General features: G+C 59.2%; 34 protein-coding genes (1 of these 34 only partly in view). 25 read left to right on the forward strand and 9 right to left on the reverse strand.

Going from position 1 to position 44,288, the window contains the following annotated elements; translation table 11 throughout:
- From PG5_RS25580 to PG5_RS25630, 11 genes are all read left to right on the forward strand, one after another.
- A protein-coding gene (locus tag PG5_RS25580) for an electron transfer flavoprotein subunit alpha/FixB family protein (protein WP_020799967.1) crosses the window boundary here: on the forward strand, positions 1-514 show its 3' portion. It extends 416 nt beyond the left edge of the window; only the last 514 of its 930 coding nucleotides appear in the window; the start codon falls outside the window, past its left edge; the stop codon is at positions 512-514.
- A gap of 120 nt (positions 515-634) precedes the next feature.
- Positions 635-1,450: an ABC transporter substrate-binding protein gene (locus PG5_RS25585; protein ID WP_020799968.1), complete on the forward strand. Its 816-nt coding sequence runs from the start codon at positions 635-637 to the stop codon at positions 1,448-1,450.
- A 9-nt stretch (positions 1,451-1,459) separates the two neighbouring features.
- The gene (locus PG5_RS25590; RefSeq protein ID WP_020799969.1) at positions 1,460-1,816 is read left to right on the forward strand and encodes a DUF4398 domain-containing protein; all 357 of its coding nucleotides are present in this window, start codon (positions 1,460-1,462) and stop codon (positions 1,814-1,816) included.
- The gene (locus PG5_RS25595) at positions 1,813-2,625 is read left to right on the forward strand and encodes an OmpA family protein (RefSeq protein WP_020799970.1); all 813 of its coding nucleotides are present in this window, start codon (positions 1,813-1,815) and stop codon (positions 2,623-2,625) included. Before PG5_RS25590 ends, PG5_RS25595 begins: the two co-directional genes overlap by 4 nt.
- A gap of 287 nt (positions 2,626-2,912) precedes the next feature.
- Positions 2,913-4,352, forward strand: coding sequence for a PLP-dependent aminotransferase family protein (locus PG5_RS25600; protein ID WP_020799971.1), 1,440 nt, complete (start codon positions 2,913-2,915; stop codon positions 4,350-4,352).
- A 90-nt stretch (positions 4,353-4,442) separates the two neighbouring features.
- Positions 4,443-4,898, forward strand: a complete 456-nt coding sequence (locus tag PG5_RS25605; protein ID WP_020799972.1) for a hypothetical protein — start codon at positions 4,443-4,445, stop codon at positions 4,896-4,898.
- 163 nt (positions 4,899-5,061) lie between these two features.
- Positions 5,062-5,316 (forward strand): YkgJ family cysteine cluster protein, encoded by a 255-nt coding sequence (locus PG5_RS25610; protein WP_020799973.1) that lies wholly within the window; start codon positions 5,062-5,064, stop codon positions 5,314-5,316.
- A 41-nt stretch (positions 5,317-5,357) separates the two neighbouring features.
- Positions 5,358-5,963 (forward strand): START domain-containing protein, encoded by a 606-nt coding sequence (locus tag PG5_RS25615; RefSeq protein WP_020799974.1) that lies wholly within the window; start codon positions 5,358-5,360, stop codon positions 5,961-5,963.
- A gap of 348 nt (positions 5,964-6,311) precedes the next feature.
- Positions 6,312-8,411 (forward strand): LTA synthase family protein, encoded by a 2,100-nt coding sequence (locus PG5_RS25620; protein WP_020799975.1) that lies wholly within the window; start codon positions 6,312-6,314, stop codon positions 8,409-8,411.
- Between the two features lie 439 nt (positions 8,412-8,850).
- Positions 8,851-12,972 carry a DUF1592 domain-containing protein gene (locus tag PG5_RS25625; RefSeq protein ID WP_042955736.1) on the forward strand — a complete coding sequence of 1,374 codons (4,122 nt, stop codon included), beginning with the start codon at positions 8,851-8,853 and terminating at the stop codon, positions 12,970-12,972.
- A gap of 2 nt (positions 12,973-12,974) precedes the next feature.
- Positions 12,975-14,339 (forward strand): DUF1552 domain-containing protein, encoded by a 1,365-nt coding sequence (locus PG5_RS25630; protein ID WP_020799977.1) that lies wholly within the window; start codon positions 12,975-12,977, stop codon positions 14,337-14,339.
- Between the two features lie 84 nt (positions 14,340-14,423).
- On the opposite strand, the gene PG5_RS33870 is transcribed toward PG5_RS25630, so the two are convergent.
- Positions 14,424-14,576 (reverse strand): DUF3309 family protein, encoded by a 153-nt coding sequence (locus PG5_RS33870; RefSeq protein WP_008060837.1) that lies wholly within the window; start codon positions 14,574-14,576, stop codon positions 14,424-14,426.
- Positions 14,577-14,861: 285 nt separating this feature from the next.
- Here PG5_RS33870 and PG5_RS25640 point away from each other — a divergent pair, with 285 nt between their 5' ends.
- The 3 genes from PG5_RS25640 to csrA all read left to right on the forward strand — a co-directional run bounded on the left by PG5_RS25640 (position 14,862) and on the right by csrA (position 16,419).
- The gene (locus PG5_RS25640) at positions 14,862-15,677 is read left to right on the forward strand and encodes an SDR family oxidoreductase (protein WP_020799978.1); all 816 of its coding nucleotides are present in this window, start codon (positions 14,862-14,864) and stop codon (positions 15,675-15,677) included.
- Between the two features lie 64 nt (positions 15,678-15,741).
- Entirely contained in the window at positions 15,742-16,074 is a 333-nt protein-coding gene (locus PG5_RS25645) for a YnfA family protein (RefSeq protein ID WP_020799980.1), read from the forward strand.
- Positions 16,075-16,227: 153 nt separating this feature from the next.
- Positions 16,228-16,419: a carbon storage regulator CsrA gene (csrA, locus tag PG5_RS25650; protein WP_020799981.1), complete on the forward strand. Its 192-nt coding sequence runs from the start codon at positions 16,228-16,230 to the stop codon at positions 16,417-16,419.
- Here csrA and PG5_RS25655 read toward each other — a convergent pair.
- The 4 genes from PG5_RS25655 to PG5_RS25670 form a co-directional block, all read right to left on the reverse strand.
- On the reverse strand, positions 16,408-16,635 hold the full coding sequence (locus tag PG5_RS25655; protein ID WP_008060849.1) for a YheU family protein: 228 nt from the start codon (positions 16,633-16,635) through the stop codon (positions 16,408-16,410). The two genes, csrA and PG5_RS25655, sit on opposite strands and share 12 nt — an antisense overlap.
- Before the next feature lie 180 nt (positions 16,636-16,815).
- Positions 16,816-18,006 (reverse strand): osmoprotectant NAGGN system M42 family peptidase, encoded by a 1,191-nt coding sequence (locus PG5_RS25660; protein WP_020799982.1) that lies wholly within the window; start codon positions 18,004-18,006, stop codon positions 16,816-16,818.
- A 133-nt stretch (positions 18,007-18,139) separates the two neighbouring features.
- Entirely contained in the window at positions 18,140-19,885 is a 1,746-nt protein-coding gene (ngg, locus tag PG5_RS25665; protein WP_020799983.1) for an N-acetylglutaminylglutamine synthetase, read from the reverse strand.
- 3 nt (positions 19,886-19,888) lie between these two features.
- Entirely contained in the window at positions 19,889-21,661 is a 1,773-nt protein-coding gene (locus PG5_RS25670) for an N-acetylglutaminylglutamine amidotransferase (protein ID WP_020799984.1), read from the reverse strand.
- Between the two features lie 296 nt (positions 21,662-21,957).
- Here PG5_RS25670 and PG5_RS25675 point away from each other — a divergent pair, with 296 nt between their 5' ends.
- The gene (locus PG5_RS25675) at positions 21,958-26,775 is read left to right on the forward strand and encodes an NEL-type E3 ubiquitin ligase domain-containing protein (RefSeq protein ID WP_020799985.1); all 4,818 of its coding nucleotides are present in this window, start codon (positions 21,958-21,960) and stop codon (positions 26,773-26,775) included.
- 5 nt (positions 26,776-26,780) lie between these two features.
- Here PG5_RS25675 and mnmC read toward each other — a convergent pair whose 3' ends face one another.
- A complete protein-coding gene (gene mnmC / locus PG5_RS25680; protein ID WP_042955737.1) occupies positions 26,781-28,763 on the reverse strand; it encodes a bifunctional tRNA (5-methylaminomethyl-2-thiouridine)(34)-methyltransferase MnmD/FAD-dependent 5-carboxymethylaminomethyl-2-thiouridine(34) oxidoreductase MnmC in 1,983 nt (660 codons plus the stop codon).
- Positions 28,764-28,922: 159 nt separating this feature from the next.
- Between mnmC and pap the strand changes: the two genes are divergently transcribed.
- The 3 genes from pap (at position 28,923) to PG5_RS25695 (ending at position 32,809) form a co-directional block, all read left to right on the forward strand.
- Positions 28,923-30,428 (forward strand): polyphosphate:AMP phosphotransferase, encoded by a 1,506-nt coding sequence (gene pap / locus PG5_RS25685; protein WP_020799987.1) that lies wholly within the window; start codon positions 28,923-28,925, stop codon positions 30,426-30,428.
- Positions 30,429-30,533: 105 nt separating this feature from the next.
- Positions 30,534-31,718 carry an acetyl-CoA C-acyltransferase gene (locus tag PG5_RS25690; protein WP_020799988.1) on the forward strand — a complete coding sequence of 395 codons (1,185 nt, stop codon included), beginning with the start codon at positions 30,534-30,536 and terminating at the stop codon, positions 31,716-31,718.
- A gap of 131 nt (positions 31,719-31,849) precedes the next feature.
- Positions 31,850-32,809: a DMT family transporter gene (locus tag PG5_RS25695; RefSeq protein WP_020799989.1), complete on the forward strand. Its 960-nt coding sequence runs from the start codon at positions 31,850-31,852 to the stop codon at positions 32,807-32,809.
- A gap of 479 nt (positions 32,810-33,288) precedes the next feature.
- Here PG5_RS25695 and PG5_RS25700 read toward each other — a convergent pair whose 3' ends face one another.
- The gene (locus PG5_RS25700; protein WP_033043106.1) at positions 33,289-34,683 is read right to left on the reverse strand and encodes a class II fumarate hydratase; all 1,395 of its coding nucleotides are present in this window, start codon (positions 34,681-34,683) and stop codon (positions 33,289-33,291) included.
- 192 nt (positions 34,684-34,875) lie between these two features.
- Between PG5_RS25700 and PG5_RS25705 the strand changes: the two genes are divergently transcribed.
- From PG5_RS25705 to PG5_RS25735, 7 genes are all read left to right on the forward strand, one after another.
- Positions 34,876-35,397: a DUF2059 domain-containing protein gene (locus PG5_RS25705; protein WP_020799991.1), complete on the forward strand. Its 522-nt coding sequence runs from the start codon at positions 34,876-34,878 to the stop codon at positions 35,395-35,397.
- Positions 35,398-35,410: 13 nt separating this feature from the next.
- Positions 35,411-35,710 (forward strand): BolA family transcriptional regulator, encoded by a 300-nt coding sequence (locus PG5_RS25710; protein ID WP_020799992.1) that lies wholly within the window; start codon positions 35,411-35,413, stop codon positions 35,708-35,710.
- Positions 35,711-35,881: 171 nt separating this feature from the next.
- Entirely contained in the window at positions 35,882-36,823 is a 942-nt protein-coding gene (locus tag PG5_RS25715) for a rhodanese-related sulfurtransferase (RefSeq protein ID WP_020799993.1), read from the forward strand.
- A 36-nt stretch (positions 36,824-36,859) separates the two neighbouring features.
- A complete protein-coding gene (locus PG5_RS25720; RefSeq protein ID WP_173667180.1) occupies positions 36,860-37,462 on the forward strand; it encodes a DsbA family protein in 603 nt (200 codons plus the stop codon).
- Positions 37,455-39,272 carry an ABC transporter ATP-binding protein gene (locus PG5_RS25725; protein ID WP_020799995.1) on the forward strand — a complete coding sequence of 606 codons (1,818 nt, stop codon included), beginning with the start codon at positions 37,455-37,457 and terminating at the stop codon, positions 39,270-39,272. Before PG5_RS25720 ends, PG5_RS25725 begins: the two co-directional genes overlap by 8 nt.
- 136 nt (positions 39,273-39,408) lie before the next feature.
- Positions 39,409-41,868, forward strand: coding sequence for an EAL domain-containing protein (locus PG5_RS25730; RefSeq protein ID WP_042955738.1), 2,460 nt, complete (start codon positions 39,409-39,411; stop codon positions 41,866-41,868).
- Positions 41,869-41,913: 45 nt separating this feature from the next.
- A complete protein-coding gene (locus PG5_RS25735; RefSeq protein ID WP_020799997.1) occupies positions 41,914-42,708 on the forward strand; it encodes a TenA family transcriptional regulator in 795 nt (264 codons plus the stop codon).
- A gap of 68 nt (positions 42,709-42,776) precedes the next feature.
- Here PG5_RS25735 and sugE read toward each other — a convergent pair whose 3' ends face one another.
- Positions 42,777-43,091, reverse strand: coding sequence for a quaternary ammonium compound efflux SMR transporter SugE (sugE, locus tag PG5_RS25740; protein ID WP_020799998.1), 315 nt, complete (start codon positions 43,089-43,091; stop codon positions 42,777-42,779).
- Positions 43,092-43,210: 119 nt separating this feature from the next.
- Complete coding sequence (locus PG5_RS25745) at positions 43,211-44,176, reverse strand: bile acid:sodium symporter family protein (protein ID WP_020799999.1); 966 nt, start codon at positions 44,174-44,176, stop codon at positions 43,211-43,213.
- Between the last annotated feature and the right edge of the window lie 112 nt (positions 44,177-44,288).

The raw sequence follows: 44,288 nt of genomic DNA on the forward strand, positions 1-44,288 counted from the left end.
CGCTGCAGTGAAAGTGATCACCGTGCGTGCCACCGGTTTCGACCCGGTTGCAGCTGAAGGCGGTTCCGCAGCTGTTGAGGCCGTTGGCGCTGCCCACGACGCTGGCATCTCCAGCTTCGTTGGCGAAGAGCTGGCCAAGTCCGATCGTCCGGAATTGACCGCTGCCAAGATCGTCGTTTCCGGCGGTCGCGGCATGCAGAACGGCGACAACTTCAAGCACCTGTACGCCCTGGCCGACAAGCTGGGCGCAGCCGTGGGTGCTTCGCGTGCTGCGGTCGACGCAGGTTTCGTACCCAACGACATGCAGGTCGGTCAGACCGGCAAGATCGTTGCTCCACAGCTGTACATCGCCGTCGGTATTTCCGGCGCGATCCAGCACCTGGCCGGCATGAAAGACTCCAAGGTGATCGTTGCGATCAACAAGGACGAAGAAGCGCCGATCTTCCAGGTGGCCGATTACGGCCTGGTGGCGGACCTGTTCGAAGCCATCCCTGAGTTGGAGAAGCTGGTCTAATCCGGCTGCTTCACTTATAAAGAGCCCGACCCTTTGGTCGGGCTTTTTTTTGCCTCTGTACCTGTAGGAGCAGGCTCGCTCCTACAGGGATATAAACGGTCTCAACGGGAGTGTGCTGCTATGGATCTGCGTCTCGCGTGGAGTTTTCTGGGTCTGGCACTATTGCCAGCACTGTCCATTGCCGCTGGCAAATGCGAACGCCTGGTGGTCACCGGCAGCCCGGATGCGCCACCGTACCTGTGGCAAGACCCGCAGGATCCCAAGCACTTGATTGGCGCCAGTGCCGATTTGTTGCAGCAGGTAGCGGGGCAGTTGGGCATCAAGGTCCAGGTGCTCTACGCCGGCAAGCGCTCCCAGGCGCTGGACGAAGTGCGCAGCGGGCGCATGGACATGCTGGCGGACGCGCCGTTGACAGTTGGCGAGCTGGAATCCCTGGACTACATCCATCCGCCGTTGCTGGAAAACGATTATCTGGTGTGGACCCGCAAGGATTCGTCGCTGGTCTACAACGACGTCCAGGACCTGCACGGTCATCCCGGGGCGTTGTCGGAAAAGTCTCGATTGACCTCGCAATTCGCCACTTTCGCCGAGCAGCAATTGACCCTCACCCGTACGCCAAACCTGACCCAGGCCTTGCAGAAATTGCTCCTGGGGGAGGTAGAGTTTGTCTTGGCAGGGCGCTACTCCGGCATGGCCATGGCGCAGACACTGGGCATGGCCAATGACCTGGTCGCCCGTGTGCAGCCGGTCGACAAACCCGGGCTGTTTCTGGCGCTTTCCCACAACTCCGCCTGCAACGATCCGTGGTTGCGCGGACAGTTGGCCAAAAAGATGACAGAATTGCCCGCGTCCGGACTGACGGAAGCCGTGCTGCAACGCAATATCGAGCTTTGGAATGCGCAGCAGAAGCAACCTGTCAGTACCCCAAAACAGTAGGGATTTTTAGTGAGTATTCGACCTCTTTTCGCTGCCCTGGCCGTTCTGGCTCTGGCGGGTTGTGCAGCCGATCCGGCGCCGAATGAACAAATGCGCCTGACCGCACAGGCCGTCGAGCAAGCCCGTGCCGTGGGTGCCACTGCCGATGAAGTGCCGGAGATGAAACTGGCCGAAGACAAATACAACCGGGCCAAGGGCAGCATGGCTGACCAGTCTTTCAGGAATGCGCGGATGCGCGCCGAGCAGGCCGAGCTGGACGCGCGCCTGGCCGAAGCCCGGGTCCTGACCCTCAAGAGTGAAGAACAGCTGAACGTGCTCAATACCCGCATCGCCCGCCTGCAAAAGCAGTTGGGACCAGCCCAATGAGCCTCAAGTCCAACATTTTCGGCGCTTTGATCCTGGCAGGAACCGTCAGCCTTGTCGGCTGCGCCGGCCAGCAAGGCGAAGCGGCGCTGCAACAGGCAGGCGCCGACTTCCAGAAGGTCAAGGAAGACTCCAACGTGCTGCGCATCGCCCCCAAGGACGTGATTCGCGCCGGTGAGTCCCTGGCCCGCGCCGACCGTTTGTCCACCTATTGGGGCAGCGGCTCGGATGTGGTGCATTACGCTTACCTGAGCCAGCGCTACAGCGAGATCGCCCGGGAGCACACCAATCAGGTGCTCAATGAAGAGCGCGCCGCCAAGCTCGAGCTGGAACGTCAGCGCCTGCAACTGGCCTTGCGCGAATCCAAGTTGCTCAGCGTGCAGCAGCAGGGCAAATGGCTGGAAGAGCAGATCCTGGCCCTGGCCACCACCCAGACCGACCGTGGCCTGGTGATGACCCTGGGTGATGTGCTGTTCGACACCGGCGAAGCAGAGCTGAAAAACTCGGCCAACCGCGTGGTGCTGAAGATCGTGCAGTTCCTGCAACTCAACCCCAAGCGCGTGGTGCGCATCGAGGGTTACGCCGACAGTACCGGCGGCAAGCAGGAAAACCTCAAGCTGTCCCGCGACCGGGCCCAATCGGTCGCGGATGTGCTGATGGACCTGGGCATCGACGACAAGCGCATCCTGGTTGAAGGGTATGGCGACGAGTATCCGGTTGACGCGAACGCCTCCGAACGGGGGCGGGCACAGAACCGTCGGGTGGAAATTGTGTTTTCCGACGAAAAAGGCCAGCTCGGCGCTGCCCGCTAATGAAATCACGCACTCCGTAGGAGCCGGCTTGCTGGCGATGCCATCACTGCGATTCATCTGAAACACCGCGGTTTTGCCATCGCCAGCAAGCCGGTTCCTACAAAGCCCGGCCTGGCAGACAGCGCCGGGTTTTTTTTCGCCTGCCGATTAGCGCACAAAACAGTACAGTTTTTGCTGACACTGCACTGTACTGTCGACTATTGTGGCAACTGTCCCAGTACACTTCTAAACTGTTCCGGTATTGTTTTACACAAGAATAAAATGCCCGTGAAATCGAGTGCTGCGTCATGACCAACCTCTTGCTCTATCAACGTATTGCTCAGCAACTGGCTGAAGACATCCGCCGAGGTGTCTATCAACCGGGAGAGCGCGTGCCTTCGGTGCGCAAGATGAGTTCGCAGCTCAATGTCAGCCATGCCACGGTGTTGCAGGCGTATGCCAACCTTGAAGACCAGGGGCTGATTCGCGCGCGGCCGCAGTCCGGTTATTACGTGCACCAGACCCCGGCGCTGACTGCGCCGACCCCGGACATCGCCCGTGTCGAACGTCCAGGCCTGGTGACCCGCAGCAGCATCATTCAACAAGTGTTGGTCGAGTCCCGCCGCGAAGGCGTTTTCCCGCTGGGTGCCGCGGTGCCCAGCGTCGACTATTTGCCGGTGCGTGCCCTGCATCAGCAATTGGCCAAGGTCACCCGGTTCCATAGCCCGCGGGCTTTCAGCTACATGTTCAGCCCCGGTTTCGAGCCCTTGCGTCGACAGGTGGCGATCCGCATGCGCGATGCCGGCGTGGTGGTCGATCCTTCTGAGGTGGTGATCACCCACGGCTGCGTCGACGCCTTGCAGATGTCCCTGCGGGTGCTGACCCGGCCCGGTGACCTGATCGCGGCCGAATCGCCGACTTACTACGGTTTGTTGCAATTGGCCGATCTCCTGGGCCTCAAGGTCATCGAAATCCCCAGCGACCCGTCCACTGGCATGAGCCTTGAAGCGCTGCAATTGGCGGCCAACCAATGGTCGATCAAGGCGCTGGTGCTGACCACGCGCTTGAGCAATCCGTTGGGCGGCACCATGCCTGAAGAGCGGCAGAAGCAGCTGTTGCGCCTGGCGTCGGACTTTGACATCCAGATAGTCGAAGACGATATCTACGGTGAGCTGATGTTTGAGCAAGGTCGCACCAAATCGCTCAAGGCCTATGATCGGCTGGATCGGGTGATTTATTGCTCGAGCTTCTCCAAGACCCTGTCGCCAGGGGTGCGGATCGGCTGGATGATTGCCGGCAAGTACCAGCAGGAGATCCAGCGCTTGCAGACCTTCAGTACCCATTCGGCCTGCAGCGTCACTCAGATGGGCATTGCCGCCTATCTGGAAAATGGTGGTTACGACCGCCATTTGCGTTATATCCGCCAGGAGTACCGCAAGAACCTCAGCGCTTTCCAACTGGCGGTGCAGCAGTATTTCCCCGAAGGCACGCAGATGACCCGGCCAACCGGCGGTTTCATTTTGTGGGTGAGCCTGCCAGGGCGGGTCAATACCCAGGAGCTGCATGTGCGAGCGTTGCAGCAGGGCATCAGTATCGCGCCGGGGCTGATTTTCAGTAACACCGAGCAGTTCAATCACTGCATTCGGCTCAACTGCGGCATCCCGTGGAACCGCGAAGCCGAACGTGCGTTGATGACCCTGGGCATGCTTGCCACCCAGCTCTGCCAGGAGATGGCCGGGGGCTTTTGACCAGGCGGTCTCCGTCCGTGCTTGTCACGGAGCGCGCAACAGGGGAGCATAGGCACCTCTGTCGTTTTCGCCGTTTGCATCGTTGGGTACATGAAGCCGATTTTTCCTGCCGTCTGGCTGTTGATCTGCCTGTTAGTGAGTGTTCAGCCGGCGTCCGTCAAGGCTGAGTCCGTGCTGGCAAAGCCCGCCGCCAGCGATGCCAAGGCAACCTCGAAAAAAACCGCACCGGTCAAAAAGCCAACCGCGGTAAAAAAGCGCCCACTGAATGCCGCCAAGTCAAAACCGGCCAGTGCGGTGGTGAAAACCCCGGTACCTTCAGCCAACCTCGATTTGAGCCTGCCCAAGGACATGGTCGAGGAGCTGAAACCGGTCGGTACCGTTCCATTGCCCAAGCGTGAACCGGTGCTGCCGCAAATGTTCGGCGACAAAAGCAGCCAGTTCCAGCTCAATGGCAGGCTGATCAACAACGAAATGCAGTTGCAAATGCGTAACGAAGAGCGCCATGAAGTCGAAGGCGCCGCCCTGGAATTCGAGTTCAAGCGGTAAATCCCGCCTTTGGCTGACCTGCCAGCAGACAGTTGGTCGGAGACTGGCCGGTCACGCCCGTTTGCAGGTAAATACCCAGGTAAGGGTAATTTAAAACAACTGTTTTAGCGGTTACTCTGTGCCCGTCCTTTAATACATTGCTCGTCGCGAGGAGCTTTTCGTCATGAAATGCCGTGAGGGCTGTGGCGCCTGCTGCATTGCCCCTTCCATCAGTTCACCGATTCCCGGTATGCCCCATGGCAAAGCCGCCGGGGAACGTTGCCTGCAACTGTCTGCCGAAAACCTGTGCAAGATTTTCGGTAAGCCCGAGCGCCCGGCAGTGTGTTCGGCGTTCGAGGCTGACGTTGAGGTGTGTGGCAACAGCAGCGAAGAAGCTATCCGGTTGATTGGCTGGTGGGAGCAGATGACCGCCGCGTGATGTGTTTACAGAACGGAACTTCAACAATAAGGAATAAGATTATGGGTTCGCTGCATCGTATCGCTGTGTTGTGTGGTTTGACGGCTGTTCTGGCCACTTCAGTTGCCCAGGCCGAAGACTGGAAAGTCGCCAGGAACGAAGACGGCATCAAGATCTCCCTGAGTGAAGTGGCCGGCTCCGACTACAAGGCCTATCAGGGCGTCACCCTGATGAAGACCACCGTGGCCAAGCTGCGTGCCCTGCAGGAAGACGTGGTCGGTGCCTGCACCTGGATTCACGAGTGCAAGACCCAGAAGTTGCTCAAGCAGGAAGGCGATCAGAACTGGACCTACACCCAGTTCAATACGCCATGGCCGGTCACACCGCGAGATTCGGTGCTGCATATCACCACGATCGCAGGCGCCGATGGCAGCCTGACGCGCAAGCTCGAGGGCGTGCCCAAATACCTTCCTGAAGAAAAGGGCTTTGTCCGGGTCGCCAAGGTCGATGGTTTCTGGAAGTTCGTACCCAAGGGCGATCAGGTTGAAGTGACCTATCAGGTGCATACCGAGCCCGGTGGTAGCGTGCCATCGATGGTGGCCAACAAGTTTGTGGTGGATGCGCCGTTCAATACCTTGAAGAACCTGAAGACTCTGGCCGAAAAATAAAAGCGGGAGCCACCTGTTCCTTGTAGGAGCGAGCATGCTCGCGAAAAACGCCAGGACAACCCGGGCATGCAGACAACCCGCGTAATCGTTGACGTCCATCGCGAGCGTGCTCGCTCCTACAGAAGCCTTTATTGTATTACCTAATATTCGCTGCACAAAATTTTCACAAAGCCTCCAAGACAATTCCCCCCCCGCGCGGCCATCGACGAACAGTAATCAATGGCAATGCCGCGATTGATCGTGCAACATTTGCGCACCGCGCGAACCCCGGGGCCGAGTACTGGCCAACAGAGGGCAGGGCGCAGCTGTATTTTTGAAACTTCAACTTCCAATGGGTCCTAAAAACGAATGGCTATTCCGGACGCCCTGAGTCAGAAGCGAGCATCGAGTCGCTTGCTGCAACCGACCGTCAAATCGCATCTGGCCTACACACTGTTGTGCGCCCTGGTCATGATGGTGATGTTTTCCGTGCTGCGCCTCGCGCTGCTCGTCTACAACCGCGAAATGATCCTCGACACACCGGCCGCGACCTTTTTCGAAGCATTCGCCAATGGCTTGCGTTTCGACCTGCGCCTGGTGGTCTACCTCAGCGTTCCGCTGGTGCTGGCGCTGTTCAGTGCCCGGGCCATGGCGGCGCGGGGGATCTTCCGTCTCTGGCTGACGGTGACCGCCAGCATCGCGCTGTTCCTGGGCCTGATGGAGATGGACTTCTACCGTGAATTCCACCAGCGCCTCAACGGGCTGGTCTTCCAGTATGTGAAGGAAGACCCGAAAACCGTGATGAGCATGCTCTGGTACGGTTTTCCGGTGGTCCGCTACCTGCTGGCCTGGGCCTTGGGCACCTGGATCCTGAGCCTCGCCTTCAAGGGTGCCGACCGTGCCACGCGTCCTCGTGGACCTTTCAGCGGTGGTAGCATCGGTACTCGGCAGGTTGCCCCCTGGTACGCGCGTGCGATGGTGTTCGTGGTGTGCCTGTTGATCTGCGTGGTCGCGGCCCGCGGTACCTTGCGTCAAGGCCCGCCAATGCGTTGGGGTGATGTCTACACCACCGATTCCAACTTCGCCAACCAGCTGGGCCTCAACGGTACCCTGTCCCTGGTCGCTGCCGCGAAGAGCCGGATGTCTGAAGATCGCGACAACATCTGGAAAGCCACGTTGCCACAACCGATGGCTCAGCAGACTGTACGCGACCTGTTGGTCATGAAGGACGACAAATTGGTGGATGGCGAGACCGCAGCAGTGCGTCGCGACTACACGCCACCCGTCGACAAGACCCTGCCGATCAAGAACGTCGTCGTGATCCTGATGGAAAGCATGGCCGGTCACTCGGTAGGCGCACTGGGCGCACCGGGCAACATCACGCCGTACCTCGACAAGCTGTCGAAGGAAGGCCTGCTGTTCGACCGTTTCTTCTCCAACGGTACCCACACCCACCAGGGCATGTTCGCCACCATGGCTTGCTTCCCGAACCTGCCGGGTTTCGAATACCTGATGCAGACCCCGGAAGGCAGCCACAAACTGTCTGGCCTTCCGCAGTTGCTCAGCGCCCGTCACTACGACGATGTGTATGTCTACAACGGCGATTTCGCCTGGGACAACCAGTCGGGTTTCTTCAGTAACCAGGGCATGACCAATTTCATCGGTCGCAACGACTTCGTTAACCCGGTGTTCTCCGACCCGACCTGGGGTGTGTCCGACCAGGATATGTTCGACCGTGGCCTGGTGGAACTCAAGGCTCGCGACGGCAAGGACAAGAAACCTTTCTATGCCTTGCTGCAAACCTTGTCCAACCACACGCCCTATGCGTTGCCGACCCCATTGCCGGTCGAACGCGTCACCGATCGTGGCAGCCTGAACGAGCACTTGACCGCCATGCGCTATTCGGATTGGGCGCTGGGTCAGTTCTTCGAGAAGGCGCGTAATGAGCCTTACTTCAAGGAGACCCTGTTCGTCATCGTTGGCGACCACGGCTTCGGTAACGAACGTCAGATCACCGAAATGGACCTGGGCCGTTTCAATGTACCGATGTTGATGATCGCACCGGGCATCCAGGAGAAATTTGGCACGCTCGACCACACCGTGGGCACTCAAGTCGACATCGTGCCGACCATCATGGGCCGCATCGGTGGTGAAGTGCGTCATCAGTGCTGGGGTCGTGACTTGCTCAACCTGCCAGAAGGCGACACCGGTTTCGGTGTGATCAAACCGTCGGGCAGCGAGCAGACCACTGCGATCATCACCGCGGACCAGATCCTGGTATTGCCGAAGGACAAGGACATGGCGCCGAAGATGTACCAGTACGAACTGGGCGCTACGCCTCGGGCGGAAGTGATTCCGGATGCTCCGCGCACCGCCGAGATGAAGCTCAAGCTCGAAGCGTTCCTGCAAACGGCGACCAAGAGTCTGATCGACAACACCGCTGGTGTGGTCGACGGCGTACCTGACTGAGTATTCAGTCAGGCTTTGCTGCCTGACCTTGGGCTACAAAAAATCCGATGCCTGCACAGGCATCGGATTTTTTTATGCTCGCCGTAAGGCGCTGTGCCGCACCCAAGGGGAAAACCTGTCAACTTTGACAGTAGACACCTCGGGGGTTTGGGAATCTTATACAGGTGCTTCGAGTACCTGACCCAACGTTTGCAACCGCGACGTTGAGAGCGGGCAGCGTTGCAAGGATGATGTCTGCCTGTTCCTGTCTCTATGGCGTTCGTGCCATGTTTTGGCCATGCAGTGGAACCGCGCTGGAAGACATTTCAATAGAAATGCCGGGGTTGGCTTAGGCTCTTTTTCGGCCTGCCACTTCGGTTCAGGTGGTTCGCCGCAGGACACTGAATTAACAGATTTGTCCGAGGGGTTGAACACTTGGCTGACGAGTGAGGCTCGCTTCATGAATAAGTCTGTCGGTGTGCTTCGTTTGCTGTGGTTCGTGGGGTTTGCGGCGCTCGCCGCTGTCGTCGCTTTAGTGGTGTACACCCGATCGTCGGAGTCAGCTCCATCACCTCAGTCCTGTACAGCGCCTGCTTATGAAAAGGGCGCGCTCTACGAACAGGGGCAGCAGGTTCAGCATGCCGGCCAGCTATTGGAATGCTGGAAAGATGACGAGGCCCCACTTGGCGTCGGCAGTTGGCAGTGGTGCAAGCTGCCGGTCTATGAGCCATTGGTTGTCGGCGGTCCGTGGAAAGACGCATGGAAAGAACTTGGTGACTGTGGTGGCTTCGAGGGCAATCGCCTGACGCTGAGCTTCTCCACCCTCAGCGGCAAAGCCCCTCTGAAACCGGCGGTGCCAGGTGTTGCTCGCGCAGATCAGACGGTCACCGGGACGTTGCGTTGCAAGGCCGAAGAGATTGCGATCAGCGCAAAGGCCAACGAAACGATTCACCTCGATAATCTAAAAGCTTGCGACTACCAGCTTGTAATGAACAGCGCTGATGGATACATCCCGCTGAACACCCCGCGCATTGTTTCATTCACGCAGGCGCAAGGGGCGGAGCAAACCGTGGCGGTGAAGTATCGGCCTCCGGTTGAGGTGAGCAAGCTCAATGGCTTGCCGGGGATAAAAATCGAGTTGTTTGCCCAGGGCCTTATCCAGCCCAGGCAGATGGCCATGGGCAAGAACGTCCTGTATGTCGGCTCCAGTGCCATCCCGTCGTACGTCTATGACGGAAAAATCGGCGACATGATCTACGCGTTGCCGCTGGACGGAGAGGGTAAGCCGACCGGCATTCATGTCATCGCCAAGGGCCTGGAAGAGCCTCACGGCGTGGCATACCGCGACGGTGATCTGTATTACTCGACCACAGGTGGTCTGTATCGCTTGCGTAACGCGGACGATCATTACAAAGACCCAAAACCCGAATTGGTTTTCAACTTTCCGGCAGACGGCAAGCTGTTTCCCTTGCCCCCGCTGTCGTCCGGCTCGAAGACTCGCATCTGGCACATGAAACACCCCTTGCGCTTCAACCCAGTCGATCCGTCGGACAAGTGGCTTTATACGGCGGTCGGCACTCCGTGCAACCTATGCATGATTCCCGCCGACAAGCGCTATGGGACGGTCTTGCGGTACTCCCTGGAGACGGGGGAGTCGGAGATCCTGGCCATGGGGGTGCGTAACTCTGTGGGCTTCGACTGGAATCCCAAGGACGGCAAAATCTGGTTCAGCGACAACAATCGCCAAGGCTTCCCCAACCCTGACGAGGTCAACGTCATCCGGGGCCCCGGGTTGCATTTCGGTGTGCCTTATCGGTTTGGCAGGGACACACCCGGTTTCACTCAAGAGGAGTACCAGAACCCGGGCGTGATCCAGCCGCCGCTGGTGCCCGGTGCCATTGTGTCCGACAAGTCGCTCGAGCAGATCCACCCCGCTGACTATGTGCCGGCCGCTTTTGAGTCGGGTACCAACACTGCACCGCTCGGCGTCAAGTTCTGGTCAGGTTACCCGGCTGCGGCGGGTACCCAACGTTTGCTGGTGGCCGTGCATGGTGCCGGTTCCACCGCCCGCCCGGGCATGGACATACAAATGCTGACCATCCAGGGCGGTACGCGCGTGGTCAACCAGATCCCGCTGATCAATGGATTTGTGCAGGACCCGGATCGATTTGATGTCTATTGCCTGGACAACTCCTGCATTGGTCGTCCCGTCGAGTTTCTTGAACTGGCGGATGGCAGCCTGCTGATCAGCGACGACGTCGCCGGGGTCATCTATCGCGTGCGCTATGACGCAACCGGGCTGCCGGAGACAGAACTGGCCCTGCGTCCAATGCTGTCACCCCCCGGCCTGGAAGACGAAATGATCAGTGGCTACCTGATTGCCCCCGACGGCAATAGCCGACTGGTGCAACTGTCATGGGATCCGTTAAACAATGAGTCCGCACTGATTCTCAAAGGGCTGGCGTATGGTGAGTATCAGTTGCGCCTCAATGATGTGAAAAAATGGATTCCTCTGGTGCGCAACACCTCGTTCACGCTATCGCCAACCAACAAGAGTCAGGCCATCAACCTGCAATACCGCGAACGGCCGATCAAGCTAGCGGTCGAGATCACGATCAACGCGCCGAGCAAGCCTGCTTCTGTCACCGATGACCAATGGCACATCAGTCTGGTTAACGAGGATCAGAGTCATGCTGAGCCGCTGCTCATACAGATTCCGTGGGGGGCAAGCACGACGCAGATTCTCGATTATGGCAAGTACAAGGTGATCTACCCGTTTTACTCCAAGGAAAAACCGGAGCCGGAACTGGAGTCGGTGGTGATTGATGAGTCCAGTGAGGACCGGCAGCTACCCCTCATCGCCTATCGACATGTCGAGAACCTGGGCGAATCGGTCCTGGCGGGGGCCTGTACCAAGTGCCATTCGGTCGAATATTTCGACAGTGCGGCCAAGGCCTTGATCTGGAGCGCGGCGGATCGTGAAGTGTTGGTCAATCAGATCAAGAGCATGCCGGTTTCGGGGCACTGCGACACCACCTGTGCGACCGAAATCAGCCACCATTTGTTCGACGTCATCTGGAAACCCTACCTGGACCAAAACGAGACCTATGGTGCGCGGCAGTTGCGATTGCTCACGCCCAGTGAGTATGCCGCCAGCATCCGGGACATCCTGGGGGGCGAGGTCAATCCCGAAAAACTACCGGCCGACAAGTCGGAAAAAGATTTCAAATACCCAGGGGAAGCGAGCAAGGGCATTCTACAGGCCGAGGACGTCAAGCTGTATTACGACATGGCGTTGTCGGTGGCAGAGAAGGTGGCACCTGCGCGCTTGAGTGCGCTGGCAACCTCTCGCACAGGCACCGACCTGGTCACTTCCCTGGGCTATCAGATGTTCCGTCGTCCCGTGACTGATGCCGAGCGTTTGCGTTATCAGAAAATACACGACGAGCAAGGGGCCCCGGCTGTGATTGCGGCTCTATTGATGTCGCCGCATTTTCTCTATCGCTCGGAGTTGGGGGTGGAGTCAGCCACGGCAAGCAAGGTGTATAAGCTCACGCCGTTCGAGCTGGTAACAGCACTTTCTTACGGGTTCCTGGGCACGACACCGGATGTCGAACTGTTGGCCAAGGCGCAGCGCAACGAACTGCAGACTTCACAACAGATCTCCGCCGAAATTCAGCGGATGATGCAAACGGACCGCGGCATCGAGCAGTTCAACCGCTTCGTCAGCTACTACATCAAAACCGCACGCGGCGTTCAGGAAAAGCCGGGGCTGACCAAGCCAATGATTGCGCTCATGGCACAGGAGCAATACCTGCTGAGCAAAAGCATGCTGCTCGATTCAGGCACCCTGGATAAGTTGTTCAACCCCGGTTACACCTATCTGAATCAGGACCTGGCTGCGCATTATGGCATCAGCGGTGTCGCGGGCAGCACGATGCAAAAAGTCGCGGTGGACGACAAACGGGGCGGGTTGTTGCACCTGGGGCTGACTCAGGCAGCCACGTCGGATTTCGAGACCACCTCACTGGTCAAGCGTGGAATCATGATTCGCGAGCAGATGTTCTGTCGTGAGTTCGGTGCACCGGTTGAGCCAGACCCTACAGGTCCGGTTTTTCCTGCTCAGCCCATCACCACCCGTGAACGCTGGGATCTGGTCAACGGTGAGCAAGCGTCAGGAGGGCGCTGCTGGCAATGTCACCAATTCATGAATGACACCGGCGCCGCGATGGAGCATTACGATGCAGCTGGCCGTTATCGTACCCAGGAAAAAGCCTACAACTTTGACCAATATCCTCAGATGTTGCCGATCAAGGCATCCGGTCCCTTTTTAACTTCGACCGGCTCAGAGACGATCAATGACGTTCGCGGTATCGCCAAAATCGTACCCCGCCATCCCGCCTCCCAGTTCTGTATGGCCGACAGTTATTTCCGGTTTGTGTTCGGCAGCAAATCGGACGCATCGACGTCGGGAGCTGTGAAGGCGATTGCCGATGGCTTGAAAACTTCCGGCTCCCTGGCAGAGATGTTGCGAACCCTGGGGACTTCCAACGCGTTCATCTACAAAACCGAGAGGAACTGATCATGGGCATCTTGAAAAGTCGCCGGCGTTTTCTCGCGGGACTGGCTGCGGCAGGTGTCTATGGTCCATTGACCCAATTCGGATTGACGCGCATGGCATTGGCGGGGCAATCCGAGCAACCCTTGTTGAAGGTCGTGATTGTAGTAATACCCGACGGAACGGCAGTGGACTCCTATCAGGGTGGACCGTTTGGCGATGGGCGCGGTTTGTGGCATCCCACTGCACAGGGGATGGATACCACGGCTTTTACATTGAATGAAGTCAGTAAAGAGCTGGAGGCTTATCGCAACCAATCGTTGTACCTGCGCGGGATTATCTCGGGGCCAGGTAACTCGGGCCATAACAACTGGAACTATATATTGCGTGATAGCGCACAGAGTCAGTCATCAATCGACGTCCTCTTGGGAAATGCACTGCCGGGTAATGAACCCTCGCATCGCAGCTTGTTTGCCGGGCCCCACGCAGGGATCGACGGTACGCCCTGGTTCGTGTCGTTTCAGGGCAAAGCGATTCGCACGCCCTACCGCGACCCCATGCTGATGGCTGAATCGCTGTTCAAGACGCCTGCTCAAGCTCGGCGCGCACTGGAGCCTGGAGCTGGAAAACTGTTAGAGGCATCCCTGGCGGATATCCAGGACATCAAAAACCGGCTCTCCCCCGGCCAGAGGCAAAAGCTTGATACCCATCTGGATTCAGTAGAGCAGGTCATCAAGGACCTTGAGGAAGCGCGGCCGCCCGTGGGGGGATGCGAGCCTGTGATGCTCGAGCCCCTGGATTACCAGTCGGCGGAGCACCGCACACGCATACAGGCCGACCACCATAAAGTGGTGGCCACCGCCTTGAGTTGCGGGATTACCCGCGTTGCGACCGTTCAGATCGGACGCTCGGCGGAGTCACTCAATATCATTGATGTCAGTCGCGACAAAAATCCCCATGATTGCGCTCACCGTTACGCCGGGGAAGCAGTCTGGAGAGGAACACGGCAATGGTATGTCCGGCAGGTCAGGGAATTGATGGATGAACTGTCCAGGCATGCAGACCCGGACATGCCCGGTCACAACTTGCTCGAATCTGTCCTGGTCATTGTCACCAGCGAAATGGCTGATGGAGCCCCCGAGCACTCGATTGATATGCCGCTGGTCATGATGGGCGGCGCGTGCGGATTGTTGAAAAGCGGGGAGGGCGCAGGACGGTACCTGAATATCACGACGCAAGCCGATAAGTCGCATCACACGGGGAACCCGGTTATCGGCAAGAACTTCGTCGACATGCAGCGGATCTGGGCAACCGTTGCCAAGGCCGCAGGAACCAGCGTGCCTTATGCAGGCAATGTTGATCCTGTCAGTGGAATTTTCACTAACGTGTGACGCAAACTTTGGAAAAAACGATGCCAGTCAGTTTTATCTGACTGGCATCGAAATTTCTGCAGCCTTTATTGGCTACTCAGAACTTCATATCTTCCCGAGTAACAACAGGATCAATATCACCACCAACACCACGCCGATGATACCGGACGGTCCATAACCCCAACTTCTGGAGTGTGGGAAGACCGGTAGACCACCGATCAGTAACAGGATCAGAATGATCAGAAGTATTGTGCCCATATCTGTTTCCTTGCTGTAAGTATTCAGGAATGACCTAGCCGTTATCAGTCAGCGGGAACGTCATTTATTCGAGCTGCTTAAAAAATCCGACCGCGGTGCAGGGCAAAAAATTCCAAGTTTTTTGCGGTTTTTCAAATCATCTACCGATAAATCTGTTGCCGCGTTAGTTGGTTGAGCCACGATTGCGGTTTGCTCGGGGCATTCAGCAATCTGATAGAGCGTGGGGCGGCCAATTTCCTTCGCTACACTCGACGCATCTTCCCCGGAACAACAAGGCTGTTTGCTATGCAAAATCGCATGATGATCACTGGCGCGGGCTCCGGCCTGGGTCGCGAAATCGCGTTGCGCTGGGCGCGCGAAGGCTGGCAGTTGGCCTTGTCGGACGTCAGCGAACCAGGTCTGCAGGAAACCTTGAAACAGGTGCGCGAAGCCGGTGGTGACGGTTTTATCCAGCGTTGCGATGTGCGTGATTACAGCCAACTGACCGCGTTTGCCCAGGCCTGCGAATCGAAGTTCGGTGGTATCGATATCATCGTCAACAACGCGGGGGTTGCCTCTGGCGGATTCTTCAGCGAACTGTCCCTGGAAGACTGGGACTGGCAGATCGCAATCAACCTCATGGGTGTGGTCAAGGGCTGCAAGGCCTTCCTGCCGTTGCTGGAGAAGAGCAAGGGCAAGATCATCAACATCGCCTCGATGGCGGCGTTGATGCAGGGGCCGGCCATGAGCAACTACAACGTGGCCAAGGCCGGCGTGGTGGCGTTGTCCGAAAGCCTGCTGATTGAACTCGCGCATCAGGAAGTCGGCGTGCATGTGGTTTGCCCGTCGTTTTTCCAGACCAATCTGCTGGACTCCTTCCGCGGCCCGACGCCGGCCATGAAAGCCCAGGTTGGCAAGTTGCTGGAAAGCTCGCCCATCAGTGCCACCGATATTGCCGATTACATCTTTCAGCAGGTCGCTGTCGGCGAGTTCATGATCCTGCCCCACGAACAGGGCCGCCAGGCCTGGGCGCTCAAGCAGAAGAACCCGCAACTGCTCTACAACGAAATGACCCTGATGGCCGACAAGATGCGCGCCAAGGCCAAGCAATCCGCAAACTGAACTTGCCCGCACACGACAGCCTCGTTAGGGTGGCCGCCATCGGCCATCCTCGCGAGACGTTCGCATGCTCAATTACCTGTGGTTTTTCCTCGCCGCGTTGTTCGAAATCGCCGGTTGCTTCGCCTTCTGGATGTGGCTGCGCCAGGGTAAAAGTGCCTTGTGGGTGGTGCCAGCGTTACTCAGCCTGACGTTGTTCGCGTTGTTGCTGACGCGCATCGAGGCGACTTATGCAGGCCGTGCCTATGCCGCTTACGGCGGTATCTACATCATTGCTTCGATTGGTTGGCTGGCGGTGGTCGAGCGGATTCGTCCACTGGGTTCCGACTGGCTAGGCGTGGCACTGTGCGTGATCGGGGCAAGCGTTATCCTGTTTGGCCCGCGCTTCTCGGCCTCCTGACGTAGCGGCCCTTGATTAAGGCGGCGTGTCAGGCATTTCCTTCAGCAAGGCAGCCGCGTGGCTGTAGGTTTGGTCTGGATTACCGTGGCTGTCTTGTAGGCCCGTCGTGCACCGGGCATCTTCAAGGCCCGGTAACCCTGAAGGACCAAAGCCATGCTTGTACTAAGTCGTGTAGTCGGCGAGATGATTTCCATCGGTGACACCATTTCAGTGCGCATTATTGCCGTCAATGGCGGTAACGTGCGCTTCGGCATCGAAGCCCCGAACCATGTCAATGTGCACCGCAGCGAGATCTACGAGCGAATCCAGCGCAAGCTTTCGCGAGACAAAAAATCAGTCGAATAAATGCTTGGGCACGTCATGCTTGAGCATCAGCTGGCACTGCTCGCTCTCCGGATCGAAGACAATCAGGGCCTGGCCCTTGATCAATGCCTGGCGAACACGCAATACACGGGTCTCCAGCGGCGTGTCATCGCCATTGTCGGTGCCGTCTCGGGTCACGAAATCTTCGATCAGGCGGGTCAGGGTATCGACTTCAAGTTGGTCGTGTGGAATCAGCATAGGCACCTCGGCTAAACAATGGCGCGATGCTACGGCGAATCACGGGTCGGGGCTAGCTTGTGGTTCACGCCTTGCCTGATAGATCGCCTTCGCGAGCAGGCTCGCTCCCACAGTTAAGCGCTTGACCCTGTGGGAGCGAGCCTGCTCGCGAAGGCGCTCTATCAGGCAACGATGTCAGGCTCAGTGATTCGATCGCTGTCCCACCAGGCTATCCACCGACGGCACTCGCGTATCGCTTTCCATCTGCGTCTCGTGTTCGATCTGGTGACTGAACCGGTCCAGCGAGCCTTTGGCCGGCTGCGCGTCGCTGGCGAACACCGGCGGGCTGAGGATGTAGGCGCCGAGCAGGCGGCTGAGGGCGGCGAGACTGTCGATGTGGGTGCGTTCGTAGCCGTGGGTGGCGTCGCAGCCAAAGGCGAGCAGGGCGGTGCGGATGTCATGGCCGGCGGTGACCGCCGAGTGAGCGTCGCTGAAGTAGTAGCGGAACAGGTCGCGGCGTACGGGCAACTCGTTGTCACTGGCCAGGCGCAGCAGGTGGCGCGACAAGTGATAGTCGTACGGCCCGCCGGAATCCTGCATCGCAATGCTCACCGCGTGTTCGCTGGAGTGCTGGCCGGGAGCGACGGGCGCGATGTCGATGCCAACGAATTCACTGACGTCCCAGGGCAATGCCGCCGCGGCGCCACTGCCGGTTTCCTCGGTGATGGTGAACAGTGGATGACAGTCGATCGCCAGCTCTTCGCCGCTGTCGACGATCGCTTTCAACGCTGCCAGCAGCGCCGCGACACCAGCCTTGTCGTCCAGGTGGCGGGCACTGATGTGGCCACTTTCGGTGAACTCCGGCAGCGGGTCGAAGGCGACGAAATCACCGACGCTGATGCCCAGCGAGTCACAATCGGCGCGGGTCGCACAATAGGCGTCCAGGCGCAATTCGATGTGGTCCCAGCTGATTGGCATTTCATCCACAGCGGTGTTGAAGGCGTGCCCGGAGGCCATTAGCGGCAACACGCTGCCACGGATCACGCCGTTGTCGGTAAACAGGCTGACGCGGCTGCCTTCGGCAAAACGGCTGGACCAGCAACCCACGGGGGCCAGCGTCAGGCGGCCGTTGTCCTTGATGGCGCGCACGGCGGCGCCAATGGTGTCCAGGTGCGCGGAAACGGCGCGGTCCGGGCTGTTTTTCTTGCCCTTGAGGGTGGCGCGGATGGTGCCGCGACGTGTCATCTCGAAGGGAATGCCCAGCTCTTCGAGCCGCTCGGCGACATAGCGCACGATGGTGTCGGTGAAGCCCGTGGGGCTGGGAATGGCGAGCATTTCCAGCAGGACTTTCTGCAGGTAGGTCAGGTCTGGTTCCGGGTATTGGCGGGTCATGGAAACTCCTGATGAGTTGAGGGATCGTTTTCACGCGCAGCATAGGAATGAATCAAAGGTCGCTCTGCGTTCGGCTCTTGAGGGACGCGGAGCAAGGCTGCATTCCCACACAGCGCATGGCAACGATCGGGCGCTACACGGCCGGCTGACTGTGCGGAAACAACAGGTCTACAAACCGCTCGGCCGTAGGCTGCGGTTCATGGTTGGCCAGTCCGGCGCGCTCGTTGGCTTCTATGAATACGTACTGCGGTTGATCGGCGGCAGACACCATCAGGTCGAGTCCGACCACGGGAATATCCAGCGCCCGCGCCGCGCGCACCGCGGCGTCCACCAACGTGGGATGAAGAATCGAGGTGACATCTTCGAGAATCCCACCGGTATGAAGATTTGCCGTGCGCCGCACGAAAAGGTGCTCGCCCGGCGGCAGTATGCTGTCGTAGTCGTAGCCCGCTGCCTGCACGGTGCGCTCGGTCTCAGGGTCCTGCGGGATCTTGCTTTCGCCGCCTGTAGCCGCCTGGCGCCGTCGACTCTGGGCTTCGATCAGCGCGCCGATGGAGTGCTGGCCATCGCCCACCACCTCGGCGGGCCGTCGAATCGCCGCAGCGACCACTTCAAAGCCGATCACCAGAATTCGCAGGTCGAGACCTTCATGGAAGCTTTCCAGCAGCACGCGACTGTCGTACTGACGGGCGGCTTCGATGGCGTTCTGGACCTCTTCGATGGTCTGCAGATCCACCGCCACGCCTTGCCCCTGTTCACCGTCCAGTGGCTTGACCACCACTCGCTGGTGTTCGTCGAGAAACGCCAGGTTGTCATCGGCGTTACCCGCCAGTTGCTGCGCGGGCAGGTTCAGGCCTGCCGCCGTGAGCGCTTTATGGGTCAGGCTCTTGTCCTGGCACAGGCTCATGCTGATGGCACTGGTCAGGTCGGTCAGTGACTCGCGGCAACGTACCCGCCGTCCGCCGTGGCTGAGGGTAAACATCCCCGCCGCGACATCATCGACCTGCACATCGATGCCGCGACGATGGGCTTCCTCGACGATGATCCGCGCGTAGGGGTTGAACTTGGCTTCAGGGCCGGGACCGAGAAACAACGGCTGGTTAATGCCGTTCTTGCGCTTGATCGCAAAGGTCGACAGGTTGCGAAAACCGAGCTTGGCGTAAAGATTTTTGGCCTGGCGATTGTCGTGCAGCACGGACAAGTCCAGGTAACTCAGCCCACGGCTCATGAAGTGTTCAATCAGATGCCGCACCAGCACCTCACCGACACCTGGCCGCGAACAGTGCGGATCGACGGCCAGGCACCAGAGGCTGCTGCCGTGTTCCGGATCGTTGAACGCCTTGTGATGATTGAGGCCCATGACGCTGCCGATGACTGCGCCGCTGTCCTCGTCCTCGGCCAGCCAGTACACCGGGCCGCCCAGATGACGGGGGGTCAGCAAGCTGGCATCGATCGGCAACATGCCGCGTGCCTGATACAGCTGGTTGATCGCCTGCCAGTCGGCATCGCCTTGCGCGCGACGAATGCGAAAGCCGCGAAACACGCGGGTCGCCTGACGGTAATCGCTGAACCACAACCGCAAAGTATCGGAGGGGTCGAGAAACAACTGGGCCGGCTCCAGCCCCAGTACTTGCTGGGGCGCGGCGACATACAGGGCGATGTCGCGCTCACCCGGTCGTTCATTGAGCAACGCCTGGGCAAGGCTCGTCGGGTCGGGGAACGTATGGCCGATCAACAACCGGCCCCAGCCGCAATGCACGGCAATCGGCGCAGTACTGAGTTCACTGCCGTCTTCGGCCAGGCGTGCCTGCAAGCGTTCGTAAGAAGGCGCCTGACCGCGTAACAAGCGTTGGTTATACGCCGTGGCTTGAGGTTTCATCGATCAGATTCCTTGTTCACTGAGCCACAGGTTCAGCGCCGCCAATTGCCACAGCTTGGAGCCGCGCAACGGAGTCAATTGGCCTTGTGGGTCCGTCAGCAAGCGGTCGAGCATCGCCGGGTTGAACAGGCCACGATCCTGGCTCGGATCCAGCAGCAATTCACGTACCCAGTTCAGCGTGTCACCCTGCAAATGCTTGAGACCCGGCACCGGGAAGTAACCTTTTTTGCGGTCGATGACTTCGCTTGGAATGACCAGGCGCGCCGCTTCCTTCAGGACTTGCTTGCCTCCGTCAGGCAGTTTGAATTTGCCCGGCACCCGGGCTGACAATTCCACCAGGCGATAGTCGAGAAACGGCGTGCGCGCCTCCAGGCCCCAGGCCATGGTCATGTTGTCGACGCGTTTGACCGGGTCATCCACCAGCATCACCGTGCTGTCCAGACGCAAGGCCTTGTCCACCGATGCATCGGCGCCGGGTTGTGCGAAATGTTCCTTCACGAAGTCACCAGCGGCGTCATTCGCGGTCAGCCATTTCGGCTGGACGGTGGCGGCGTAGTCCTCGTAGCTGCGGTCGAAGAACGCATCGCGATACGCCGTGTAGGGATTGGCTGCGCCATCCACTTGCGGATACCAGTGATACCCGGCGAACAGTTCGTCCGCACCCTGGCCGCTTTGCACCACTTTGCAATGCTTGGCCACTTCGCGCGATAACAGATAGAAAGCGATGCAGTCATGACTGACCATCGGCTCGCTCATCGCGCGGAAGGCGGCGGGCAGTTGCTCGATGATCTCTTTTTCGTCGATGCGCAATTGATGGTGTTGGGTGCCGTAATGCCTGGCGATCAAGTCCGAATACTGGAACTCGTCACCGCGCTCGCCACCGGCATCCTGGAAGCCGATGGAGAAGGTCGACAGGTTTTCCACACCGACTTCACGCAACAGGCCGACGAGCATGCTCGAATCGACACCACCCGACAGCAGCACGCCAACATCCACCGCCGCCCGTTGACGAATCGCCACCGCATCGCGGGTGCTGTCGAGTACGCGGTCACGCCAGTCCTCGAGCGTCAGATTGATCTCGTCGGCACGTGGGCCGTAGGGCAGGGTCCACCAGGTTTTCTGTTCGGTTCGGCCATCCGCGTCAATGCGCATCCAGGTTGCCGGTGGCAGTTTTTCGATGCCGGCCAGCAGAGTGCGTGGGGCTGGGACCACGGCATGGAAATTCAGATAATGATTCAGGGCCACCGGATCGAGAATCGGGTTAATGTCGCCGCCCTTGAGCAGCGCTGGCAAAGCCGAAGCGAAGCGCAGGCGCTGGCCGGTGCGCGACAGGTACAGCGGCTTCACACCGAGACGGTCACGGGCGATGAACAGGCGCTTGGCGTCGCGTTCCCAGATAGCGAAGGCAAACATGCCGTTGAGCTTGGGCAACAGCGCTTCGCCCCAGGCGTGGTAGCCCTTGAGCAACACTTCGGTGTCGCCGCCGGAATAGAAGGCATAACCGAGGTTTTCGAGTTCGCTTCGCAGCTCCGGGAAGTTGTAGATCGCGCCGTTGAAGGCCAGGGACAGGCCCAGTTGGGTATCGATCATCGGCTGTGCCGAGCCGTCCGACAGGTCCATGATTTTCAGGCGGCGATGGCCGAGGGCAATCGGCCCTTGGCTATGAAAACCCCAGGCGTCAGGGCCTCGAGGCGCCAGGTGATGGGTGATTCGCTCAATGGCTGCAAGGTCTGCAGGTTGATTGTCAAAACGTAACTCGCCAGCTAATCCGCACATAAATTCCTTACCGGTTTTTCCGTTGGGGAGGGTCAATCCGCACCATGCCAGAAGGGCAGGTACTCAGAAACTGACCCGCCTCGCTTGTGGGAGTTTTAGAACGATAAGTTATAAGAAGGAATTGCCGGACGAATGGCAGGCACGGCAGAAACGCTCTTGGCCGTGGCGGTAACTATTGATGGGATGCATAGAAGTAGCTGCTTGGATGGGGGGCGATCCAACCCGGTATTCGAATTATCAATTGCCTGCGGTGCTTCCTAAACTGAGCGTCTCTTAACGCAATAAGGATATTGCTCATGCAGGCTACGACTTCCAAACCCGCCCCCGTGGCGGTGCCACTGACATCGGCACAACGTCTCGAAGCCTTGTTGGAACACACGGGCGACCTGGACAAGGCGCAAGTGCTGCAAGCGTCTATCGCCCCTTGGTTGGCGACCGCGGATTTGAGCGTGGTGCAGGCTTTGAAGGCGGCGTTCGAGCAGTCTTTTGTGACCCAGGGCAAGGTCACCGAGGCGCTCAAAAAGCTCAAGCCTCTGGACGAATTCTGCAAAGAGCAACTGACCGCATTCCTCAAGGGTAAATGGACGGTCGATTTCGACGTCGAGCGGGACATGCTGGACATTACGAAAACACTGTACACGTCCACAGGCGTGCTCCCCGTCTTCGGATCCGCTGGTCGAGTAACCACCACATCACGCAGCTTGCTTCAGGCCGCCATGGAAAACTTTACGGCTAAGGAAGCCACGAGCGGCGGTTTTTCAGCGGACTCGGTTATACGCATCAATGAACAAGCCCAATCAGGCGCTGAAATCATCCCTGTAAAATTCGCCGCCCTGTCGCGTGAGCTCGACCTGGGCGCCCGCTATCAGCGCCATATTGACCAGGCTTTGGCCTTGCCGCCCAGACCCGCCAATGATGCGCCTGCCGATGATCGGCCCAGCATCGCGGATATCCGGCGGCTGAAGATGCTGGATATGCGCGTCGTCCTGCACATGGCCTCCCTGAAAAAGGACATCACTGCCGCTGCCTACACGATGCTGCTGAGTGTGATCGATCAGGATCTCCCGGCAGCTCAAGCCAGCGGCGTGCTATTCGATGGTGGGCCTGTGCAGTGGCAGGGCTTGATGATTCATGACGCCTGCATCTGTGGGGCACTGGTCTTCAGCAAAGTCTCCATCGATACCGAGCCGAAGGCCCGGTGTGTGGTTTACATGCCGAACGAACCCCGACGACCGCTGTATGAATACGCTTCGCTGGATGACTTCAAGGTCTACCTGACCCTCCACTTGCAAAGCAAAAGCTACAGAAAGTCTTTCGCCGAGCAGTACCTGCATGGCCAGGATAAAACCGGTTTTTTTACCGAGTTTGACAAGGATAAGACCCTGGGCACACTCGTTGCCGCGCCTGGCGACACTTGCCTTGGTGATTTTTTCTTCAGCACTTTTGTCAGTACGACTAAAAAAAATGCACGAATGCTTGCGGTGCCGACTGCAGACGTCGATGAGCAAGAGCGGGAAAAAAACCTTCAGGCATTGCTCGATGGTGGTCTTCTGCTGTTGAACGCAGCCGCTTTTTTTGTACCGGTGATCGGCCAGTTCATGCTGGCTACGGCTGTCGTCGACATCATCAGTGAAGTGTATGAAGGCGTGGTTGAGTGGACGCACGGAGAGCGGACCGCTGCTTTGTCCCATTTGCTGAGCGTTGTGGAAAACGTCGCGCAGTTGGCAGCGTTTGCCGTCGGCGGGAAAATTATCGCGACCACTATCGGTAAGGGCGTAAAGGAGCAGGGAGCATTCTTCGACGGTTTCGAGGCCGTCACTTGCGCTGATGGTCGAGCCAGATTGTGGAAGCCCAACCTCGACACCTATGAACAGACCACGACTCTGCCAATCGGCGCGCAACCTGATGTGCAAGGCCTCTACCGGCATGCCGGGCAGACGTCGATCGTCATCGAGGGAGTTCCTTATCGAGCCACCCGCAACGCCGCCGGATCGGCATGGACGCTCAATCATCCTGTGCGCACCGACGCATTCGCGCCTGCCGTCGAGCGAAATGTGGAAGGGGGCTGGCGGCATGTTCATGAGCACGCGCACGAGTGGCACGACGGTGCTTATGCATTGGGGCGCACGGATCCGCGCCTGAGTGATCTGGGCAGTGATCTGGAAGCGATTGCCGACATCATCGACATGACGCCTGACACGTTGCACCAGCTTCATCAAAGCAACCTCAAGTTACCGCAGCGGCTGAAGGACTGTGTCGAGCGCTTCAGGATTGACCGGCGCATCACTGCGATGGTCACGGCAATGGAAGAGGGAGAGAGCGCAAACAAGGACTTCATCCAGGAGCAACTGCATACACTGCCGAGGTTGCCAGGCTGGCCGGCGGAACGCTTCATCGAAGTGCGCGACGAGGCGGACCTGGTAGTGTCCCGCTTCCCCGAGACAGGGCCACACGAGGATGAAAACGTCAACAGCGTGCTTGTTTATCAGTCGGATCTGGAGTCTGGGAAACTGCTCGACAAAGTCATCGGTGGTCTCTATCCGGCAGAGGTGCAGGGCATCATCGCAAGCACAACCACGGAATCGAAATCGCAGCTGTTGGCGAAGAAGATCGCGACGAGCCTCAAGAGTAATCGCCAACCGCTGTTTGACTGGCTCTATAAAACCTGGGACGGCACCGCCACCGGTGACGTTGCGACGCTGGGTGAACACGCCGCAGACCTTCCCGTTCGCGTGCGCCAGGAATTGCTGGATAACGCCTCTGGCAACGATCGCAGCTTTCTGCGTGACCGCAAGATCCTCGGCATGGATCTCGCGGGGCAGGTCAGCGAGGCACAGGCACTGCTCAGGCAGGACCGTGCGCTCACCGGGTTGCACCTGCCGCATTTGGCTAATGCCGATACCAACAGACTGACGCTCTGGCTGATGGAAAGGGTGCACGGCTGGGATGAAAGCTGTCGGCTTGAAGTGCGACAGGGGCGAGCAACCGGCACCTTGCTGGACAGCGTCGGTGCAGTGGATGCAGAGTCGCTCGGTATCATTGTAAAGACGCCCACCGGCTACCAGGTCACTCAAACCAATGGCAATTTTTCCTCCACGTTGATGAGCGACACGCTGGTCACGTCGATACTTGACGCTTTGCCAGCCACCCAGCGCACTCGCATGGGGCTCACGGGCGATGGTGTGCAGGACGTCCGTGCTCTTCGTTCAAGACTGTCGAAGGCCGGCGCCGGCGATCCGGCGCGTACCGGGCGCGTGTTACGGGGAGAGCGCAGTGATACTCCCAAACACCTGGCTGCCTGTGTACTGGCAGATCCTCCCGCTGCGGGCACTTATGCAAGGGCCTTGATTCGTAAAGTTAAAAAGCTTTATCCACTGTTCTCCGATGCCCAGGCTTCGGTGTTTCTCGACAGCGCCGGCACTACCCAGCTGCAGCGGGTGAATCGAATCAAGGCGCTGGAGCTGCAACTGAAAAAACTGCTCGATGTGCTGCACGCCTGGCGTGACGATGAAGTGGCAATGAAGAAACTGCCGGGGCAGCTCAATGACATCCGTGTCAGCCGTCGACAGGTGGCCAATGCCATCGAACGATGCTGGCGCCGGATAGCATGGTCCACTCAGGGTTCTACAACGCTCACGCTGGAGCGCAACTTTGTAGGCCCATTGCCGACGCTGACCGAGCAAGATGTCGCCCATGTGCGCAGTCTTTCCGTCAAGGACATGCAGGCTGGCGATGAGTTGGCGTACTTCCTCAAGCCTTTTAAAAAGCTGGTCACTCTGAAACTGGACCGCAATAAGCTCACACGATTGCCTGAAGTGCTGTCGCACATGCCCGATCTCAGGCATTTGAGCCTGGAGGATAATCAGATACAGCTGACCGAACACACCTTGCGCAAACTGGCGGACATGCGCAATTTGCGTGCGTTGGGGCTCAATGGCAATCGCCTGGGGGCCACGATTGACATCAGCAAAATGCTGAACCTGAAAGAGCTGTTACTGCGCGATACTCATGCGACGGAATTGCCTGTCGGACTTTCCCGTTTGCCGTATCTGGACTTCGTGGACCTGCGGGGAAACCTGATTCGGGAACTGCCGGAGTGGCTGTTTCAACTCCCTCAGCGATTCGCCCTGGCGATCAACTTGCGCCATAACCCTGTATCCGCGTCTAGCCGAACAAGGCTTGCGGCCTATCATGTTCGTACGGGCATCGGGATGGGGCTGCTGCCAAACGATAACGCGGTGCTCAATGATCAAAGGGCTCGAGACCTTTGGATGCCCAAACTGGTTGAAGAGACCTATGCCAGTCGTAATCGTGCATGGCTGGCGTTGAAGCACGAACCCGGATCGAAAGCATTCTTTGAGTTGCTGGCAGAAGTTGGAAATTCGGCCGATAGCCGTTATGTGAATGAAGACATGACCCGGCGGGTCTGGAGTGTCATTGAGGCGACCCAGGCTCACTCGGCATTACGTACTCAATTGCTGTCAATGGCAGTCAAGGCCCATTGCGCTGATGACGCGGCGACGATCTTCAGTAATCTCGAGGTCGCTGTCGAAATTGACAGGGTGGTTCGGCTGTCCGCCAACGCCCATGATCAGGCCGCTCGGTTATTGAGACTCGGGCGAAGTCTGTTTCGCCTGGATTACCTTTCCAGAATTGCTCGGGAAAATTCCCAGGTCAATCCAGCACTCGATGCGGTGGAAGTGGAGTTGGCTTATCGCACCGGCCTGGCCGACAGGCTTGACCTGGTCGGCCAGCCCCAGCACATGCGTTATGCATCGCTCAGTGGCGTCAAGGCAAATGACCTGGAGTTGGCCTACAACAAAGTCCTTGCCGCGGAAATTTCACCTGAGCTATCGACCTATATCACTGGCCGTACGTTCTGGAGCGACTTTTTGCGACAGCAACATGGCAAACAATTCACCGACCTGACCGCCCCCTTTCACGTGCGGATGGAAACGGCCTTTGAAAACGAGGCAACGCTGGGTGCGAATTATCGCGCCACAGTGGACGGCATCGCCGATGAGTTGCACAACGCCGAGGCCGCTTTGTTGAAGCGTCTGACCGAGGCGGCCATGGAAGCTGACGAGTCAAGGACTTGCTTTGCGCTGGATTGATCGCTTTACGCCTTGCCTCGAATCAATCGGCGCAAGGCGAAACGGTTCGGATGGCAAGCCTCGGCGACGGTCCTGGGCAATGGCAGCGGTTCGTTATCCAGCCACGCGGCGATCAATTCGCCTGACAGTGGCGCTGTGATCAATCCTCGCGATCCGTGGCCGCTATTGACGTACAAGCCATCCAGCCAGGGGCAAGGGATGTCCGGGGTTTGTCGGGCATCCTTGCTCAAGGCGCTGTAGGCGTCGGCGAATGCCTGGCTGTCGGCCAGTGGCCCGACAATCGGCAGGTAATCCGGGCTGGTACAGCGAAACGCTGCACGACCTTCAAGTTCATCGGCTTGCAAGGTGTGCGCACCGAGCCGAGCGACCAGATCCAGCGAGATTTCTTCGAGCATCTGCAAGTTACCCAAATGCTCGGCAGTGGTCGGGGTCAGGTCGTCGCTGTTGAAATCGAAACTCGCCCCCAGCGTGTGTTCGCCCAGGCGTGCCGGCGCGATATAGCCTTCGGCGCACACTACGGTATTCAGCGTCCGGCTTTCGGTCGTTTGGGGCAAACGGGTGATTTGTCCGCGAATGCGTTTGAGCGGCAACTCGCTGCTGTAGGTGAATCGCTTGATCTCGGCGGCACCGGCCAGCACCACGGTGGGTGCGTCGGCCAACAAGCTGTCGCCATCCCACGCTTGCCAACCGCCGTCCACGCGGCGCAGCTCCAGCACATCGTGATGGGTTAGCAGTTCAACGTTCGATTGCCCAGCCTGCCATTGGCACAGCGCAGGCGGGTGTACCCAACCGCCTTCGGGGTAAAACAGGCCCCCCGATGGCAGTGCGATACCGGCGCGAGCCTCGGCGTGTGCCTGATCGAGTGTGTGCAGTAAGTCACTGGGGAACGCCGTCGCCAATTGCGCCTGACGCTCGGTTTCCTTGGCATTGAAGGCCAGTTGCAAGACGCCGCAATCGTCCCAGTCAACGCCCCGTTGCAAATGCTCAAGCAAGCGCCGGGTGTAACCGAAGCCGCTGACAATCAATTGCGACAGCGCTGTGCCGTGGGCGGAAAGCTTGAGGTACAGCACGCCCTGGGGATTGCCCGAGGCTTCCTGCGCCAGCGCATCGTGACGTTCCAACAGACTCACCTGCCAGCCGCGAGCAGCGAGGCTGGCAGCCGTGGCACAACCGGCCAACCCGGCACCGATCACCAGCGCGCGACGCTCAAAGGTGAGCGAGGCCGGGCGGGCAAACCAGGGTTTCGCCGCAGCGGGTGCCGGGTTTTCCGCAGGCCAGCCGAGGAAGGTGCCGCGCAGGATTTCCCATTTGTGGCCGATGCCGGGCGTTCGTTTCATCTTGAAGCCGGCGGCATTCAACAGGCGACGCACCCAACCCGTGCTGGTGAAGGTGCTGATGGTTGAACCGGGCGCCGCCAGTCGGGCCAGCTCGGCAAACAGTTCGGCGGTCCACATGTCGGGGTTTTTCGCCGGGGCGAAGCCGTCGAGAAACCAGGCGTCGATCTGCGCGTCCAATTGCGGTAGCAACGCCAGTGCATCGCCAATCAGCAAGGTGAGCGTGACGCGGCCGTTATCCAGGACCAGGCGCTGGAAGCCCTGGTGGATCGCCCTGTATTGCGCCAGCAGTTGATCGGCCAACGGCTTGAGTTCCGGCCACAACGCCAGCGCTCGTTGCAGGTCGGCAAGACTCAGCGGGTACTTTTCGACACTGACAAAATGCAACCGTGCACCGGCCGCAGCGTGCTGCTCGAACAACTGCCAGGCGCACAAGAAATTCAATCCGGTACCGAACCCGGTTTCGCCAATCACCAATCGACCGCCCGCTGGAAGCGCCGCGAAACGCTCCCCCAAGGCATTCTGTTCCAGGAACACGTAGCGGGTTTCGTCCAGCCCTGACAGGTCGGAAAAATACACATCGTCGAACACCCGCGAGCGCGGGAGCCCTTGTTCGTCCCAGTCGATCTGGGCGTGGGGCATTACAGGTTTCATGGCAGGCTCGGTAACGGCAAGGTCGCCATTCTATCCGATCGCGGCAGGGGGCATGATCCATGGCAAGACCTGCAATCACCCATGCGATGAAAATGGGATTTCTCCCCCGCAGGAGAGCTCAATCCACTAGTCTTGCTCACATCTGCCAGGGAGCCGCTCATGTTCGAATCCGCTGAAATCGATCACGCCATTGATAAAGAAACTTTCGACGCCGAAGTGCCGGCCTTGCGTGAAGCCTTGCTTGAAGCGCAATTCGAACTGCGCCAGCAGAGCCGGTTTCCGGTGATCATCCTGATCAACGGCATCGAAGGCGCCGGCAAGGGCGAGACGGTCAAGTTGCTCAATGAATGGATGGACCCGCGCCTGATCGAGGTCCGCACCTTCGATCAGCAAACTGACGAGGAGCTTGCGCGGCCACCGGCCTGGCGCTATTGGCGGATGCTTCCGGCCCAGGGCCGCATGGGCATTTTCTTCGGCAACTGGTACAGCCAGATGCTGCAGGCCAGGGTTCACGGCGTGATCAAGGACCCCAGGTTCGATCAAGGCATCAACGGCGCCGAACGCCTGGAAAAAATGCTTTGCGACGAAGGCGCATTGATCTTCAAATTCTGGTTCCACCTCTCCAAGAAACAAATGAAGGCACGCCTCAAGGCGTTGGCCGACGACCCGCTGCACAGCTGGCGCATCAGCCCGCTGGACTGGCAGCAGTCCGAAACCTACGATCGCTTCGTGAAATACGGTGAGCGCATCTTGCGGCGCACCAGCCGCGACTATGCACCGTGGCATGTGATCGCCGGAAAGGATGCGCATTATCGCAGCCTGGTGGTGGGGAAGATTTTGCTCGAAGGCTTGCAGAACGCCCTGAAACGACCGCAAATCCACCCGGAAAAAGTCAACGTCGCGCCTGTGTTTCCCAGCGTTGATCAATTGAGCCTGCTGGACAGCCTTGATCTGACCTTGCAGTTGGCCAAGGGCGATTATGAAGAGCAACTGATTACCGAGCAGGCCAGGTTCTCCGGCTTGATGCGGGACAAACGCATGCGCCGACACGCATTGATGGCAGTGTTCGAAGGCAATGACGCGGCGGGCAAGGGTGGGGCGATTCGCCGCGTGGCTGCGGCCCTGGACCCGCGCCAATACAGTATCGTGCCGATTGCCGCGCCCACCGAAGAGGAACGGGCGCAGCCGTATCTCTGGCGTTTTTGGCGGCATGTTCCTGCCCGGGGCAAATTCACCATGTTCGACCGTTCCTGGTACGGCCGGGTGTTGGTGGAACGCGTCGAAGGATTCTGCTCCCAGGCGGACTGGCTGCGTGCCTACGGTGAAATCAACGACTTTGAGGAGCAACTGAGCGACGCCGGGGTGATTGTGGTCAAGTTCTGGCTGGCCATCGACAAGCAGACGCAACTGGAGCGTTTCCAGGAGCGTGAAGAGATTCCGTTCAAACGCTTCAAGATCACCGAAGACGACTGGCGCAACCGTGACAAGTGGGACGACTATCGCAGCGCCGTCGGCGACATGGTCGACCGCACCAGCACCGAGATCTCGCCCTGGACGCTGGTGGAGGCCAATGACAAGCGCTGGGCGCGGGTCAAGGTGTTGCGCACCATCAACCGCGCCCTGGAAGAGGCGTTCGAAAAATCGGGCAAGCGCAAGGGCAAGTAGTCAGGCGATGGTTACGCATACGCGAGGTGAATGATTGTCGCGGTCGGTTATTGGGTGGGCTTATGCTCGATCCACTCTCAACCGACAACAACAATGAGGTATGCCATGCGTGAAGTGGTGATCGTCGACAGCGTGCGGACCGGCCTGGCCAAATCCTTTCGCGGCAAGTTCAACATGACCCGTCCCGATGACATGGCGGCGCATTGTGTCGACGCCTTGCTGGCGCGCACCGGCATCGATCCGGCCAGTGTCGAGGACTGCATCGTCGGTGCCGGCTCCAACGAAGGTTCCCAGGGCTATAACATCGGGCGTAACGTCGCGGTATTGTCGCGCCTGGGCATCGGCGTCGCCGGCATGACCCTCAACCGCTTCTGCTCCTCGGGCTTGCAGGCGATTGCCATTGCCGCCAACCAGATCGCCTCCGGTTGCAGCGACATCATCGTTGCCGGTGGCGTCGAGTCCATCAGCCTGACGATGAAAAGCATCAACACCGATCACCTGATCAATCCGCTGCTCAAGGAGCAGGTGCCGGGCATCTACTTTCCGATGGGGCAGACCGCCGAAATCGTCGCTCGACGTTACAACGTCAGTCGCGAAGAACAGGATGTTTACGCCCTGCAAAGTCAGCAGCGGACTGCCCAGGCACAAGCGGCGGGATTATTCGACGATGAAATCGTGCCAATGCCGGTGAAGTACCGGGTTGAAGACAAGGCCACAGGCGAAGTGCAGATTCTCGAAGGGGTCGTGGATCACGATGACTGCAACCGTCCCGATACCACCCTGAAAAGCCTGGCCGGGTTGAAGCCGGTATTCCTCGAAGACGGCTCGGTCACCGCCGGTAACTCCTCGCAGTTGTCCGACGGTGCCTCCATGACCCTGGTGATGAGCTTGGAGAAAGCCCTGGCGCTGGGCTTGCAGCCCAAGGCGTTCTTCCGCGGATTCACCGTGGCCGGTTGCGAACCGGACGAGATGGGCATCGGCCCGGTGTTCTCGGTGCCCAAGCTGCTGAAGGCCAAGGGCTTGCACCTGGGTGACATCGATTTGTGGGAACTCAACGAAGCATTCGCCTCGCAGTGCCTGTACGCGCGCAATCGGCTGGAGATCGATAATGACAGGTACAACGTCAATGGCGGCTCGATCTCCATTGGCCACCCATTCGGCATGACCGGTTCGCGTCAGGTCGGGCATATCGTTCGCGAGTTGCAGCGGCGCAATCTGCGCTACGGCGTCGTCACCATGTGCGTAGGCGGTGGGATGGGGGCTACCGGGTTGTTCGAGGCGGTACGTTAGTCGCCTGCTCGACTGGCCAGCGGCATGCTGCGACCTGCACAGTTTCATTCGCGGCCAAGTGGTAACTGTCCCTGTGTGCGACGCGGCACAGCGCCTAGAATGGTGCGACTTGTTTCCGGATTGGGGTTCGCATGCACATTTCATCGGGTCGCTGGGTTTATGGGCTGTTGCTGGCCTTGCTGACCGCGCTGTTGTGGGGAATCCTGCCGATCAAACTCAAGCAGGTGCTGCTGGTGATGGACCCGGTCACGGTGACCTGGTTTCGCCTGATGGTGTCCGGTGGCTGCCTGTTCATTTACCTCGCGGCGACCGGGCGCCTGCCGAGCCGCAAAGCGCTCGGGCCACGGGGCGGCTGGCTGGTGCTGATGGCAGTGCTTGGCCTGGTGGGCAACTACGTGCTGTACCTGATGGGGTTGAACCTGCTCAGCCCAGGCACCGCGCAACTGGTGGTGCAGATGGGCCCGATCATGTTGCTGATCGCCAGTGTGTTCGTGTTCAAGGAGCGGTTCAGCCTGGGGCAGGGGATTGGCTTGTTGGTGTTGTTGATCGGCTTTGCGCTGTTTTTCAACCAGCGCCTGAGTGAGTTGCTGACCTCGTTGAGCGACTATACCGCCGGTGTGCTGCTGGTGTTGCTGGCCTCCACGGTCTGGACATTTTATGCGCTGGGGCAGAAGCAGTTATTGACCGTGTGGAATTCGTTGCAGGTGATGATGGTGATCTACCTGTTTTGCGGGCTGTTGCTGACGCCTTGGGTGCATCCGCTGGAAGCCCTGCAACTTAACCCGTTGCAAGGTTGGCTGTTGCTGGCGTGCTGCATGAACACCCTGATCGCCTATGGCGCCTTTGCCGAGGCGCTGGCGCATTGGGAGGCGTCGCGGGTGAGTGCGACGCTGGCCATTACACCCTTGGTTACTTTTGGCGCAGTGGCACTGGCCGCCTGGTGGTGGCCGGAGTACGTGCACGCCGAAACCATCAATGGCCTGGGTTACGGCGGGGCGGTGTTGGTGGTACTGGGTTCGGCATTGGTGGCGTTGGGGCCCTCGTTGATGGCCGGGCTCAAGGCTCGCAAGGTGCGCATGGCGGCCAGTTAGACCGCGTTATCATTCTTCGCGAGCAGGCTCGCTCCCACAAGGATTGGCATCGGTTACAAATATTGCAGTCGACACAAAATCTGTGGGAGCGGGCTTGCCCGCGAAAGCCGACTATCAGGCACTAAAGACTCAGCCCTTGGCCGCGGCCTCCCACAAGGATTGGCGTCGGTCACAAATACTGCAAACGACGCAAAACCTGTGGGAGCGGGCTTGCCCGCGAAAGCCGATTATCAGGCACTAAAGAACTCAGCCCTTGGCCGCGGCCTCCCACAAGAATTGGCATCGGTTACAAATATTGCAGTCGACACAAAATCTGTGGGAGCGGGCTTGCCCGCGAAAGCCGATTATCAGGCACTAAAGAACTCAGCCCTTGGCCGCGGCCTCCCACAAGGATTGGCATCGGTTACAAATATTGCAGTCGACACAAAATCTGTGGGAGCGGGCTTGCCCGCGAAAGCCGACTATCAGGCACTAAAGACTCAGCCCTTGGCCCCGGCCTCCAACATGTTCTCCGGCCGCACCCAGGCATCGAACTCTTCATCGGTCAGATACCCCAGCTGCAACGCCGCCGCACGCAATGTCAGCCCTTCGCTGTAAGCCTTCTTGGCAATCTCCGCCGATTTGTCATAACCAATGTGCGGGTTCAACGCTGTCACCAGCATCAACCCTTGTTCCAGATGCTCAGCCATTTTCCCCGCGTCCGGTTCCAGGCCGGCGATGCAGTGCTGCTGGAAGTTGCTGCAGCCATCGGCCAGCAAGCGGATCGATTGCAGCAGGTTGTGGATGATCACCGGCTTGAACACATTGAGCTGCAAGTGACCCTGGCTCGCCGCGAAGCCGATGGTCACGTCGTTGCCCAAGACCTGGCAGGCCAGCATCGACAGTGCTTCGCACTGGGTCGGATTGACCTTGCCCGGCATGATCGAGCTGCCCGGTTCGTTGGCCGGCAGTTTCACTTCGGCGAAGCCGGCGCGCGGGCCGGAGCCCAGCAAGCGCAAGTCATTGGCAATTTTCATCAGCGTCACGGCGAGGGTTTTCAGCGCGCCGGACAGTGAAGTCAGCGGCTCATGGCCGGCCAGGGCCGCAAACTTGTTGGGCGCGGTGATGAACGGCAAGCCGGACAGGGCGGCAATTTCCGCGGCGATGGCTTCACCGAAGCCGTGGGGGGAGTTCAGCCCGGTGCCGACCGCCGTACCGCCCTGGGCCAGTTCACAGACCGCAGGCAGCGCGCTGCGGATCGCCCGTTCGGCGTAATCGAGCTGGGCGATGAACGCCGAGACTTCCTGGCCAAAGGTGATGGGGGTGGCGTCCATCATGTGGGTGCGGCCGGTCTTGACCAGTTTCATGTGGCGGGCTGACAGCTCGGCCAGGCCACCGGACAGCTCACTGATCGCCGGCAGCAAGTGTTGTTGCACCGCCTGTACGGTGGCGATGTGCATGGCTGTGGGAAAACAGTCGTTGGAACTCTGGGAACGGTTGACGTGATCGTTGGGATGCACCGGGGACTTGCCGCCGCGTGGGTTGCCGGCCAGCTCGTTGGCGCGCCCGGCGATCACTTCGTTGACGTTCATGTTGCTCTGGGTGCCGCTGCCGGTCTGCCAGACCACCAGCGGGAATTGATCGTCATGCTCGCCGTCGAGCACTTCATCGGCCGCCTGTTCGATCAGCCTGGCAATGTCGGCGGGCAAATCGCCGTTACGGTCGTTGACTCGTGCCGCCGCTTTCTTGATCAGTGCCAAGGCGTGCAGTACCGCCAGCGGCATCCGTTCGTCGCCGATGGCGAAGTTGACCAGCGAGCGTTGCGTTTGAGCACCCCAATAGGCCTCATCCGGGACTTCCACCTGGCCCAGGCTGTCGGTTTCGATTCGGCTCATCATGCACACTCCTGTAGGTCTGATTGCGCAGTTTAGGCCGTGATCGCCGGCCGTGGTTCCATCAGTCTGGAATCTGCTGATTCAACCCCTCTAAATCAGGCGCGACAAGGCTTGGGGTTGAGCGACAGAGTTTTTTAGGCGCAGAATGGACGTCCTTGGGGTTTTACCTCGCCTGCTAGAAAAGGAAACTCGATGACTCGTCTTCGTGCCATCTGTACCGCGGTTGCACTGGTCTGCGCCAGCGGCCCTGTTTTTGCCGATACCGCCAGCCACAACGCCAGTGCCGAGGCTTTCCTGACCCTGGCGCATGCCGACAAACTGGGTACTCCGGTGTACATGCAAGTACAGCAGATGTTTGCCCAGCGCTTCCAGCAAACCAAAGCCCCCGAATCGAAAAAAGCCGTACTGGAAACCTACCAGGCCAAGGCCAACGCTGCTCTGGACCAAGCCATTGGCTGGAACAAGCTGAAACCGGACATGGTCAAGCTCTACACCACCAACTTCACCGAGTCTGAGCTCAAGGACCTGGTCGCGTTCTACCAGTCGCCACTGGGCAAGAAAGTCCTGGAGAAAATGCCGCAGCTGACCCAGCAGTCGGCCCAGATGACCCAGGCCAAGCTGGAAAGCGCGGTGCCTGTGGTCAACAAGCTGCTGGCTGACATGACCGCCGAGCTGGAGCCTAAAGGCGCCGCTCCCGCCAAGAAAAAGCCTTGAGCCGGAGTTGGGAATGACCATGCAACAACGCATTGAATCGACACTGGGTTTGCTACAGCCCGAGTATCTGCAGGTGCTTGATGAAAGCCACATGCACAGCCGTGGTTTGCAAACCCACTTCAAGGCCGTGGTGGTCAGTGCGCAGTTCGAAGGCTTGAACCGGGTCAAGCGCCACCAGAAGGTCTACGGCACGCTTGGCGAGCTGATGGGCGAGTTCCATGCCTTGGCGCTGCATACCTACACGCCTGAGGAATGGGCGCAAATCGACGCGGCCCCGGCCTCGCCGACTTGTGCCGGTGGCAGCAAGCACTAAGATCAAAAGATCGCAGCCTGCGGCAGCTCCTACAGGGGAATGCGTTCTCCTGTAGGAGCTGCCGCAGGCTGCGATCTTTTTTGTTAGAATGTTCAGCGCGTCGCTCCTGCGGCGCGTTTTTTTTCGCATCCGGTTCACCCCTTACGAGGGTAGCCACCTGGAGATTTACCCATGACACAACAGATTGTCGTGGCGGCACTGTATAAGTTCGTCACCCTGCAAGATTACGTCGCCATGCGCGAGCCCCTGCTCAAGGCCATGGTCGACAACGGCATCAAAGGCACGCTGCTGATCGCCGAAGAAGGCATCAACGGCACCGTGTCCGGCAGCCGCGAAGGCATCGACGGGCTGATGGCCTGGCTCAAGAACGACCCGCGCATGGACGACATCGACCATAAAGAGTCGTACTGCGACGAGCAGCCGTTCTACCGCACCAAGGTCAAGCTCAAGAAAGAGATCGTGACCCTGGGCGTTGAAGGCGTGGACCCGAACAAGAAAGTCGGCACCTACGTCGATCCGCAGGACTGGAATGCGCTGATCAGCGATCCGGAAGTCCTGTTGATCGATACCCGCAATGACTATGAAGTCTCGATTGGCACCTTTGAAGGTGCAATTGACCCGAAAACCACCAGTTTTCGCGAGTTTCCCGACTACATCAAAGCCAACTTCGACCCGACCGTGCACAAGAAGGTGGCGATGTTCTGCACCGGCGGCATTCGTTGTGAAAAAGCGTCGAGCTACATGCTCAGCGAGGGCTTCGATGAGGTCTACCACCTCAAGGGTGGCATCCTGAAATACCTCGAGGAGGTGCCTCAGGAAGAAACCAAGTGGCAGGGCGACTGCTTCGTGTTCGACAACCGCGTGACGGTTCGCCACGACCTTAGCGAAGGCGACTACGATCAATGTCATGCCTGTCGCACACCGGTCAGCGTCGAAGATCGCGCCTCCGAGCATTATGTGGCCGGGATCAGTTGCCCGCATTGCTGGAATACGCTGAGCGAGAAAACCCGTCGCAGCGCCATCGACCGGCAAAAGCAGATCGAACTGGCCAAGGCACGCAACATGCCGCACCCGATCGGCTACAACTACAAGCAAGCATCCACCGAGGCCTGAACCATGTCTGCACGCCTGCTCTATGTGATGGACCCGATGTGTTCCTGGTGCTGGGGCTTCGCGCCGGTGGCCAACGCGTTGGTCGAGCAGGCGCAAGCCGCAGGCGTGGACGTGCACCTGGTGGTAGGTGGTTTGCGCACCGGCAGTGGTTCGGCCCTGGAGCCGACCACCCGCCGTTATATTCTGGAGCACTGGCAGGCGGTCAACGAGGCCACGGGGCAACCCTTCAAGCTCGACGGCGCGTTGCCCGACGGCTTCGTCTATGACACCGAGCCGGCCTGCCGGGCGTTGGTGACGGCACGCGGCCTGGCACCGGATTGCGCGTGGAAGCTGCTGGGATTGATCCAGCATGCGTTTTACGCCGAAGGCCGCGATGTCACCCACGCCAGCGTTCTGGTGGAGTTGGCGGAACAGGCCGGGCTGCCGCGCATCGAGTTCGCCGCCGCTTTCGACCGTGCCGATACGCACGCCGCGACGGCTGCCGATTTCACCTGGGTCCAGGACCTTGGCATCGCCGGTTTCCCGACGTTGCTGGCTGAACGCAATGGTCAATTGGCGTTGCTGACCAATGGCTACCAGCCGCTTGGCGTCCTGTCCCCCTTGCTCGGTCGCTGGCTGGAGCGTGCCGCCTGTGCATGATCCCGCCAACGACACCCCAACCGTTAAACGTGTCGACCGGCTGAGCTGGGCAGAAATCCGTCGTCTGGCTCTTCATCACAAGAAATCCCTGTGGATCGCCAACGGTGTAGCCGTGTTGGCGACCCTGTGCAGCGTACCTATTCCCTTGCTCCTGCCATTGCTGGTAGACGAAGTGTTGCTGGGGCACGGCGACGCCGCGCTGAAAATCATGAACCTGGCGCTGCCCGAGGCCTGGCAGAAAGCCGCGGGCTACATCGGCCTGATGCTGGTGGTGACCCTGGCCCTGCGGTGCGCGGCATTGCTGTTCAACGTGGTGCAGGCGCGCTTGTTCGCCTCCTTGGCCAAGGACATCGTCTACCGTATTCGCATCCGTCTGATCGAACGCCTCAAGCGTATTTCGCTGGGGGAATACGAAAGCCTGGGCAGCGGCACGGTGACCACGCACCTGGTGACCGATCTCGACACCCTGGACAAGTTTGTCGGCGAAACCCTCAGTCGTTTCCTGGTGGCCATGCTGACGCTGGTCGGCACCGCGGGCATTCTGGTGTGGATGCACTGGCAGCTGGCGCTGCTGATCCTGTTGTTCAATCCGCTGGTGATCTACGCCACGGTGCAATTGGGCAAGCGGGTCAAGCACCTGAAGAAACTCGAGAACGACAGCACCTCGCGCTTCACCCAGGCATTGACCGAAACCCTGGACGCGATCCAGGAAGTGCGCGCCGGTAACCGCCAGGGCTTTTTCCTCGGTCGTTTGGGGCGACGCGCCCGGGACGTTCGCGATTATGCGGTGAACTCGCAATGGAAAACCGATGCGTCGAACCGGGCCAGCGGTTTGTTGTTCCAGTTCGGCATCGATATTTTTCGTGCTGCAGCGATGCTTACCGTGCTGTTTTCCGACCTGTCCATCGGCCAGATGCTCGCGGTATTCAGCTACCTGTGGTTCATGATCGGTCCGGTCGAACAGCTGCTGAATTTGCAGTACGCGTATTACGCCGCCGGCGGCGCATTATCGCGGATCAACGAGCTGCTTGCCCGGGCCGATGAGCCGCAATACCCAGGTGGTGTCGACCCGTTCAAAGGTCGCGAAACCGTTGGCATCGAAGTCCAGGGATTGAGTTTCGGCTATGGCGACGAACTGGTCTTGAACCAGATGGATCTGTCGATCGCTCCCGGTGAAAAAGTCGCGATCGTCGGTGCCAGCGGTGGCGGCAAAAGCACACTGGTGCAGTTGCTGCTGGGCTTGTACACGCCGCTGGCGGGGACCATCCGTTTCGGCGGTTCGACCCAGCAGGAGATCGGCCTGGAGACCGTGCGCGAAAATGTCGCCGTGGTCCTGCAACATCCGGCGCTGTTCAACGACACGGTGCGCGCAAACCTGACCATGGGGCGTGAGCGCAGCGACGAGGCTTGCTGGCAAGCGCTGGAAATCGCCCAACTGCACACCACTGTACGCGAGTTGCCCAATGGCCTGGACAGCATCGTCGGGCGTTCCGGCGTGCGCTTGTCCGGCGGCCAGCGCCAACGCCTGGCCATTGCGCGGATGGTATTGGCCGACCCCAAGGTGGTGATTCTCGACGAGGCCACCTCGGCCCTGGATGCCGCCACCGAATACAACCTGCACCAGGCGCTGGCGCGGTTCTTGAGCCATCGCACCACGTTAATCATTGCGCACCGCTTGTCCGCGGTGAAACAGGCCGACCGGGTGCTGGTGTTTGACGGCGGTCAGATCGCCGAGGATGGCGACCATCAGCAGCTGATTGCCGATGGTGGTTTGTACGCCAAGCTTTATGGGCATTTGCAGCAGCACTGAGTCAGTGCCAGGCACCTCGAGTGGACTTTCCTGCAAGAGGAGGAGGGTTGACGCTTGCTGGGATGCGGAAGGCCCCCTAGTCTAGCTGTAGCGATCACGTGGATGATGATCTGGCAGTGCTAAACAAAGGGACCTCATGAATCAAGCGCGGACTCTCGGAACGCCACGGTTGCTGGGCATCGTCTGGCCTTTTATTGCCGTTGTGTTATTTCAGGCCCTGTTGGGGGGCGTCAGTCTTTATGTATTGTCGGCGGTGCGCGGTTATGTTGCCGGCGAAAGCCTGTGGTCCAAGGGCCAGAAGGACGCGATCTATTACCTCAACCTGTATGCCGACAGTCGCGATGAGAGCAAATTCCTCAAGTATCAGGAGGCCATTGCCGTCCCTCAGGGCGGGCATGAGCTGCGTCTGGCACTTGACCAGCAGCCACCCGATATCGAAGCGGCCAGGCTGGCGATTCTCAAGGGTGGCAACCACCCCGATGACGTTCCCAGCCTGATCTGGCTTTACCTCAATTTTCGCCATTTCAGCTACCTCGAGAAAGCCATCGATCGCTGGACCGTGGGTGATGCGTACCTTGATCAACTCGATGATGTCGCCAGGGACATGCACCGCCACATCAGCATCAAGCCGGCCCATCCTGACGACATCCAGCGCTGGAAAGAACAGATTTTCGATATCAACAACGGGGTGACGCCGGCGGCGAAGGCCTTCAGCGATGCCCTTGGCGAAGGCTCGCGGATGATCATGCGCCTGCTACTGGCAACGAATCTGGCCACCGCCCTCGGCCTGATCGCCCTGGCGCTGCTGCGCACACATAAGCTGCTCAAGCAGCGGCACGCCTTTGCCGACGCCCTGCAGCTGGAGAAGGAGCGGGCGCAAATCACCCTGCAATCGATTGGCGACGCGGTGATCACCACCAATGTCGAGGGCGCGATCGCCTACATGAATCCGGCCGCCGAAGCCTTGACCCACTGGAAAGCCGAACAGGCGAGCGGGTTGCCGCTGGCGGCGCTGTTCAATCTGCTGGATGACAATGCCCAAGCCGATGGTTTTACCTTGATCGAGCACATCCTGAGCGGTCAGCTCAGTGGCGGCAGCGAACATTCCAAGCTCATTCAGCGCCTTGATGGCAGCACGGTGTCGGTCACCCTGGTCGGGGCGCCGATCCGCAATGCCGGGAAGGTCAGCGGTGCCGTGCTGGTGCTGCATGACATGACCCAGGAGCGGCAATACATTGCCAATCTCTCCTGGCAGGCGACCCATGATGCGCTGACCGGGCTCGCCAACCGCCGCGAGTTCGAATTCCGTCTGGAACAGGCGCTGCAGGGCCTGACGCGACAATCGGGGCGCCACGCCTTGATGTTCCTCGACCTGGATCAGTTCAAGTTGGTCAACGACACCAGCGGACACGCGGCGGGTGACGAGTTGCTGCGGCATATCTGTGCACTGTTGCAATCCGGATTGCGCGAGGGCGACACCCTGGCCCGGTTGGGCGGCGACGAGTTTGGCATCCTGCTGGAGAACTGTGCTCCGCAGGCAGCTGAAAAAATTGCCGAGGGGTTGCGCCAGACCGTGCAGAACCTGCACTTCGTCTGGAAGGGGCGGCCGTTCGTGACCACCGTGAGCATCGGCCTGGTGCACATCAATGCCCATCCGACCACCCTGGAAGTCTCGCTGCGCGCGGCTGACATGGCCTGCTACATGGCCAAGGAAAAGGGCCGCAACCGGGTTCAGGTATATCACGCCGACGACTCGGAGCTGTCCCTGCGCTTTGGCGAGATGGCCTGGGTGCAGCGCTTGCACATGGCCCTGGAAGAAGACCGTTTTTGTCTGTACGCCCAGGAAATCGCGCCGCTTGGTCGTGTCGAACAAGGTGGCGGGCATATCGAAATCCTGCTGCGTCTGCATGATGAAGCGGGTCGCATGATATTGCCGGACAGTTTTATTCCGGCAGCAGAACGCTATGGCTTGATGACGACCCTGGATCGTTGGGTTGTAAAGAACGTGTTCAAGATCATTGCCCAATGTATGGCCGAAAAGCACAACGAGCCTTTAGCGATGTGCGCGATTAATCTGTCAGGCACAACTATAGGAGATGAAGCGTTCCTGGACTTCCTGCGTCAACAGTTCATTAGTTACGCCATACCACCTGAAATAATTTGTTTTGAAATCACTGAAACCAGCGCCATTTCCAATCTGGCGAGTGCAATTAAATTTATTAACGAACTCAAAGGTTTAGGGTGTCTGTTTTCCCTGGATGACTTTTGCGCCGGTATGTCCTCGTTCGCATACTTGAAACATTTGCCTGTAGACTTCCTGAAGATCGACGGGAGTTTCGTAAAGGATATGCTGGACGACCCGATTAACCGCGCCATGGTCGAAGTGATCAACCACATCGGTCATGTCATGGGTAAGCGTACGATTGCCGAGTTTGTTGAAACGCCCCAGATCGAGCAGGCATTGCTGGATATCGGAGTTGATTACGCTCAAGGGTATGTCATTGAACGCCCGCATCTGTTTACCTGCGATAGCTTGAAAAGTCGTCCAGCCAGGCCGCAGCCCCTGTTGTTCAAGGCGCCCGGCACGTTCCGTTGAAGTCTCTCGTTGATCGGAACAATCACAATCAAAAGGAGCCCGACAGTGATCGAGACATTCAACCGAACCGGACCACTCATGGAAGCTGCAAGTTATCCCGACTGGGCCCAGCGCCTGATTCAGGATTGCAGCGCGAGTAAGCGCCGGGTTGTAGAGCACGAGCTGTATCAGCGCATGCGAGATAACAGACTCAGTGCCAAGACGATGCGCCAGTACCTTATCGGGGGCTGGCCCGTGGTCGAACAGTTCGCGTTATACATGGCGCAGAACCTGACCAAGACCCGTTTTGCCCGCCACCCGGGCGAGGACATGGCGCGTCGCTGGTTGATGCGCAACATCCGTGTCGAACTCAACCACGCCGACTACTGGGTGAACTGGAGCCGTGCCCACGGCGTCAGCCTGGAAGATCTGCAGGCGCAGCAGGTAGCCCCCGAGCTTCACGCCTTGAGCCATTGGTGCTGGCACACCAGTTCCGCTGATTCGCTGATCGTTGCCATTGCCGCCACCAACTACGCCATCGAAGGCGCGACCGGTGAGTGGTCGGCGGTGGTCTGTTCCAATGGTCTGTACGCGTCAGCCTTCCCGGAGGAGGATCGCAAGCGGGCCATGAAATGGTTGAAGATGCACGCCCAGTATGACGATGCCCACCCTTGGGAAGCGCTGGAAATCATCTGCACCCTGGCCGGGATGAATCCGAGTAAGTCATTGCAAATCGAATTGCGCCAGGCCGTGTGCAAGAGCTACGACTATATGTTCCTGTTCCTGGAGCGTTGCATGCAGCTGGAGCATTCGGAAAAGGCCTCGGTGATGCGTGAGCGATTGGAGATGGCCGAAAGCTGACAGATTGCGTTCATGAAAAAGCCCGCCCCTGGTGACAGGAGGCGGGCTTTTTTGCAGGTGGGCTGTAGTCAGGCGCTGACTTTAAGCCCCACCAGGCCGGTGATGATCAATGCCACACTGGCCAGGCGGACCAGCGCCATGGATTCGCCAAACAAAATGATTCCGGCAATCACGGTGCCGACTGCACCCACTCCGGTCCAGATCGCATAGGCCGTGCCCAGCGGCAACTCCTTCATCGCAAGGCCGAGCAAGCCAAGGCTGATGGCCATGGCGGCAACGGTCAATGCCGTAGGGAGAGGGCGGCTGAAACCATCGGTGTACTTGAGGCCAACGGCCCAGCCGACTTCGAACAAGCCGGCGAAAAACAGAATGATCCAGGACATGGAAGACCTCCATCCATTGACGGGGTCGTCCCCAAGGTTAATGACTCGATCGAGCCGCGAGGTCGTCCTCGCGTTGCGCAATATAGTGCCCAGCATTAACCCTGGGATCAAGTTTCGGTTCAGTCGGTCGCCTGTCGCGCGGCGACTTCACGATCCTGCTTCTCGCTCATGCGACGGAAATACGTCGAGAGCAACGCCCCGGAAATGTTGTGCCAGACACTGAACAACGCGCTCGGTACCGCCGCCAAAGGCGAAAAGTGCGCACTGGCCAAGGCGGCGCCCAGCCCTGAGTTCTGCATGCCGACTTCCAGCGCCAGGGATTTGCGCTGGGCCAGTGGCAATTTGAACAGGCGCCCGGTGAAGTAACCCAGCAGGTAACCAAAGCTGTTGTGCAGCATGACCACGGCCATGATCAACAGGCCCGATTCGGCAATTTTCGCCTGGCTGGCGGCCACCACGGCGGTGACGATGATCACGATGCTCACCACCGAAACCAGAGGCAACACGTCCACAGCGTGGCGAACCTTGTCGCCGAGCAGTCGCTGGGCAGCGACACCCAGTACGATCGGCAGCAGCACTACCTGGAGAATCGACCAGAACAGCTCCATGAACGACACCGGCAGCCAGGCCGAAGCCAGCAGCCAGATCAAGGCGGGTGTCAGGAGCGGAGCGAGGAGGGTGGTCACGGCAGCGATGGCCACCGACAACGCCAGGTCGCCGCGTGCCAGCCAAGTCATCACGTTCGACGAGGTGCCGCTTGGGCAGCAACCGACCAGAATCACGCCGACGGCAATCTCCGGGGGCAAATGGAACGCCTGGCAGAGCAACCACGCCACGCCAGGCATGATCACGAAATGCGCCACCACGCCCAAGGCCACGCGCCACGGGTGGCGGGCGACCTCGGCGAAGTCGTCGAGCTTGAGGGTCAGGCCCATGCCGAACATCACCAACCCCAGCAACGGCACGATGGCGCCCTTGAGGCCGATGAACCAGGCCGGCTGCAGGAATGCCACGACGGCGAAAATCAGTACCCAGTAGGCAAAGGTGTTACCGACAAAACGACTCAATGCAGCCAGTGCACGCATGGCCAGATCCTTATTGTAAGAAAGCGTTAGGGAGCTAAGCATACGCTGCTCGCAAAAAAAGATCGCAGCCTGCGGCAGCTCCTACAAGGAAACGCATTCCAATGTAGGAGCT

Source organism: Pseudomonas sp. G5(2012) (genome assembly GCF_000408945.1).
Taxonomy (GTDB): Bacteria; Pseudomonadota; Gammaproteobacteria; order Pseudomonadales; family Pseudomonadaceae; genus Aquipseudomonas; species Aquipseudomonas umsongensis.

What these genes read in the sequence shown, in the direction of transcription:
- PG5_RS25640 (WP_020799978.1), top strand. Translation starts at nt 14,862, where the DNA reads ATGCAAAATCGCATGATGATCACTGGCGCGGGCTCCGGCCTGGGTCGC.
- PG5_RS25585 (WP_020799968.1), top strand. Translation starts at nt 635, where the DNA reads ATGGATCTGCGTCTCGCGTGGAGTTTTCTGGGTCTGGCACTATTGCCA.
- ngg (WP_020799983.1), bottom strand. Translation starts at nt 19,885, where the DNA reads ATGAAACCTCAAGCCACGGCGTATAACCAACGCTTGTTACGCGGTCAG.
- PG5_RS25675 (WP_020799985.1), top strand. Translation starts at nt 21,958, where the DNA reads ATGCAGGCTACGACTTCCAAACCCGCCCCCGTGGCGGTGCCACTGACA.
- PG5_RS25625 (WP_042955736.1), top strand. Translation starts at nt 8,851, where the DNA reads ATGAATAAGTCTGTCGGTGTGCTTCGTTTGCTGTGGTTCGTGGGGTTT.
- mnmC (WP_042955737.1), bottom strand. Translation starts at nt 28,763, where the DNA reads ATGAAACCTGTAATGCCCCACGCCCAGATCGACTGGGACGAACAAGGG.
- PG5_RS25710 (WP_020799992.1), top strand. Translation starts at nt 35,411, where the DNA reads ATGACCATGCAACAACGCATTGAATCGACACTGGGTTTGCTACAGCCC.
- PG5_RS25660 (WP_020799982.1), bottom strand. Translation starts at nt 18,006, where the DNA reads ATGACCCGCCAATACCCGGAACCAGACCTGACCTACCTGCAGAAAGTC.
- PG5_RS25670 (WP_020799984.1), bottom strand. Translation starts at nt 21,661, where the DNA reads ATGTGCGGATTAGCTGGCGAGTTACGTTTTGACAATCAACCTGCAGAC.
- PG5_RS25655 (WP_008060849.1), bottom strand. Translation starts at nt 16,635, where the DNA reads ATGCTGATTCCACACGACCAACTTGAAGTCGATACCCTGACCCGCCTG.
- PG5_RS25630 (WP_020799977.1), top strand. Translation starts at nt 12,975, where the DNA reads ATGGGCATCTTGAAAAGTCGCCGGCGTTTTCTCGCGGGACTGGCTGCG.
- PG5_RS25730 (WP_042955738.1), top strand. Translation starts at nt 39,409, where the DNA reads ATGAATCAAGCGCGGACTCTCGGAACGCCACGGTTGCTGGGCATCGTC.
- PG5_RS25615 (WP_020799974.1), top strand. Translation starts at nt 5,358, where the DNA reads ATGGGTTCGCTGCATCGTATCGCTGTGTTGTGTGGTTTGACGGCTGTT.
- sugE (WP_020799998.1), bottom strand. Translation starts at nt 43,091, where the DNA reads ATGTCCTGGATCATTCTGTTTTTCGCCGGCTTGTTCGAAGTCGGCTGG.
- PG5_RS25610 (WP_020799973.1), top strand. Translation starts at nt 5,062, where the DNA reads ATGAAATGCCGTGAGGGCTGTGGCGCCTGCTGCATTGCCCCTTCCATC.
- PG5_RS25690 (WP_020799988.1), top strand. Translation starts at nt 30,534, where the DNA reads ATGCGTGAAGTGGTGATCGTCGACAGCGTGCGGACCGGCCTGGCCAAA.
- PG5_RS25720 (WP_173667180.1), top strand. Translation starts at nt 36,860, where the DNA reads ATGTGTTCCTGGTGCTGGGGCTTCGCGCCGGTGGCCAACGCGTTGGTC.
- PG5_RS25600 (WP_020799971.1), top strand. Translation starts at nt 2,913, where the DNA reads ATGACCAACCTCTTGCTCTATCAACGTATTGCTCAGCAACTGGCTGAA.
- csrA (WP_020799981.1), top strand. Translation starts at nt 16,228, where the DNA reads ATGCTTGTACTAAGTCGTGTAGTCGGCGAGATGATTTCCATCGGTGAC.
- PG5_RS25605 (WP_020799972.1), top strand. Translation starts at nt 4,443, where the DNA reads ATGAAGCCGATTTTTCCTGCCGTCTGGCTGTTGATCTGCCTGTTAGTG.
- PG5_RS25645 (WP_020799980.1), top strand. Translation starts at nt 15,742, where the DNA reads ATGCTCAATTACCTGTGGTTTTTCCTCGCCGCGTTGTTCGAAATCGCC.
- PG5_RS25700 (WP_033043106.1), bottom strand. Translation starts at nt 34,683, where the DNA reads ATGAGCCGAATCGAAACCGACAGCCTGGGCCAGGTGGAAGTCCCGGAT.
- PG5_RS25745 (WP_020799999.1), bottom strand. Translation starts at nt 44,176, where the DNA reads ATGCGTGCACTGGCTGCATTGAGTCGTTTTGTCGGTAACACCTTTGCC.
- PG5_RS25620 (WP_020799975.1), top strand. Translation starts at nt 6,312, where the DNA reads ATGGCTATTCCGGACGCCCTGAGTCAGAAGCGAGCATCGAGTCGCTTG.
- PG5_RS25695 (WP_020799989.1), top strand. Translation starts at nt 31,850, where the DNA reads ATGCACATTTCATCGGGTCGCTGGGTTTATGGGCTGTTGCTGGCCTTG.
- PG5_RS33870 (WP_008060837.1), bottom strand. Translation starts at nt 14,576, where the DNA reads ATGGGCACAATACTTCTGATCATTCTGATCCTGTTACTGATCGGTGGT.
- pap (WP_020799987.1), top strand. Translation starts at nt 28,923, where the DNA reads ATGTTCGAATCCGCTGAAATCGATCACGCCATTGATAAAGAAACTTTC.
- PG5_RS25715 (WP_020799993.1), top strand. Translation starts at nt 35,882, where the DNA reads ATGACACAACAGATTGTCGTGGCGGCACTGTATAAGTTCGTCACCCTG.
- PG5_RS25595 (WP_020799970.1), top strand. Translation starts at nt 1,813, where the DNA reads ATGAGCCTCAAGTCCAACATTTTCGGCGCTTTGATCCTGGCAGGAACC.
- PG5_RS25705 (WP_020799991.1), top strand. Translation starts at nt 34,876, where the DNA reads ATGACTCGTCTTCGTGCCATCTGTACCGCGGTTGCACTGGTCTGCGCC.